This window comes from Thermodesulfovibrionales bacterium, assembly GCA_035686305.1.
Taxonomy (GTDB): domain Bacteria; phylum Nitrospirota; class Thermodesulfovibrionia; order Thermodesulfovibrionales; family UBA9159; genus DASRZP01.
This window is the reverse complement of the sequence record DASRZP010000037.1, coordinates 1-47,261: the sequence shown is the minus strand read 5'-3', so window position 1 is coordinate 47,261 and position 47,261 is coordinate 1. Positions and strand designations below refer to the sequence as shown.

Genomic DNA, 47,261 nt, shown 5'->3' with positions numbered 1-47,261 from the left:
CACAGCTGCCCCGGTCTCGCCCTTGGTTATCGTGTTGCACGTGCAGCCATGAGAGAGGTCGCCATGGAGCGGATCTCCGAAGACGAAGAGCTTGTTGCTGTTGTCGAGAACAATTCCTGTGCCGTGGATGCCATTCAGGTTCTTACGGGATGTACCTTCGGGAAGGGGAATCTTGTATTTCGCGACCATGGTAAGCAGGTCTACACCTTTTTGAAAAGACCCCTGGGTTACGGAGTGAGAATATCCATCGATTTCACCCTGCCAGAAGAATCTGCAGAAGAGAAGGAGATGTGGACCCGGTACTTGCAGGGCGACAGGTCTGAAGACGTTTTAAGAGTCGTTCACAGCAGAAAGGCACGGAAGACAAAGGCTATTCTCGATGCTCCAGAGGCTGAGTTGCTCAGAACGACGAAGGTGAAGATCGCTCTTCCCCAGGAGGCAGAAATTTACCAAAGCATCCCCTGTTCGATATGCGGCGAGAAGGTGGCGGAACCGAAGGCAAGGGTGAAAGACGGGAGGATTGTCTGCATCCCCTGTTTGGAGGGGGGATAGGAGATGGAAAAATTGGTCGAGAAGGCAAATGTCCTCATTGAGGCGTTGCCGTTTATTCAGAACTTTTACGGCAAGACCCTCGTCATCAAGTACGGCGGGGCTGCGCAGATTGAAGAAGGGCTCAAGAATTCCTTTGCCCAGGACGTGGTACTCCTGAGCTATATCGGGATAAGGCCGGTGATCGTTCACGGCGGCGGGCCAAGGATCAGTCAGACGATGAAGAAGATGGGGAAGGAGCCGACCTTTGTCCAGGGACAGCGGGTGACGGACAGGGAGACGATGGACATTGTCGAGATGGTGCTTGGCGGTCTTATTAATAAGGAGATCGTCGCGCTGATCAATAATCACGGCGGCAAGGCGGTAGGACTGAGTGGCAAAGACGGAGGGCTCATACGAGCGAAGAAGAAGCTCATAAGGAAGGCTGCGGAAAGAGGACGAGAAGAGATCATCGATATCGGCCTCGTGGGCGAGGTTGAGGCCGTCGATCCCACAATTCTCTGTTCCCTTCAGAGGGACGGTTTTATACCGGTCATTTCGCCCATAGGCGTTGGGAACAATGGTGAGGCCTTTAATATCAATGCCGATTATGTTGCGTCTGCCGTCGCATCATCGTTAAAGGCGGAGAAGTTGATTCTCCTGACGGATGTCACCGGGATTAAGGACAAAAGAGACACGGTGATCTCCACGGTTCTAAAAAAGAGCGTGAAAAAATATATTGATGACGGGACGGTCTCAGGCGGGATGGTTCCGAAGGTCCAGGCATGCATTAGAGCCCTCGATGGCGGTGTCAACAAAACTCACATCGTCGACGGCAGGGTTCCGCATTGCCTCCTCCTTGAGATCTTTACCAGGAAAGGGATCGGCACAGAAATCGTGGCCTAGGACTGTTTACCTGTCATCAGGTATATGAAGCATACAGGGCAAAGCAGATCAGTCTTGGTGGCATGCTTATTGAGACAACGAGCGAAGTTGAAATCGAAAGAAAGTTATCGATGAAAAATCCCTTCCCGGAGGTGACCTCGTGAGATTTCAGGGCAGGGTTGCCTCATGCCTCTTGATATCCGGGACAGACCCTCAACGGTAAGACATAGGCATAGAGTTTCTCGACATGTCAGAAGAAGACAGGGGTAAACTGAGAGGCTTTATTCACTCCCTCGAATGAGTCTTTGCAGCGTTCGTGATGAAGAGATAACGGTCTGACAATTTCGTGTATATTTTCCGAAACCGACCGGTATATCCAGGATGAGGCCTCTTAAAGGGCTCTGTTCCCTGGTCTTACTCGTAACCCTCTCTCTCGCCGTCCTCTATTTCCTTCTTATGCCTGATATCTCGCGGATGAAGAAAGAAAATCCCGGAAAGACCTCTTTCATGGAATACCGAGAGAGAGAGTCAAGGGGAAAGGGTAAGCCATACAGGATCACCCAAGTCTGGGTGCCCCTCTCGAAGGTCTCTCCCTATGTCGTGAAGGCGGTTCTCATTGCAGAGGATGACAAGTTCTGGAAGCACGAAGGCTTTGATTATGAGGCGATCCAGAAGGCGATGGAAAGGGATATCAAGGCAAAGAAATTCAAACTCGGCGGCAGTACGATAAGCCAGCAGCTCGCAAAGAACCTCTACCTTTCCCCTTCAAAGAATCCTGTTCGCAAAATTGCTGAAGCGATTATCACCTGGAGGATGGAGAGAGCCCTCTCCAAGAAAAGGATCCTCGAACTCTATCTGAATGTCATAGAATGGGGTGACGGCATCTTTGGGATTGAAGCCGCGTCACGACACTACTACGGAAAATCCTCTTCTCAACTCTCCCCGGAAGAAGCAGCCAGGCTTGCCGCCGTTCTTCCGAACCCCAGGAAATATAACCCCACCGGCAACCAGCGGTATGTGCTTAACCGCTCAAGTCTCATCTCTGCCATTATGGTGAAAAGGGGTATCGTCGTCCCTGAATATCATGAAGTGTGGGAGAGTGACGAGCCCCTGCCAGAGCCTGGAACAGTCCCCCCTGTCCCTCCCATAGAAAAGCTGAATCCCGCGGAATAGGCCTCTATCGGCACCTTGATCTGAAGGCCAACAAAACATCACCATAGTCATTCTTTTGACGGAAATGATAAAACAAATCACCTTATATTTCAACATGTTATTGCAGGCATACTATTTGAATATTCCCGCAGTGACGGGCTTCATCCCGGCATGAAAAAGGAGGATGTCATATGGCTGACGAAAAGGGGGAAGTTAATCCTGAAGAGACGAAAGAAAAGGCGCCTGCGAAGAGCAAGAAGATGCTCTTCCTTATTGCAGGCGCAGTTGTCCTTGTCCTTGCAGCAGGCTTCATAACATATACCCAGGTCATCGCAAAGACCAAGTCAGGAGATGGACACAAGGCAGAAGAGAAGGATGCCAAGACTGCCCTCGTCTCCCTTGACCCCTTTGTCCTGAATCTTGCAGAGCAGGGGAGATTCCTCAAGGTCTCGATGCAGTTCGAACTAAGTAATGTCTCGTACCAGCCGATGGTTGCCGACAAGGTCCCCCAAATGCGGGACGCAATCATCACCCTCGTGAGCAGCAAGTCTTCTGAGGCAGTCTCAAGTCCCGAGGGCAAATTTCAGCTGAAGGATGAACTTCTTCTCAGGGCAAATCAGGCAGTAGGCAAGGATGTATTTAAGAACCTCTACTTCACTGAATTTGTGATGCAATGAGCGACATTCTTTCACAGGATGAAGTCGATGCCCTACTGAGGGGCGTACAGTCGGGTGAGATAGACACCGAGAGCGCCAAGGAAAAGATACTATCGGGTACCAGGGCCTACGACCTGACGAGCCAGGAAAGGATCGTGCGTGGAAGGATGCCGGGTCTCGAGATTGCGAACGAACGGTTTGCACGGTTTTTCAGAAATTCGGTGTCGTCTCTCATCATGAGGTATGTTGAAGTCGCTATCCACAATGTGGAGATCATAAAGTTCGGCGAATTCATGAAGACCATTCCCTTCCCCTCAAGCATCAACATCTTCAAGATGGAGCCTCTCAAGGGATACTCACTCCTCGTTCTCGAGGCACCGCTTGTATTCGCCTTTGTGGATTTCTTCTTCGGGGGTAAAGGTGCGCTCCATGTCAAATCAGAGGGTAGATCATTCACCTCGATAGAGCAGAGGGTGATCAAGAAGGTCGTTACCATGGGGTTATCCGATATGGCGAATGCCTGGTCTGTTCTCGTGCCTATTAACCCCGAACAGGCGGGCTCAGAGATGAACCCGCAGTTCGTCACTATCGTCACGCCGAGCGAGATCGTGATAAAAGTTCAGATCAATATAGAAGTCGAGAACTTCACCGGGAAACTCTTCTTCTGCGTTCCCTATTCGCTCATCGAACCGATCAAGGAAAAACTCTATTCCGGCATCCAGAACGAAAAATTTGAGACTGACCAGAGATGGGTCGCGCGGCTGAAAGAGATACTCCTCGGTTCCCAGGTCGAAGTCACAGCAGAACTGGGAAGTACCGAACTCACCCTGGAGGAGTTGATGAAGCTCGAAGTGGGCAGCGTAGTCTGTCTGGACAAGTGCGTATCCGATAATCTTCCCCTGAGGGTTGAGGAGATCGAGAAGTTCAGCTGCGTGCCGGGGAACAGCAGGGGAAACCAGGCCGTAAAGATAACAAAGATTCACTGAAAAGGAGAGCGCTATGAGCCAAGCAACTGAGGAAGCGAAATTCGAAGAGTTAACCCCTGAAAGGAAGGGACAGCCCTCGAGGGACATAGATTTCCTTCTCGATATCCCTCTTGAAATAACCGTGGAATTGGGCAGGACAAGGATGCTCATCAAGGATCTTCTCCAACTCGGTCAGGGGTCTGTTGTGGAGCTCGAGAAGATTGCCGGTGAGCCGATGGAGATCCTCGTGAACAACAAACTGGTGGCGAGGGGCGAGGTCGTAGTCGTCAACGAAAAGTTCGGCGTGAGGCTCACGGACATTGTCAGCCCGACGGAAAGGCTCAAGCAGCTGAAATGACAGAGATCTACCTTCAGATGGTCTCTGCCCTTGCAGCGGTGGTAGGGCTCATTTTTCTCATGGGTTTTTTCCTGAGAAAAAGACAGCGGAAAGCAGGACTCATGAATGTTCTCGCCTACCAGTCCTTCGGCCCGAGGAAGGGAATTGCGGCGATGAAGATCGGGAGGGAAATACTCCTCGTGGGCGTGACAACGTCAGACATCAAGCTCTTGAAGGCCTTCGACGAGAACGACATCGAGACGGACACGGTGAGGGAGATCAGCGACAAGGTCAAGCGATTGAGGAACATCAAGGAGCACCTCAATGAAAATAACTGATCCTGCTGTCGAAGTCTTCTTTCTCGTCAGTTTCTTGTCCCTGCTGCCCGCCGTGCTTGTGATGTTCACATCCTTCACACGAGTAGTCGTCGTGCTCTCCTTTCTCCGTCAGGCCATCGGCGGCCAACAGATACCACCGAACCAGGTTATTATCGGTCTCGCGATATTCTTAACCCTCTTCATCATGTCCCCCACGCTCGACGCCATCACGAAGGATTCGATAAGTCCCTATATGGACAAACAGATAACGATCCAGGAGGCCCTCAAGAAGGCAGAGCCGCCGATCAAGAGCTTCATGCTGAGACAGACAAGACAGAAAGACATCGCCCTCTTTCTGAACCTTGCAAAGGAAAAGGCGCCTTCGAAGTCTGAAGAACTGCCTATCCGGGTCGTTGTCCCGGCCTTTGCCATAAGCGAGCTGAAGACCGCCTTTGAGATCGGCTTTCTCATCTTTATCCCCTTTCTCATCATCGATATCGTCGTTTCGAGCATACTCCTTTCGATGGGCATGATGATGCTTCCCCCGGTCCTCATATCACTCCCCTTCAAACTGCTCCTCTTTGTGCTCGTCGACGGATGGAACCTTGTCATCAATTCAGTCGTAAGGAGTTTTCTATGACCGTGGATGTCGTAAAATCGCTCTCTGCCGAGGTATTCAAGACGATACTCCTTGCCTCGGGGCCTATCCTTCTCGTCAGTCTTTTTGTGGGACTCGTAGTCAGTCTCTTCCAGGCAGTGACACAGATCCAGGAATTCACCCTCACCTTTGTCCCGAAGATTGTTGCGGTCTTTATCTGTCTCTTTGTCTTCTTCCCATGGATCGCGAGGGTCTTGACGGCCTTCACAACGAACCTCATAGAAAAGATACCGGTGCTCATACGATGAAGAACCGTCACGCAGGGAGACGAGGAGGCCGCGACCTATGAATGCCATCGACATAGTTTCACCCTATCTGGCAAAGTTCCTCTTCATCTTCCTGAGGGCCTCTCTTGTCCTCATGCTCCTGCCCTTTTTCGGCAACCAGAACATGCCCGCCCAGTTCAAGATCGGATTCATCGTGGCTTTGTCGGTTGTCCTTACCCCAGTCGTGAAATTTGACGTCCACCAGGGTGCGGTACCTTTCCTTGTTATGCGTGAGATCGTCTTTGGCCTGCTCCTGGGGCTCGCAGCAAGGTTTGTATTTTTTGGAATAGAGATGGCCGGTCACCTCATGAGCAATGCCATGGGGCTGTCAATCGCTACGAGCTTTGACCCTGAGATGGGCCAGTCTACCGCCGTATCGAGCATCTATGGGATTCTTGCCATGCTCATCTTTCTCGCCATGGACGCCCATCATGACCTCATCTATATCTTTGTGAGAAGCTACGAATTAGCGCCCGTGGGATCAATTGAGGTGAGAAACCTCGCTCCTGAGGCAATCGCAATAACCGGCAGGATCTTCATGGTCGCCATGAAACTGAGCGCACCCGTTGTGATCATCATGGTCCTCACAAACCTCCTTCTCGGGTTTTTGTCCAAGGCAGCTCCCCAGATGAACGTCTTCTTTGTCGGCTTTCCCGTCTATGTCGTTGTGGGGTTTACGGTAATGATCCTCGGACTCCCTGTCTTCGCCCAGGTGAGCGGGACTTTCTTCAGTGATATCGAGAACGAAATGGTCAGGATCATCGGGATGGCAAAGGGCTAGGTATGGCTGAACTCGAAGAGAGAACTGAACAAGCGACGCCTCGAAGGCGTGAAAAGGCCAGGGAAAAGGGACAGGTTGCCAGGAGCCGTGAGCTCACAACCATGGCCGGTGCGGCAGGAACCATACTTCTCTTTTACTTTGCGGGAGATTCTTTCGTGACGCGCGTTTCCGAACTCATGGGAAGACTCCTCGGGCTTCAGTGCGGCAGGGAGCCTTTGGCGGTCATGAAATCAGCGGCGTCTGAACTCTTTCTTCTCCTCATGCCTATCCTCGGTATGAGCTTTACCCTTGCCCTTGCCGCCGGTTTCGCCCAGGGCGGCATCGTCTTCAAGGCGCCTGCACTGGAGCTCGACAAGATCAGTCCCATTGCGGGATTCCGGAGACTCTTTTCAATCTCCGGCCTCGGGGAGTTTGTCAAGAGCCTTCTGAAACTTGCGGTCGGTGGAGTCGTTTCCTATTTCCTCGTCAAGAAGGCGATCGTCATCGTCCCGTTGACGGCGGCCATGGACCTGACGGAAATACGGAAGGTCGCCGCCAACCTCATATCCAAATCGGTCCTCTCGATCTTTATGACGTTCCTTGTCATCGCCCTCGCCGATTATATCTATCAGCGGTGGAAGCATGAGCGTTCCCTGCGAATGACAAAGGAAGAGATCAGGGAAGAGTTTAAGGAGTCCGAAGGAGACCCCCATATCAAGTCAAGGATACGGAGCCTCCAGAGAGAGATGGCGAGGAGGCGCATGATGCAGGAGGTGCCCAAGGCCACGGTGGTCATTACAAACCCTACGCATCTGGCTGTTGCCCTGAGCTACAAAAATGATGAGATGTCGGCGCCGAAGATCGTTGCGAAGGGGGCCGGAATCATAGCAGAGAAGATGAGAGAGACGGCAAGAAAACACGGCGTACCGCTCGTGGAAGACAAGCCCCTGGCACGGGCCCTCTATAAACTCGACATCAACTCACTTATCCCTGAGGAACTCTACAAGGCGGTGGCAAAGATCCTGGCCTATGTCTATAAGTTGAGAGGAGCGGCGTAAATGGATCTTCTTCACTTCATCCAGAAGAGGGGGGATGTTATCGTAGCCATCAGTGTTGTGGCCATTTTGGGCGTCATGATGCTCCCGATCCCTCCCTTTATTCTCGATATCCTTCTGTCCCTCTCCATATCCCTCTCGATCGTTATCCTCGTGACAGGCATCTATATCAAGAAGCCCCTCGACTTCTCGGTATTCCCTTCGGTCCTGCTCATAACGACCCTCTACCGGCTCGCACTGAATATCGCATCCACGAGGCTCATACTCCTGAAGGGGAATGAGGGAATCGATGCGGCCGGGCACGTCATACAGTCCTTCGGCAATTTTGTTGTCGGCGGAAACTACGCAGTCGGCTTCACAGTATTTCTCATCCTCGTCGTCATCAACTTCGTCGTCATCACGAAAGGGTCGGGAAGGATTGCCGAGGTGGCGGCCCGCTTTACCCTCGACGGTATGCCGGGCAAACAGATGGCAATTGACGCCGACCTCAATGCTGGCCTTATCGATGATGCAGAGGCGCGGCGAAGGCGTGCAGTCGTTTCACAGGAGTCCGATTTCTACGGAGCAATGGACGGTTCCAGCAAGTTTGTCAGGGGCGATGCCATAGCAGGACTGATCATAACAGCGATCAATATTCTCGGCGGTTTTATCATAGGGACGCTCCAGAGGGGAATGCCCATCGCAGAAGCCGCAAAGACCTATACCATATTGACCATCGGTGAGGGTCTCGTAGCACAGATGCCTGCCCTCCTCATCTCGACGGCGGCCGGCATTGTCGTTACCCGGGCCGGAACCGAGAAAGACCTCGGGAAGGATATAACCTCCCAGATGCTTGTTAATCCAAAGGCCCTCGGCACCGCTTCCGGCGTGATGGTCGTCCTCGGCCTTGTGCCGGGTCTTCCCCATTTTCCCTTCTTCCTCCTCTCAGCGGCATCCGGCGCCCTTGCCTATGTATTTTCCAAGCAGCCACCAGAGGCGGTGAAGGAAGAAGCCGTTGCCGCGGCGCCTGCTGAACCTGCGATCGAGACCTTCATGGAGATAGACCCCCTCGCCTTTGAGATAGGGTACGGTCTCATACCGCTTGTTGAGTCAGGCAGGGCGGATCTCCTCAGCAGGGTAAAGGGAATGAGAAGGCAGCTAGCCGCCGAACTTGGGTTCGTTGTCCCTTCCATCCATATCAAGGACAACCTTCAGCTCAGGCCCCATGAATACAGTTTCCTCATACGGGGAATCGAGGTCGGGAGGGGTGAGATCGTTATGGGCCAATATCTGGCCGTCTCTTCGGGTGAGTCGGAAAAGCTGGACGGTATCCCGACAAAGGAGCCCGCCTTCGGATTGCCTGCATACTGGATCAGTGAGGCCGACGTTGAGAAGGCCCAGTCGAGGGGGTATATGGTTGTGGACCCGGCGACAGTGATTGCAACGCATCTCACGGAGCTTATAAAGAACCATGCCTGGGAACTTCTCACCCGGACAGAGGTGCAGGGCCTCCTCGACAACGTAGCGAAGAGCTATCCGAAGATCGTTGACGAACTCGTGCCTTCACAGATGACACTGGGCGGGATACAGAGGGTGCTCCAGAATCTTCTCAAGGAGCGGGTGCCGATCAACGATTTGGTCACGATCCTCGAGACACTCCTTGATTACGCTCCTTCAACCAAGGATATCGAGATGCTGACGGAAGTTGTGAGGCAGGCATTGGCACGGTTCATTACAAAGCAGTATATGGTCTCTGACGGAGGCATCCATGTGCTGACACTGGACCCAAGATTCGAGATGACCCTGTCTCAGGCAATGGAGACGGGAGGTGCGATAAGCCCAGACATAGTGAGCAGGCTCATACGCGCTATCGAGAAGGCGATCACGTCCGACACCTTCAAGGGCGTGCAGCCGTTAATCCTCTGTTCATCACAGGTAAGGAGATTTCTCAGGAAGATCACCGAGAGGTTCCTCCCGTCGGCTGTCATCCTTTCGAATGCTGAAATAGCTCCATCGGCAAAACTCTATACAACAGGGGTAGTGAGATATGAAGATTAAGAAATTTAGAGCGAAGAGTTTCAGTGAGGCCCTGGAGCTCATAAAGAAAGAGCTGAGCGAGGACGCGATCATCCTCTCCACGGAAGAAAAGAAAGGTATCAGGCCCTCTGTCGAGGTCACGGCTGCCGTTGACTATGACAGCCCCGGTCTGCAGCAAAGGCCGGAGGAGGGAAGCCGGAGACAAGATGGAGATATCATATATAGGAAGGCGCTCAACTCCTCTCCCTCTCTTGATACCCCCCGACCTGTGAACATCATGACCAACGAAATAAAGGATGAGATTGTGAAACTCCGTGGCGCCATCGAGGGGATGAGGAATACCGGTTATGAGATAGCGCTGCCGGTAAGAAAGAGGATGGTGATGAACTTCCTCAGGGAGAGATCGGTGCGGGATGAGTTTGCACTGCGTCTCTGCGACAAGGCAAGGGACGTAAACGACATCGCTTCATTGATATCGGAAGACATCAGGGTGAAGGAACGAACGAACAGCAGAAGGGCTGTCATGCTCATCGGACCGACGGGAGTTGGGAAGACGACGACCATAGCGAAGCTCTCGGCTAGGGCTCTCAAAGAGGGCAGGAGGGTCGCCGTCATCAACCTCGACACTTACAGGATCGGAGCTGTCGAACAGATGAGGATCTATACGAGGATCATGGGAATCCCCCTGGCCGTGGCCTCGAGTGTCGCGGAACTGAGGAGAAGTCTCCACAATTTCTCCAAGACCAGGGATATCGTCTTTATCGATACCACGGGAAGAAATCCCCGGGAAGAAGCATACATAGACGGAATCCTCGAAACCTTTTCGGTATCATCCGGCGAGGAGCCGTCGTCAGAGTTTCCCCTGGAGCTTCATCTCCTCATGAGTGCCAGCGCAGACGATGCATTCATGATAGAGGCTTACCGATCATACCGAAGATTGCCGATCGATTCCATCGCCTTCACAAAAGTCGACGAGGCCGTGAGATTCGGCTCACTCTACAACCTCATGCTCACTTACCAGAAGCCGGTTGCCTATATCACGACGGGACAGACCGTACCGGACGACCTTGAGTTTACGAATCACCAGAGCCTTGCAAACCTCATACTGACGAAGGGGAGTTTTCGATGCTGAAAAAAAAATCTGACAAGAGGAAACATGTCAAGACCATAGCCGTGGCAAGCGGAAAAGGAGGTGTGGGGAAGACGAATGTTGTGGCGAACCTTGCCATAGCGGTCAAAAGGCTCGGTAAAGATGTGATGATCCTTGATGGCGACCTTGGCCTCAGCAACATTGATGTCCTCCTTCATCTGGCGCCGAGACAGAACATCCAGAACCTCCTGAGCGGAGAGATGGGGCTCAGGGACGTTGTCGTCGAGGGTCCTCACGGGATAAAGATCCTCCCCGCCAGCTCGGGGGTACAGGAGCTTACGTCCCTTGATGAATTTCAGAGACTGAGGATTCTGGAGGCCTTCGACAGGTACGAAGAGAATGTGGATGTCCTTCTTATTGATACGGCGGCAGGCATTTCGGAGAACGTGGCCTTCTTCTGCATAGCGGCACAGGAGATCATTATCGTGGCGTCTCCCGAACCAACAGCAATCACCGATGCCTATGCCCTCATGAAGGTGCTCTTCACGAGGTACCAGGAGAAGGAGTTCAATATCCTTGTCAATTCTGTGAGGAACTCCGGGGAGGCGATGGAAGTCTTCAGGAGACTCTCCCTTGCCGCAGAAAAATTCCTCAATATTTCTCTGAACTATCTTGGGTATATCCCCTTTGACGAAACGGTGCGGAAAGCAGTGAGCTCCCAGAAAGCCTTTGTTGATGTCTATCCCGACGGCCCTGCATCACTGCAGGTTACGGAGATTGCATCAAAGATTCTCGATCCCCGCAGCAAGGTGAAGGGGACGCTGCAGTTCTTCATCGGGAATCTCCTGTCCGCATCGAGCGTATAGCCGAGGGCAATATTCGATGCCCTATAACCAAGGAAGGTGAGGAAAATGGTCGCAACGAAGGAAAGACTGAAGGAAGAGGAGAAGGAGCGTATTATCAATGACTTTCTCCCATTCATCAAGTATACCGCCTATCGACTCACATGGAGGCTGCCCCCTCAGCTGACCGTTCAGGATCTCATCAGCGTCGGTGTCATGGGGCTCCTCGATGCACTGGGCAGATATAAGGACAATGGGGTGAAACTCAGCACCTTTGCCGAGTACCGCATAAGGGGCGCGATGCTCGACGAACTGCGGGCCCATGACTGGATTCCCAAGAACGTGAAGAAGAAGATCGACAGCGTTAAGTCAGCATATCTCACCCTCGAAAGGGAGCTCGGTCGTTCTCCTGAGGGCGAAGAGGTAGCGGAAAGACTTGAGATTCCTCTCAACGAGTACTACCGGATACTCCAGAGTGCAAATGTTAAGGTGTCCGTGAGGTTTGAGGATTTTGGGGACAGGGCGAATGATGAAAACGGCCTCGATGTGATAGAATGCATATCCGATCCCGACGCCAAAACCCCGCTTGAGATCTGCGAAGAGAACAGAAAAAAGGAGGCCCTAGCCCGGGTCATCAGCGAACTCCCTGAGAAGGAACAGATAATACTCTCCCTCTACTATTGGGAAGAGATGACGATGAAGGAAATAGGAAATGTGATGAACCTTACCGAGGGGAGGGTGTCGCAGATCCACAATCAGGCACTCATGAGGCTGAAGGCAAAGGTAGACCTGTGAGAAAGAAGGGAAAGGCAATAGTTCCGGGACCTTTCTCCAAGCCATGGCCTGTTAAAGAATTCTCATGAGACGCCGATAAGTATAGTACCGAGGAGATATGATGATTCAATCCAAAAGACTCGTGCGACTCATTAGGGACCTTTCTCATCACAACGCGTCAAAAAGGAGGTCCGCTGCAGAGGCGCTGGCGAAAAGTGACGAAAGAGCGATTTATCCCTTGATCAAGGCCTTGAAGGATGAAAACGCTGGAGTCCAGGATGCTGCCATGCGTTCTCTCATATCTCTGGGAGGCGAGGTCACGGCGTACATGGTCCTGCCCCTCCTCAGGGAGGATGCATTCCTCAGGAACACGGCAACAATCATCCTGAAGGAGATCGGCGCACCTGCCGTCCCCCTCTTTGTCTCCTTCCTCAGGGACAAGGACCCTGACGTGCGTAAATTTGCCCTCGATCTTATCGGTGAAATCAGGGAGTGTGATTATTGCCCTGAGATCGCCAACCTTCTCCAACATGACCCCAATCCGAATGTCCGGGCATCTGCTGCAAAGGTGATCGGAGTTCTCCAATATCGGGACGCTTTGCCGCAACTCATCGCCGCACTGGGGGATGATGAATGGGTATGTTTCTCAGCCATAGAATCGCTGGCAGCGATGTATCATGAGTCGTCCCTTGAGTCCATCGAGAAGCTGCTCGAAAGTCCTTCAGATGCCCTGAGATATGCTGCAATAGAGACCCTAGGCAAGATAGGAATGACAAGGTCAGCCGATGCCCTCATCAACCACATGACAAAGGCAGAAGGATTTGAAAAAGAGGCAACGCTCAAGAGTCTGATCCAGATAGGGGTCACTCCTTCCGTGCCCGGGGGACCGGAAATGCTCCTTGAAATGTTCACGTCCGGAGACTGGGAGGATAAACGCATCGCCCTCAAAGGTCTCGTAGCGCTGCAGGAAACGAGGGCCATCTATCCCCTGATCGACATGGCCGGCTCCCTCGATCCCTCTGAGCCTGAGAATGAAGAGAGGTTGCTCCATATCAAGGAAGCCCTTCGGAGCTTTGGCTGTTCAGAATCCCTCATCGCTGTTCTGAACAACCCGTCGCTCAAATACCGGGGAAAGGCCATAGCGATCGAGGTGATAGGGGATTTGAGGTGCACTGAAGCAGTACCTCACCTTATACGGTTCTTTGAAGGAGACGTGAGGGACGTGAGGAGGGCAAGCATGAGGGCCCTCCTCGAGATAGGTGAGAAAGAGATAAAGGATACGCTCGTCGATGCTATCGATGATTATGATGGACACGTCAGGAGGATGGCAGTGGCCGCACTCGGCAGGATTGGTGACAGGGCTTCCTTTGAACCCATTCTGAAACTCCTGCTTGCAGAAAGGTACGCGGACGTAAAAGAAGAGGCGGTCAGGGCACTCCTCATGATAGATCCGGCGGCCCTCTCTTGCCATCTTCATGAATTTGACGGGTTTGTCAAGGAGGTTATCGGGAAATGCTCAGAGGATGTTGATATCCTTCTCTCATTATTGGAAGATAGAGACCTTTCGGTCAGGGTGGCTGCTCTCACCGGACTTGGGAAGATACAGGACGAAAGGGTTTGCGGCCGACTCGCCTGGGCGATGCGTGCCGCCGAACCTGAGGTGAGGAAGGCGGCGATCGCGGCGATGAGCGAGCACAACTGCTACCATGATGAGATCAAGTCGGCTCTCGCCGATGATGACCAGTGGGTAAGGATGTCCGCAGTCAATGCCTTAGGGGAGTCCTTCAGGAAAGATATGATCAATAATCTCATCCCCATGGTCGAAGACGGAAGCCTACCCGTTGTCCTCTCTGCCATCGCTGCCATATCCCGCATCGGCGGGAGAGAGGCGTTCAGCATCCTCAGTTCATTGACAAACCACGGCGTGGAAGCCGTTCGAGAAAAGGCCTGTGAGGCGATTCAAGGGTTGCGGTATGCGGGGGATTAGATCAGAGGACATGACGAGGCTGAGACAACAAGGGTTATGAACATTGTTCTTCAGGATACGACATTCAGGCAACTGCGGGATTTCATCTATGAAAAAAGCGGCATTTACGTCCCCGACATGAAGAAGTATCTCCTTGAAAACAGGTTGTTGAAAAGGGTTCAAGAGAACAACCTCAACAGTTTTGAGGACTACCTCTATCGCATCCGCTATAACAACTGCGGTGATGAGCTTGCGAGACTCTACGATGCGATAACGACGAACGAGACATTCTTCTTCAGGGAGCAACAACAATTCGATATCTTCACCGAGGTCGTCATCCCGGAGGTGCTGAAATACAAGGGTACGAAGGGATTGCAGATATGGTCTGCCGCATGTTCGACAGGAGAGGAGCCGTACACCATTACCCTCCTCCTCAGGGAGAAGAGAGCCGACGTCAGGGCAGAGATCTTTGCTTCTGATATCAGCGACGGGGTTCTCATGTCTGCCAGGAAGGCTGTCTATGGCTCTTACTCGGTGAGAAATGTGCCTGAGCCCTATCTCAAGAAATATTTCAAGGCGAATGGCCAGTCCTACGAACTCGAACCATCGATAAGGAATTCCGTCAAGTTCATGAACATAAATCTTACGGATGAAAAGAGACTGCCGTCCATGAGAAACCTTGACATCATATTCTGCCGGAATGTTCTCATCTACTTTGACGACAAGGCAAAGCAGAAGGTGATTTCACTGTTATACGACAGCCTGAGGCCGGGCGGCTTTCTCTTCATCGGCGCGTCCGAGAGCCTCCATAACCTGACCCGGGCATTCAAGCCCACCATTATCAACAAAGTGATCGTTTACCAGAGGATATAATGCTGAAGGAAGAGGGTAAAGTCACGGACGAGGGCGTGCAAAGGGGAATGGGGAGTTGGCCCTCAACCATCACTTCAGCCCAGTCTTTCTTCGTTCTTGAGGTGCTGCCATGAAGATCATGATCGTTGATGACTGCCAGACGACAAGGAAGCTGCTCGGTATCTATCTGAAGTCAAAGGGGTTCGAGATGGTCTTTGCAGAAAATGGACTTGATGCCCTTGAAAAACTGGCGACGAATGCCGTCAATATGATCATAACCGATCTAAACATGCCGTATATGGACGGCATTGAGCTGGTGAAGTCCCTCAGGGCCGATCCCCATTGGCAGGACGTTCCCATTCTCATGGTCACGACAGAGGCAGACCCCGAAGAACGGGAGCGGGCCTTTGCAGCGGGTACAAATCGGTATCTCGTAAAACCGGTCACTGCAGATATGGTTACGCAAAACATTAAAGAGATCCTGAAAAGCTTGTTTGAAAAAGGAGGTGCTTCCCATGCCTGATCTCAAAATGAAGATCCTTGTCATTGATGATTTTTCGACGATGAGAAGGATCGTGAAGAACATCCTCAAACAGTTAGGGTACGAGAATATTGAAGAGGCGGAAGACGGTCTCCAGGCTTATACAAAGCTCAAGAACGATGCCTTCGGCTTTGTCGTGTCCGACTGGAACATGCCGAACATGGACGGACTCGAACTGCTCAAGAAGGTACGGAGTGATCCTGAATTAAAGGCTCTCCCCGTCCTCATGGTCACCGCCGAGGCCGAAAAAGAGAAGGTCGTCGAGGCTATCAAGGCAGGGGTGAACAATTATATCGTCAAACCCTTTACCGCTGAGGTCTTAAAGGAGAAGATGGACAAGATCTTCGAGAAACTGGGGAAATAAAGGAATAAGGTTGAGAAGTACGGTTAAGGCAGAAAGAAGCCATTCTTAACTTGACCGTAGTCTCGATCTTCCTGAGGAGTAGGATATGCCGGATGAAATGGAAGAAATCATAGCCGACTTTATCACTGAGGCAGAAGAGTCCCTCGACAAGATAGATCCCCTCTTTGTCGAGTTTGAGACAAAAGGGTACGACAAAGAGATGCTCAATGACATATTCAGGAGCATGCATACGCTCAAGGGTGCTGCCGGGTTCCTCGGGTTTCAGCATATCGTCGATGTTGCCCACAGCGCAGAGAATATCATGAAAAAGTTGAGGGAAAACGAGATATCTCTGTCGCGGTACCTCATGGATGTGATCCTCAAGAGTGTAGACATGCTGCGACTCCTCATCCAGCATATCAAGCTGAAGGACGGCATAGAGGAAGATACGGTACCGCTGGTTAACGAACTGGAAGAGGCTCTGAAGAAGGCCCAGGAGCCAGGCGGACATCCTGAGACCATTGATCCCCCCGGATCAGCGAAGATACTCCCTGAAGTCGAAAAAGAGAAAGGGAGAGAGCTTGTCGACGTCCCGGTGGAAACGAAGAAAGGGGTGGCCCCGCAACCGGCCGCCGAAACTGGTGGTGAGAAGACGGTGGCTGAGCGAAAGGAATCGCTCCAGACGCTGAGGGTCGATATCAACAGGATCGACAACGTTATGGACCTGACGGGAGAGGTCGTCATGGTCCGTAACAGACTCCTCAATATTGTGAACTACCTCGAGACGAAATTCTCCGATGATGTCCACGTCGAGAACCTCACGGATACCGTGAACTTCCTTGATCTTGTAACGTCTGATATGCAGCTCGCCGTCATGCGGATGAGGATGCAGCCGATCAAAAAGGTCTTCGGCAAATTCCCCCGCCTCGTAAGAGACATTGCAGGTCCCCTCGGCAAGCAGGTTGAGCTCCTGATCTCCGGGGAAGAGACAGAAGTCGACAAGACGGTCATTGAGCAGATAGGCGATCCCATGGTGCATATCATCAGGAATGCGATAGACCACGGCCTCGAATCAACAGAGGTGAGACTGGCCAAGGGAAAACCTGAAAAGGGAACGATCACGATCAGCGCCTGCCAGAAGGGAAACCAGATTGTCATCGAGGTCTCTGACGACGGCAAGGGTATCGATGTAGACAGGGTGAAGAAGAAGGCCCTTGAAAAGGCTTTGATCAGCGGGGAAGAGGCCGAGAGGATGACCGATGAGTCTGCGATAAACCTCATATTTCTGCCAGGGTTTTCCACGTCCGATGTCGCCACAGAACTGAGCGGCCGAGGCGTCGGGATGGATGTGGTCAAGACGAACATTTCAAAGCTCAATGGCTATGTCGAGGTGGCATCGAAGAAGGATGCCGGATCCACCTTCAGGATCAGTATCCCTCTTACCCTTGCGATCGTGCAGGCCCTCATGGTGCGGGTCGGCACGTCGAACTACGCGATTCCCCTTGCACCCGTCGAGGAGATCCGGAAGGTGTCGAGGAGCGAGATCGATGATGTTGTGGGGCAGAAGGTCCTTGTCATCCGGGGGAGAGTCAATCCCCTGTTCGAATTGTCCTCTCTCCTCGGCAACCCTGCCGGCTCCGACGCCGAATATCGTTACGCTACGGTCGTTTCCATTGGGGAGAGTCAGTTCTGCCTTGCCGTCGATGAGCTCCTCGGACAAGAAGAGGTTGTGATAAAGAGTATAGACGGACTTGAAACGGCATCTTCTCATATCCTCGGCGCAACGATAACGGGTGAAGGGAAAGTAGTCCTTATTCTCGATCTTGCGAGCATAGCGAGGAGTGTTAGCGGAGCAATAAAAAACCTGTAAGGAGGAGAGACATGGAGCAGTATATAGGGTTTCATCTCAATGCGAGCGAATACACGATACCAATCCTGAAGGTACGGGAGATCGTCAGCATGCCCGCCATAACGAGAATGCCTCAGGCACCGGAATATATCGAGGGAGTCACCAACCTGAGGGGGTCGGTCATTCCGATCGTCAACCTCAAGAAGCTCGTCAACCTTGGCGACAACGGGAACAGGGGCAACAAGATCATCGTCGTTGCGAGCGGCAGAATGACCTTCGGCATACTCGTGGACGGGATAACGGGTGTTATCAATATTGATGAATCTTCGATCGAGCACCCGAAAAAGTTCCTCAATGATAATGTCGAGCAGATCGAGGGTGTCGCAAAGCTGGAGGACAGACTCGTTGTGCTCCTCGATACCAAGAAACTCCTGCCATCAGAAGACATGAGCCTCTTTGAGGACGTCGTTATTGACGTGAAAGAGACTGACGGCAGCGACAGGGTCGAGGTTGTCAAGACCGTCCAGACCATGGCAGGAGAGATAAAAGTAAAGGAGCTGCATGATGCCAGGGATTTTTTTGAGAAGAGGGGAATCGATTCGAGCGATCCGAGGTATGTGATCTTTGATGACCTTGTCAGTTTCATAGAGGCTGTTGGGAACAGTGACTATGAAAAGGCCGATCATGCCATGGAAAATATCCTGAAAAAAGGACAGAGCGGCATATTCAACGAAGTGGGCAGGGTGACGAGGAAATTGCACGACTCCATAAAGAGCTTCAAAGAGGCCATCGATCCGAGACTCAAGGACATGGCGAATGTTGAGATGCCGGGCGCCATCGACAGGCTGAAGTATGTCATAGATAAGACCGAGGATGCTGCAAATAAGACGATGGGAATCGTCGAAAAATACACCCTCGGCATGGATGAACTGAGCTCCCAGATACGGAAACTGAAGGAGCCTGAGGATGCGATTGCCTATCTGAAGACCTTCAAGAACAGTCTCGAAGATGATCTCACCGAGATCCTGACGACCCAGTCGTTCCAGGACCTGACAGGTCAGACCATAAAGAAGGTCATCAAGCTCGTGAGCGAGATCGAGGAGGAGCTTGTGAAGCTGATAGCGACCTTCGGCGTCAAGATAGAGCACGGAGTGACTGCGGAAGCGATCAACCCCGAACAAGTTTCGCAGTCTGATGTCGACGACCTTTTGAAGGACTTCGGGTTTTAAGACAGGACGGTTCAAGGTCGAAGAGATAGAGAATGGATAGGGGGATAATGCGGAATGAAGGGATCAACCATACAATTATTGGTCTTTTCAATGTGACGATCACATGGTAAAGGTCCTTATTGTCGATGACTCTGCCTTTATGCGGAATGCCCTCTCCACGATGCTGTCGTCGGACCACGAGATATCGATTATCGGGACTGCGAGAGACGGAATGGAGGCTATCGAAAAGGTGAAGAGCCTGAAACCGGACATCGTGACCATGGATGTGGAAATGCCGAGGATGGACGGCATCGCCGCCCTCAAGAACATCATGGAGACGAGTCCCCTTCCTGTGATTATGGTCAGCTCCCTGACCACTGAAGGGGCAAAGGTGACGCTCGATGCTCTTGATCTGGGGGCTGTGGACTTCATCCCAAAGAACCTCTCGGACCTCTCGATCAACATTGTGAAGCTGAAAGAAATACTCATTGAAAAGGTAAAACATCTCGGAAGAAAGGGAATACCGGGGAGGGCAACAAGAGCAATTCCAAAGGTATCGGACAGGCCGAGGACAGCCGAAGTCTCCCAGCCAGTGCAGGTGAGGACTACCGGCGAACGTAGGATAAGCATCGTCTCCATCGGCACTTCGACAGGAGGGCCCCGTGCCCTTCAGGAGATCATTCCCAGACTCCCAAAGGACTTCCCTGTCCCCGTTGTTGTGGCCCAGCATATGCCGGCAAACTTCACCGGCCCCTTTGCCGAAAGGCTTAATCAACTCAGCCAGATAACCGTCAAGGAGGCAGAGGATGGAGAGCCGCTGAAAGCGGGAGTGGCCTTCATAGCTCCCGGCAGTGGGCATATGAGGGTGGCGAGGAGGAGAGGCATCGAGACGGTGATCAGTGTCTCGGAAGAGAAGGAGGAGTTCATCTATCGTCCGTCTGTGGATGCCCTGATGTCTTCAGTCGCGGAATATTTCCCAGGCAGGTCCCTCGGCGTGATCCTTACGGGGATGGGGAACGATGGGTTGAAAGGGCTCACGGCGCTGAAGAAGACGGGGGGGCGTATTTTTGCCCAGAACGAGGAGTCCTGCGTTGTTTACGGCATGCCGAAGGCGGTCGTGGATGCCGGTATAGCAGATAAGATCCTTTCTGTTGAAGAGATGGCCGGAGAGATCATTAACGCTGTTTAGACGGTCCTTCCCTAAAGTTTTTGACGTCAGAGTCCGATAAGATAGGCATGATGCTTGACGGTTTTGTGGCAGCTAAAACTCCCGTCCCGCAAAGGAGGAAGAGATGGACGCTTTGGCAGTAAGTTCGGAGATCTTGCAGTTGGTCACCTTTAAGCTCGTAGGTGAAGAGTATGCTATTGATATCCTGAAGGTCCAGGAGATTAACCGGATGGTTGATATTACGTCGGTTCCGAATACCCAGAGCTATGTGGAAGGCGTTATTAATCTCCGGGGCAAGGTCATACCCGTCATAAACCTCAGGAAGAAATTCGGGCTTGATGCGAAGAGCGCGGATTCACAATCGCGGATCATGGTCGTTGATGTCGGCACAACCGTGGGCCTCATTGTTGATTCGGTCTCTGAGGTATTACGGCTTAACTCAGACACGGTCGAACCTCCTCCTCCTATGACCGGAGGAGCGGGCTCTGAATTTATTAAGGGTGTAGGAAAACTCAAAGATAGGCTTCTTATCCTCCTCGACATCGACAAACTCCTCGGGCATGAGGAGATTGGCACGGTGACAACATTTACAACAAATAACTAACTTCGCCATTATCCGGAATACGAACTCAGGCAAAAGACAAAGAGTGCTGAGATTACGTTTATATAGGAGGAGAATTCCATGAAGATTGTGAGTCAACTGAGACTGATGGTGGCAGTGCTGCTGACCCTTACCGTGGTCAGCGTCATCATTGTTTTCCCTCAGCTTCAGAGAAGCCTGAAGGTGATACAGCTTGTCCTTGTATTCCTGAATCTCGCCATCCTGGCATTCATCTGGATAACGAGCCAGCGCAAGATAGCAAAACCCCTATCCGATCTGAACAGGGAAGTGGAGAGCCTTGCCAACGGCGATCTCCGTACTACCGTAGACTACAAGAGTGATGATGAAATAGGCCTTTTGTCGCAGAATATGAGCAAGATGGTCAGAACCTTTGACAATATGATAAACGGCATCCTCGCCTCAGCAAATAATGCCGTATCGACCGTGGATATTCTCAGAAGGCGGACGAAGAAGACTGCAGAGGGCGCCCGTGAGCAGTCAGGGCAGGCTGCCCAGATCGCCACAGCCTCCGAGGAGATGAGCCAAACGATAACGGACATCGCGAAGAATGCCTCAACAGCATCGGATACGTCCATTGAGGCGATGGACCTGGCGTCGGAGGGGAGCAAGGTTGCTGACGGCGCTGTGGAGACGGTGAACAGTGTCTATACATCCACCGTTGAACTTGCCTCGATGGTGGGGAAACTGAACGGCCGGGTGGGTGAGATCGGGGACATCGTAACGGTGATTAAGGACATTGCGGACCAGACGAACCTCCTAGCCTTGAACGCGGCGATTGAGGCGGCGAGGGCAGGAGAGCAGGGAAGGGGCTTTGCTGTTGTTGCTGACGAGGTGAGGAAGCTTGCGGAGAGGACGATCAAGGCGACGGCAGAGATATCCGAGAAGATCGGCGCGGTACAGGGAGAGTCTGAGCAGACGTCGAAGTCCATGGAAGAGGCCTCGAACGAAGTGACAAAAGCGACTCAGTACATCAGGAATGTTGGTGACTCGCTCCAGTCGATCGTGGCAGCGGTTCAGAAGGTCCGTGACCAGATAACGCAGATAGCAACGGCAGTGGATGAACAGTCTGCGGCATCCGAAGAGGTTACAAGGAATATCGAGAAGACATCGGGCATAGCAAAGAACATGGAAAAGATCTCCCAGGACGTCATGCACGAGGTCAATAAGCTGGCAGGCGTGGCTGATGAACTGAGGAACGCCACAGGCGGCTTCAAGACGAAGGGCAGCGAATTGCTGATCCTCGAACTTGCGAGGACGGACCATAGGACATTCATGGACAAGATCGGATCATGTCTGAGCGGCGACACAAGGCTCGATCCGTCTCAACTTCCGAATCACCATACCTGCAGGTTCGGCACATGGTACGACGGGGAGGGGAAAGAGCAGTGCGGCACCCTCGTCAGTTTCAAGAACATAGGACTTCCGCATGAAAGGATACACTCTCTGGCCAAGGAGGCGGTTATGGACTATAACCGTGGAGATAGGCAGAAGGCGGAGAAGATTTACGACGAGATGGAGCAGATCTCTGATCAAATCGGCAGTCTTCTAGACGGCATTAAGAGAGAATGCCGACAGCCCTGAGAACGGCGCGGAGCACGAGTCATTGCAGTATCGAGACTCGTTTTTCTCCCATGTCGTGTCCGGTATTTGTAAGACTGTTCTTCAGTGAATTAACACCATAAAAGACTGGGGATCCGGGAGCTGATGCGCGTCTCCCCAGGATTACGAAAGAGAGAGAACCATTAGGCGCAGGATACGAGGCGAAATTATTTCGCCGAACGATGAAAGAGTTTCGAAATTGTTCCGATAGGAATAAAAAATGACTGTGAAAGGAGGCTATGCCATGATTCACGTGCTCAGGGATATGGGACTCCGGAAGAAACTGTACGGCTTATTTGGGTTATTGATAGTGACAGCAGCGATATTTGTCGTATCGGTGCTCATAGCTTTTACGAGGGTCCAGGTGGGGGGAACGGTCTATGCGCAGATTGAACAGAATATGCAGACCGCCGATGATATAGCGAAGGCGAGGGTTAATTTTACCCTCACGAAAGCAACGCTCTTAACCATGATGCTGGAAAAAGATCCGGAGAAGATCAAGGGGTATCAAGATGAGATTCAGGATTTTGCCGACAGGATCGATGAGCTTCTGAATAAAATAGAGAAATCCTTAAAAGACGGCGGATTTGATACGTCCTCAGCGGCAAAGGCAAAGGAAGCGTGGACCGCCTATAAGGGTACGACGGAGAAAGACCTGGTTCCCCTCATCCTCGCGAAAAAGGTTGACAAGGCACAGGAGATCACACGAGGGATACAGGCCGAACGGTACGATGCGTTCTTAGAAGCATCGAGGAATTTGGTTGACAAGGTGAGGGCTTATGTGCCAACAATCGTGGGAGGCATCCAAAAGGAATCGAAGGTGATCAAATGGGGGTTGATAGGCTTAGGAGCACTGTACATCCTCTTCCTGGGCCTCATTGCCAAGTTTCTGGTATCAGTTGTGATCAAGCCTGTCCTCGTGATATCCGGGAAATCCAGAGTCATGGCTGAAGGTGATTTCAGCTCCTTTGAATCGGGAATTCAAGGGAAGGATGAACTGGCGATGATGGTACATGACTTTGGGGTCATGTCTGAAAAGATAACGGCGATCGTGCGGAGCATTAAGGGAGGAATGGAGCATATCCTTTCCTCATCAGAAGAGCTCTCTTCAACGGCGGAGGATCTCAGTAGAGGCGCGCAAGAGCAAGCCCTGCAGGCTCAGCAGGTGGTGGCGGCATCCACCCAGATGTCCCAGACTGTTTTGGATGTTGCAAAGAATGCTTCTCAGGCCGCAGACGCTTCGAAAAACTCCTCTGAAACAGCTGCCAAGGGAAAAGAGGTGGTCGAACAGACTGTCCACGGCATGCTTCAGATTGCGGAGAGTGTGAAGGAGGCGACAGTGACTATCGGCGAACTTGATGAGAGTTCGGCACAGATAGGGGAGATCGTGACCGTCATCAAGGACATAGCGGACCAGACTAATCTCCTCGCCTTGAATGCGGCCATTGAGGCGGCAAGAGCAGGCGAGCAGGGAAGAGGTTTTGCGGTGGTCGCTGATGAGGTGAGAAAGTTGGCTGAGCGAACAGGAAAGGCAACGGGAGATATCATAGAGCGGGTATCAAAGATTCAGGGGGAAACAAAGCGATTCGTGGAGACCATGAGGAAGGGGAGCGAAGAAGTGAACAGCGGTGTTCGACTTGCAGAGACGGCGCGACAATCACTCGAAACCATCGTAAATGCATCGTCAAGTGCAATGGATATGGTCCAGCGCATCGCTGCCGCAGCTGAGGAGCAATCGTCAGCAGCTGAAGAGATCGCCCAAAATATGCAGAGAACCTCTGAGGTCATCACTCACACTACGGAGTCAACCACTCATATTAAAGGTGCTGCCCGTGACCTTGCACGCTTAGTCACAGAGATACGGGAATACGTCGAATGGTTTAAGAGTTCGGGAGAGAAGAGGCCACATTCGCTTTCATGAGTTTTACGCGATCCGCGAGAGAAAGTATGCTTTACTTTGACTACCCTGAGCGGTCTTGCGCTTGGAGAAGAGAAAAGGACTGTCAAGGACGATAAAGAGTATTGATCCCGGCGCCACAGTGGTTGTCATTACCGATAAGGAAGGGAAAGATATACCTGTGCTCGAAGACGGGGCAAAGGTGAGCAAGGCCAGCTGATTTCTTTTGTCTTTCCGCATCGTCCCGGACTTTTCCTTCCGAAGTCTGTTAGCATATCGTCATGGTATTAATCTCCTTCAGTCATGACAGAGAAAAGGAAGGGCTCGATAAAAGGGCGTCTCTTCGTGCTTTGATTATGGTCTTTTTCAAGCTTGGCGAGGGTCTCGTTTCTGTTTTCTTCGGCCTCAAGGATGAAACCATGGTGCTCCTCGATTTCGGCGGCGATTCTTGTGTCGAGGAAGCCTCTCGAAGCCTCAGTCTCAGACTGATCTGTTGATAGATGGATTTTCAACTTTCGACCAACTTTGTTCCCAAGGGTGACCAGCCGAGGGCCATCTCTGAACTCACTAAAGGCCTCGAAAGGGGTCTGAGGCACCAGGTGCTCCTCGGTGTCACCGGTTCGGGGAAGACCTTTACCGTCGCTAATGTGGTTGCGCATGTGAAGAGGCCGGCCCTTGTTATTGCGCATAACAAGACCCTAGCCGCACAGCTCTATGGCGAGTTCAGGGAGCTCTTTCCCGAGAATGCCGTTGAATTTTTTGTGAGTTATTACGACTATTACCAGCCCGAAGCTTACATACCCACAACAGACACCTATATCGAGAAGGACGCCATGATCAACGATGACATAGACAGGCTCCGCCATGCAGCGACGATGTCCGTCCTCGAGAGGAGGGATACCATAGTCGTTGCCTCGGTGTCCTGCATTTACGGGATCGGTTCTCCGAAGGATTACATGGATATGCACCTCATCCTTGAAGAGGGGATGCGGACAGAGAGGGATGATATCCTGAACAGGCTCGTCGAGATGCAGTATAACCGTTCCGACATGGACTTCAGGAGGGGAGCCTTCAGGGTGCGGGGGGACAGTGTCGAGGTCTATCCCTCCTTCTCTCTCAATAGGGCCGTGAGAATTGAATTCTTCGGAGATGAGATCGATGCCATAGCCGAATTTGATCCCTTGACCGGCGAGGGGATGAGAAGGACCGAGAAGTTCGCCCTCTTCCCAAACAGCCATTGGATCACTCCGAGGGAGCGGCTTGAACCGGCATTGAAGAGGATAGAGAGCGAGATGAAGGAAAGGGTCGAGTATTTCCTCAGAGAGGGCAAGATAGTTGAGGCCCGGAGGATCGAACAGAGGACGCGCTTTGACCTCGAGATGCTCAGGGAATTTGGTTACTGCCACGGCATCGAGAACTACTCGCGGCATCTGAGCGGGAGAGCCCCCGGAGAGCCTCCCTTTACCCTGATCGACTATTTCCCGGAAGACTTTATTATCATGATTGACGAGTCCCATGCCACCATCCCTCAGATAGGGGGAATGTATGAAGGAGACAGGTCAAGGAAACAGACCCTCGTTGATTTCGGCTTCAGGCTCCCCTCTGCCCTCGATAACCGGCCCCTCACCTTTAAGGAGTTCGAACACAGGGTGAATCAGGTTGTCTATGTGTCGGCAACGCCCGGTCCTTATGAGATCGAAAAAGCACGGGGAAGGGTTGTGGAACAGATCATCAGGCCCACAGGCCTCGTAGACCCTGAGATGAAGGTGCGGCCGGTCTCAGGGCAAGTCGATGACCTTCTCGGAGAAATCAGGCTGAGGGCAACGAGGGGTGAGCGGGTTCTCGTCACGACACTCACAAAGAAGATGGCTGAAGATCTCACAGACTATTATATCGAACTCGGGGTCCGGGCACGGTACCTCCATTCAGATATCGATACCCTTCAGAGGGTTGAATTGATAAGAGACTTGCGGCAGGGTAAATTCGATGTGCTGGTAGGGGTGAACCTTCTCAGAGAGGGACTCGACCTCCCCGAGGTTTCGCTGGTCGCAATCCTCGATGCTGACAAGGAGGGGTTCCTGCGGTCTGAGCGGTCATTGATACAGACAGCCGGCAGGGCAGCAAGGAACATCAGCGGTGAAGTGCTTCTCTATGCCGACCAGATGACCGGTTCCATACAAAGGGCCCTTGGAGAGACCGACAGGAGGAGGAAGCTTCAGAAGGAATACAACCGGGAGATGGGGATCACTCCTGAGAGTGTACAGTCGTCCATAAAGGACATCCTGAGTTCCATCTACGAATCGGATTACCTGACGGTCTCTGTTTCAGAAGAGACGATGGATTACGGCTACGGCGAAGAAACCGTAAAAAGGCTTGAAGAGGAGATGAAGGAAGCTGCCAAGAAACTCGACTTTGAGCGGGCTGTTGTGCTGAGGGACAGGATCAAGGAGGGGAAGAAGAAGCTACTTGAGTTCGGCATAAAGGAATCGTCTGCTCCTGACAAACGAAAGAGGAAGAAGAGGATGAACGGGAAATAGGATATGGAGCCGCAAGAAATGAGATGGGGGTAAACTCGTCTCCTATCCGTCTTCTCCCCGGACCGACTTCTCGGCATGAGAATAGCCCCGTGTGATTGTTCCGACCACATAATCCTCATAACAGTCTATCATGAAGAGGCTCTTACGGTCCGCACAGGCAGACCGTCCAATAACTCCTACTCTTGCCTGCGAATCGAACATCTGCCCCGAAGTTTACGGATTATATGGCATACCCAAGGTTGCGGCCGACTCGCTTTTCTGCTCGCCATTCGATTACAATAATAGCAGTATTGCATTGTCCTGCCACAGACATTGCCTTTGGAAAACACTTGATTGACCATGAAGAGAGGATTGTCCTGTTATGAGACGTGAAGATTTACGGAATATCGCTATTATCGCCCATGTCGACCATGGAAAGACGACCCTCGTCGATGGGATGCTCAGACAGGGCGGCATCTTCCGCTCCAATGAGAAGGTGCAGGAGCGTGTTATGGACAATATCGACCTTGAGCGTGAGCGGGGGATCACGATCATGGCAAAGAACACCGCCATCCAATACAACGGCATCAAGATCAATATCGTAGATACTCCCGGCCACGCAGACTTCGGAGGTGAGGTCGAGAGGACTTTGAAGATGGTGGATGGCGTGCTTCTCCTCGTCGACGCTTCTGAAGGCCCCCTGCCCCAGACGAGGTTTGTCTTGAAAAAGGCCCTCGAACTCAGACTTCCGCCGATCCTCGTCATTAATAAGATTGACAGATCCGATGCACGAATACAGGAGGTCCTCAACGAGGTCTACGACCTCTTCATCGATCTCGACGCCACTGAGGAGCAGCTCGAATTCCCTGTCCTTTATACCAACGCGAAGAAGGGTTTTGCGAAACTGCGCATGGAGGACGATTCGGATGACCTCCAGCCCCTCTTTGAGATGATCGTAAAGACCATACCTCCGCCGGGCAGCGACAGCGAGGGGCCTTTGCAACTTCTTGTGACGAACATAGACTATGACGACTATGTGGGAAGGCTTGCCATAGGCAGGATCTTCTCTGGCACAGTGAGGGTCGGTGACTATGTCGCCATGGCAAAGAGCGATTCCGGGATTACGAGGACCAAGGTGACTTCACTATACACCTTCCAGGGTCTTGAACGGGTCGATACCAAAGAGGCCTCAACAGGCGATATTATCGCTCTTTCAGGCATCGAAGGTATAACCATCGGAGACACCATTACCGACGTCGAGACTCCCAGACCTCTTCCGCGCATCAAGGTTGATGAGCCCACCATCTCGATGGTCTTCCTCGTCAATACGTCTCCCTTTGCAGGAAGGGAGGGGAGATATGTGACATCGAGAAACCTGAGGGAGCGTCTCGAAAAGGAGCTGCTCTATAATGTTGCCATAAAGGTCGACTTTTCAGGGACCGATTCCTTTGCCGTCATGGGGAGGGGAGAGTTGCAGCTCGCGATCCTCATCGAGATGATGAGGAGGGAGGGGTATGAACTTGCTGTTTCGATGCCCGAGATCATCACCAGGGAGGCCAATGGAGTCATCCAGGAGCCCATGGAGGTGCTCGTGATCGATGTGCCCGAGGAGTATGTTGGTGTGGTGACCCAGCAGGTGGGCATGAGAAGGGGGAAGATGCAGAAGATGCAGAACAACGGGTATGGGAGGGTGAGGCTCGAATTCAGGATACCCTCAAGGGGCTTGATCGGCTTCAGGTCTCAGTTCCTTACCGATACGCGGGGAACGGGCCTGCTCAATCATATCTTCGACGGTTACGAGGCCTGGCAGGGGATGATTACAAAGAGAGAGACCGGTGCCCTTGTTGCAGACAGACCTGGGAAATCAACGATCTACGCCCTCTTCCACCTCCAGCCGAGGGGCACGCTCTTCATCAGGGAGAATACCCAGGTCTACGAAGGTATGATCATCGGAGAAAACTCGAGGGACAACGACCTTGATGTGAATGTCATTAAAGAGAAGAAATTGACGAACATCCGTGCCGCCAATGCTGATGAGGCGCTCCAGTTAATACCGCCGCACATCATGAGCCTTGAACAGGCCATCGAATTCATCAAGGAAGACGAACTGGTCGAGGTGACACCGCAATCCATACGTCTGAGAAAGAAGGTGCTGGAGGCGAACAAGAGGCCAAAGGTCAGGAGAGATTGAAGCATCCCGCTGTTATGCTTTGTTGCCTGGAGAAGTGTCTGTAGCCGGTCCCCGAACTATATGAATCATATACGTTAAAGGTTCTTCCCCTTCGGGACGATAAGAGATAGAGACGCATCGAATCGCAATGAGAAAAATCCCTTTGATAGCTGCCATGGTGCTGTTATGGTTGTGGATTTGTCCAGGAAGGGCTTCAGCCATAACGCTGGAAGAGGCAAGAAACCTGATCCTGGAATACGCCGATGCCGAGGGTGTCTCTCAGGCAGACCGAGCAAAGGCCCTTGATTCCCTCAAGAGGCTTTCAGAGGTCATTCCTCCTGAACAGGCATACAAGATCGTTTTTGCTGCCCTTCAGACGAGAAAGTCCGTTGCTCCTAAGAAAGAGCGCGAGACAGAGAATCGCCAGGGACCGGACAAAAAGAGCGTTGATACGCATTCTGCTGACACCAATGACGCACCGTCAAAAAGCACTGAAGTGCCTGCAAGGGCGGATCAGAGAGAAGATAAGCCGCCTTCGCGGACAGCGAACAAAGAACATGATGTCAGGTCGTCGGGTGAGAAGATGCACGAGAATTCCGTTGCTAGCAAAAAGTCTGAGAAATGCTGGATCATTGAGAATTCCTTGAAGGGCAATAGGGTCAAACCTGTTCCAATCGTAGAACCTGTTCTCATCAGGCCTGCCTTGGGGATAGATGAATGCGCACAAGAATAAGGGGCCTGAATCTCAGAAAATGACTTTCCGCGTTGAGCGCACGGCGTATGGTCGACAACCTTCAAAGGTACCGCGATATACGTTTTGAGCAGCCTGAAGATTAGTACATAAAACTCCTTGAAAAAATTGAGAAAAGAGCTGTATAGTATTATTTTGGTGAGGGATTCGACGATGGTAGCGTGATACCATTTCCCGTGATAACAGGAATGTACTGTGAGTGATCTGAAAAGACTCAGAGACGAAATCGACAGCATCGATGACAGGCTGCTCAGCCTTCTCAACAGGAGGGCTAAAATTGTCCTTGAGATCGGCCGGATCAAGAGGCGAGAGGGTACGAGTTTCTATTCTCCCCTCAGAGAGAGCGAAATCCTTCAGCGACTGACCTCGACAAACAAGGGACCCTTCCCGAATGATGCGCTCAGGATACTCTTCCGTGAGATTCTCTCAGCCTCACTTTCCCTCGAAGAGCCACTGAAGGTCGCATGCCTCGGCCCCCTTGCCACCTTTACTCACCTCGCTGCAACGAGATATTTCGGCACTTCAGCCAGCATCATACCCGTTGAAGGCATCAAGGAAGTCTTCGAGGCGGTCTATTCAGGACAGGCTGAATATGGGGTTGTGCCGATCGAGAATTCGAATGAAGGCGTTGTGAGCTATACCCTCGACATGTTTATGGATTTCGAGCTCACAATCATCGGTGAGGTGATGCTCAAGATTTCCCATAACCTCCTCTCAAAGAGCGGGGACAAGGCAATGATACGAAAGGTCTACTCTCACCCCCAGGCGACGGCACAGTGCAGGAAATGGCTCGAGAAGAACCTCCCTGCCATCCCCGTCCATGAGACAGTAAGTACTGCGAAGGCTGCTGAAATCGCCTCAAGAGAGAAAGACGCTGCCGCTATCGCCAGCGAGCTTGCAGCAAAGATATACGACCTCTGGTTTGTCGAGCACAGCATTGAGGACTCCAAGGACAACTACACCAGATTCCTCGTTATCAGCCGGGAACCGTCGAAGAGGACTGGCAAGGATAAGACCTCGATCATGTTCTCGACGAAGGACAGGCCCGGCGCCCTCTTCCATATCCTCGAACCTTTCAAGGAGGCGAAGATAAATCTCACGAAGATAGAGTCACGGCCGTCAAAACGAAAGGCATGGGAATACATATTCTTTGTCGACCTTGAAGGTCACATGGTTGACAAGAAGCTGAAGAAGGCAATAGAGAGGGTGAGAGAGCATTGCCTTTATCTGAAGATCCTCGGCTCCTACCCTTCAGGTGAGATCAATGGTTAGACCGCCGGAATACGTTTCTGCAATTAACCCCTATGTGCCGGGAAAGCCCATAGAGGAACTCGAGAGGGAGCTTGGCATCAGGGGTTCGGTAAAGCTTGCATCGAACGAAAACCCTGTCGGGCCTTCGCCGCTGGCACTGGAGGCCATAAGAGGCATTTCAGGAGAGCTGAACCGATACCCTGACGGGAGCGGTTATTATCTGAGGAATGCACTTGCTGAGATGCTCTCCGTCAGGCAGGAGAATGTCATCCTCGGAAATGGCTCCAACGAACTCCTCGACATTGTTGTGCGAACATTCATGAAGCCGGGGGACAATGCTGTTATGGCTCATCCTTCATTCGTGGTATACCACCTTGCAGTCCAGGCCCTTGGTGCAAAGTCTATAAAGGTCCCCCTGAGAAGTTATACCCATGACCTCACTGCGATGCTTGACGCGGTCACAGAGAAGACAAGAATCGTCTTTATCGCGAACCCGAATAACCCTACGGGAACGATGAACAGAAAAGGGGAATTCGACGGGATGATGGAAAAACTGCCCGACAACGTTCTCGTGGTGATGGATGAAGCATACTACGAATATGTCTCCGATCCTGAATATGCCGACAGCATGAAATGGTTTGGCAGGGGAAAGGACATCCTCATCCTGAGGACCTTTTCGAAGATATACGGCCTGGCAGGGTTGAGGATCGGTTACGGTATTGCCGGGAGCGAGATTATCAACGAGATGAATAAGCTCAGACCGCCTTTTAACACGAGCACCATCTCACAGGTAGCGGCACTGAACGCGTTGCGGGATACCGGGCACGTTGAAAAATCTCGAAGGATCAACGAAGAGGGAAAGAGATATCTCTACGGAGAGCTTGAGAATCTGGGACTTCCCCACGTCCTGACAGAGGCGAATTTTGTTTACCTCCCCGTTCAGGACGCCCCGGCTCTTTATGAGAAACTGCTCCGCCTCGGCGTTATCGTGAGACCGATCGGACCCGATGCACTACGGGTGACAATAGGACTGCCTGAAGAGAACAGGCGGGCTATAGAAGCACTGAGACAAATCATAACCACCAGGTAGTTTGTGGTATGCAGGAGGGGGGTCTCCACCCCTTTCTCCAGGTAGGGATAAGAGACTCTGGATAATGCCCTCACCCTCTTCCCCTTGGGAGTAACTGCGTACTCCTTACTCCTGAAATCCGGAGGAACCATGGACATTATAGTACTAAAGCCGGGGGCATCCGATGATGCCTTGAAACATTTGCTTAAGAAACTCGAAAGCAAAGGGCTGACAGCGAACGTGTCGAGGGGCACGGAAAGGACGATTGTCGGCGTTATCGGTGACACCTCAAGGATCACGGAGGAAGAGGAAGATGCCATACGGGCGATGACCGGCGTCGAGAATGTAATGAGGATCATCAGGCCGTACAAACTGGCGAGCAGGGAGTTTCAGTCAGAGAATACCGTCATCGATGTGAGGGGAAGGACTATCGGTGGGAAGAAGGTCGCCGTTATCGCCGGACCCTGTTCAGTCGAAAATGAGACGATGATCGTCAGCATAGCAGAGGAAGTGAAGGCGGCGGGCGCATCATTCATACGGGGCGGCGCATTTAAACCGCGCACTTCTCCTTACGCATTTCAAGGCCTTGGCGAAGAGGGGCTCAGGTATCTCGCGGAAGCAAGGGAAAAGACCGGTCTCCCCGTTGTGACGGAATTGATGGACCCGAGGGACCTCGGCACTATGGTCGAATATGCCGATGTCATACAGATCGGAGCAAGGAACATGCAAAATTTCAGACTGCTCCTGGAGGTCGGCTCTGTCAGGAAACCGGTCCTGCTGAAGAGGGGGCTCTCATCCACGATCAAGGAATGGCTCATGTCGGCTGAATACATCATGTCGCGAGGCAACCATGAGGTCATCCTCTGCGAGAGGGGAATCAGGACCTTCGAGACAGCGACGAGGAATACCCTCGACCTCAGTGCAGTCCCGGTCCTGAAAGGGCTGACCCATCTGCCTGTTGTCGTAGACCCCAGCCACGGCGTCGGAAAGTGGGATCTCGTCCCGGCAATGGCGAAGGCCGCTATTGCGGCTGGTGCTGACGGTTTGCTCCTGGAGGTCCATTCCAACCCCGAAGAAGCGATGTCCGATGGAGAGCAATCCCTAAAACCAAGGGACTTTCTGAAATTGATGGAGGAATTGAAGCCGGTAGCCGCTGCAGTGGAAAGAGAGATATAGAGACCCAATGTTCTTCAACAAGGTCGCCATCCTCGGTGTCGGGCTCATCGGTGCGTCTCTGGCCCTTGCTTTAAGGAACAAGGGCTTGTGCAGATCTGTCCATGGTTATGGCAGAACCGAGGAGAATCTGAGGCGTGCCAGGGAGAGGGGGATAATAGATGATTACAGCATGGATGCAGACAAGGCATGTGACCATGCTGATCTTATCGTCCTTGCGACACCTGTGGGTTCCTTTCATACCATTATTGGAGAGGTGCGTGGCTCTCTCAAAAAGGGCGCGGTCATAACGGACGTGGGGAGCGTGAAGGGCAGCATGGTCCATGAATTGGAGAGCCTTGTCCGTGAAGGAACATACTACATCGGATCCCATCCCATAGCAGGAAGCGATAAGTCAGGTATCGATGATGCGAGGCCGGATCTCTTCCGTCAGGCACTCTGCGTTGTCACCCCCACCGAAACCACCGACAGTCTTGCAAGAGACAGGATTATCTCCTTGTGGGAGAGACTCGAAGGCAGGGTTGAGGTTATGGACCCTTATAGGCATGATGAGATATTTGGCGCGGTAAGCCATCTGCCACACATTGTCGCCTATGCCCTTGTCAATACCGTTGATACCTTTGATCCGGGATGTATCGGTTACGCAGGACAGGGCTTCAAGGACACTACAAGAATTGCAATGAGTTCCCCTGAAATGTGGAGAGACATTGTGATCTTTAACAGGGACAACCTCATAAGGTTGACAGGGATGCTGAGAGAGAATCTCGACAGAATCGCGACAATGCTTGAGAATAAGGACGCCGCAGGCATCGAAAGGACCTTTTCCGAGGCCCGTGAATTGAGGAAGGGCATAGAGTAATAGAGTAGGTCTTGAGTCGAGATCGGATGGATCGTAGAACGGTAGAGAGAGTGAAGAGTCTGAATGGAGAGATTTCCCCCCCGGCGGATAAGTCGATCTCTCACAGGGCAGTGATGTTTGCTTCACTGGCCGAAGGTACGAGCAGGGTGAGGAACTTCCTTCGGGCTGCAGATCCCATAAGTACCATAAATGCCTTCAGGCTGCTTGGCATAGACATAGAAGAAGTGTGGGGAGGGACGGGGGGACTGGAGGATGAACTCATCATCCATGGTAACGGGTTGTATGGTCTGAAAGAGCCCTTTGACGTCATCAACTGCGACAATTCAGGCACCACAATACGACTCATCTCGGGCATCCTTGCCGGAAGCCCGTTCTTCTCCGTTCTGACGGGAGATGATTCCCTGAAACAGAGACCCATGGGAAGGGTGATAAATCCTCTCAAAGAAATGGGCGCCGATATTTCGGGAAGGGGGGGAGACAAATACCCTCCGATTGCTATCAAGGGGAAGGTGCTTAAACCTGTTCAGTACAGAATGCCCGTCGCCTCGGCCCAGGTGAAATCCTGCCTGATCCTCGCGGGTCTGTACGCCGACGGTAAGACTGTTATTACGGAACCGTACAAGTCGCGTGATCACACGGAAAGGATGCTCAGGTCCATGGACGCAGCGATCAAGGTGGAAGACCTGACCGTCACGATAGAAGGCGGTTCAAGGCTAAGATCCTGTGACACGACCGTTCCTGCCGATTTTTCTTCGGCGGCCTTCTTCATTGCTGCAGCCCTCATCGTCCCTGATTCAGAGATCCTGATCAGGGGCGTAGGGATCAACCCGACAAGAACAGGCATCCTTGAAGTAATAGCGCGAATGGGCGCTGACGTTCGACTGAGTAATGAACGGGAAGTGTCTGGCGAACCTGTGGCTGACCTTTACTGCAGGACCGCAGGCGGTCTCAAAGGGACAACGATCGGGAAGGAAATGGTGCCTTCCATTATAGACGAATTCCCCATACTCTGTGTCCTGGCCACGCAGGCTGAGGGTATTACAGAGATACGGGGGGCAGAAGAACTCAGGGTGAAGGAATCTGACAGGATAAGGGCGATGGCAACAGAGTTGAGGAAGTTTGGCGTCGAACTTGAAGAGCATCCTGACGGAATTTCGATAAGAGGGAGGAGTCCTTTGCGTGGCTGTGAAACCGAGAGCTACCGTGACCACAGAATAGCAATGTCCCTCTCCGTGGCGGGACTGATTGCAGACGGAACCACAGTCATTAACAACGCATCCTGCGCGGATGTATCCTTTCCAGGGTTCTATGAGTGCCTGAAAAACCTCGCAAAGGGTTCTGGTCTGAAGGGGAATGATGGTTAGCATCTTTTATCTTATAGTTTTTTGCCTGTTCCCGATATGGGTAAGGTCATCGCGATAGACGGGCCTTCAGGCGCCGGGAAGAGCACCCTTGCACGGTCTCTTGCCCTGAGGCTCGGATTTGATTATCTCGACACGGGCGCTATTTACCGGGCAGTGGCGCTCTTCTTCCTCGAGAGAGGAATCAGACCGGAAGACGGCGATGATCTCCTCGTTGAGGCCCTCCACTCGTCGGGGATACGCTTCAGCGGGGGAAAGGTTTTCCTTGGGGAAAGGGATGTCTCCGGTGAGATCAGGACGCCTGAGGTTGGCCATTATTCCTCCGTCTTTTCAGCCCGGAAGGTTGTGAGGGACTTTCTCCTCGATGTGCAGAGGAGCGCTGCTTCTCGTCAGAACGTGGTTGTCGAAGGCCGTGATACCACAACAGTCGTCTTTCCGAAGGCCTGGAAGAAATTCTATCTGGATGCATCGACGGCCGAAAGGACGAGGAGAAGGCATGACCAGTTAAGGGACCTGGGGCTTACGATAACAGAGGACGAGGCTGAACGAGACGTAGTGGAGAGGGACAGGAGGGACCAGAGCAGAGGCATAGCTCCCCTTGTGAAGGGCGAGGATGCTGTTATAATAGATACAACAGACAAGAGTGCCGAAGTGGTCCTCGAAAATATCCTGGAGCTTGTAAGGTCAGACCCTTGAGGGATTTTCTCTGCCTGTTTTTCAGGCCGGTCTTTCGGGCGTTTTTCAAGGTAATAAACAGGCTTGAGGTAATGGATGCAGAGAGGGTCCCTGAGCGCGGCGGAGTTATCGTTGCAGCGAATCATCTCAGTTATCTCGATCCTCCGGTCATCGGAGCTGCGCTGAGACGCCGACCTACCTATATGGCCAAGGAGAGTTTATTTTCCATTCCCGTTGTGGGAAGGGCCCTTCGGTTGTTCGCCTTTCCCGTGAGACGGGAGTGTCCGTATCCTTCAACGATCAAGGAGACTGTACGGCGATTGGAGAAGGGCGAGCTTGTTGTAATATTTCCTGAAGGCGGACTGACTGCCGACGGGAGCCGCCTCGAAGCCAAGGGGGGTGTGGGTATGATCGCTTCCATGGTCGGTTGCCGGATCGTTCCGGTCGCTCTTGACGGGACCGAGCGTGCCTTGCCTGTGGGAGCGAAGTTGGTGAGGCCAGCGAAGATCACGGTCACCTTCGGTGACCCGATCGAGGTGAAAAAGAGGGCAGAAAGAAAGGGTATTCGGGAAGAGGTGACGCAGAATGTCATGGACGCTATAGAGCTGCTCAGACGCAGAAGTATTGAAGGACACAGGAAGAGAGACAAAGGCTAAGCCGTTTCTCAACCCGACTTGTCCGGGATCATTCAGGGCGTCTACGGAAGGGAAAGGGAGATTATCGTGAAGATTTTGGTTGTAAAGACTGCAGGTTTCTGCTTCGGGGTGAAAAGAGCCATCGATACGACATTCGCTCTCGCTGAAAAAGAGCATAAGGGCCTTTATACCTTTGGACCGATTATACATAACCCTCAGGTCATTGAGAGACTCCGGGAGAAGGGCATCATGCCGACTGACAATATATACAACGGCGATATCAGGGCCCTCATTATCAGAACACACGGAATACCCCTCCATCTTCTGGAAGAGGCAGCAAAAAGGGGATATGATATAATCGATAAGACCTGTCCTTTCGTGAAGAAGGCGCAGCATTATGCTCAACTCCTCAAGAAGGAGGGCTATCAGGTTATCATCCTCGGGGACAGGGAACACCCTGAAGTGAAGGGTTTAATGAGCTATGCAGGAGAAGACGCCCTTGTGATCGACGGTGAGGAAGAACTGCCTGAACTGAAGAATCGTGTCGGTATTGTAGTGCAGACGACGAAACCCGTCATGACCCTCAAGAAATTAGTGAGCAGGGTTGTCGAGCAATCAAAAGAACTAAAGGTATATAATACCATCTGCAACTCAACGGCTCTGCGTCTGAAGGAGACGGAGGAGATGGCGAGGAACGTCGATGTGATGATCGTCGTGGGGGGGAAGAACAGCGCCAACACAACGCAGCTCGCGAACCTCTGTGCGGCCCTGCCGATCAGGACCTACCACATTGAGACTGCCGACGAGCTCGATAGCGATTGGTTTACCGGCGTCGAAAGAGTCGGTATCACCGCCGGCGCTTCAACACCCGAGTGGATCATCGATGATGTGCAAAGAAGAATTAGGGATAGAGGAGGACAGGGTAATGGAACTTAAGAACAATGAGATGGAAAGAATCTACGCGGAGACTTTCCGTCACATCCGCGAAGGATCGATTCTGAGCGGGAGGATCGTTTCCGTAAAGCAGGACGGGGTCATCGTGGACATCGGATACAAGTCAGAGGGGTTTATCGCTGCAGAGGAGTTTGCGCCCGAGGAGTTTGCGAACCTCAGGGTCGGTGATGTCCTTGATGTATACGTCGCGCACATCCAGGATTCTGAGGGGGTTGTAACCCTTTCGAAGGACAAGGCCTCAAAGGTAAAGGCATGGGACGTCCTTGAAGCGGCATTCGAGAAAGGAGCGACGATTGAAGGCTCGATCGTAGGGAAGACGAAGGGCGGCCTTACCGTTGATCTCATGGGGGTAAAGGCTTTTCTGCCTGGTTCCCAGATTGACACAAAGGCCGTGAAAGATATGGACGCCCTCGTCGGAAAACCGATGAGTTTCAAGATCCTCAAGTTGAACAACAAGCGTTCCAACATCATTGTTTCCCGCCGGGCTGCAATGGAAGAGGAGCGACAGAAGAAGAAGATCGAGACCCTTCCGAGGCTCGTCGAAGGGGCCCTTCTCGAAGGTATCGTGAAGAACATAACCGATTACGGTGTCTTTGTGGATCTTGGAGGGATCGACGGACTGCTCCATATATCCGACATCTCCTGGGGAAGGATAACTCACCCCTCGGAGTTCTTTGCTGTCGGCGACAGGATAGAGGTCACTGTCCTCAAATACGACGTTGAGCATGAACGCGTAACGCTTGGTTACAAGCAGAAGACGGCTGACCCTTGGCTGACGGTTGAGGAGAAATATCCTGTCGGGAAAAAGGTTAGCGGCAAGGTCGTGAGCATAGCCGATTATGGCGCCTTCGTCGAACTCGAGTTGGGTGTCGAGGGTCTTGTTCATGTGTCGGAGATAGACTGGTCGCTCAGGCCAAAGCATCCTTCCAAGTACCTTTCTGTGGGCGAGACCGTCGACGCCCTCGTGATCAAGGTGGATAAGGGGGAAAGGCGGCTTTCCCTGAGCTTGAAGCAGCTGAAGCCGAGTCCCTGGGAAGTGATATCACAGAGGTACGCCGTCGGTCAGACGATCACCGGGAAGATAAGGAGCATCACAGAATTCGGTGCCTTTGTCGGCCTCCCCGAGGGTGTGGACGGGCTGATCCATATATCTGATATATCATGGACAAAACACGTAAGACATCCGTCTGAAATTCTCAAGAAGGGCCAGAAGGTTGATGCAGTGATCCTTAGTCTCGAGCCTGAAAAGGAACGGATATCCCTAGGGCTCAAGCAACTCAATCCCGATCCATGGATCGACGAGATACCCGGGAAATTCAAGCTCGGAAACGAAGTTGCGTGCAAGGTATTGAAACTGACCGATTTCGGTCTCTTTGTTGAGATCGAGGGCGGGGTTGAGGGCCTGATTTACTCCTCTGAAGTGATCAAGAGAGAGGAGCCCTTTCAGGAGGGTGACGAAGTGACGGCGCGTATCATAAAGATCGACGCCGAAGAAAAGAAGATCGGACTCAGCATGAAACATGTGAAGGGTGAAAAGGCATGAAGAAGGCATGTCTCATACTCTTAGGCCTTCTTGTTCTGCTCCTGGTGCTGAGCGCAGCGATTACCCTCTTCGAAAAGAATGTGCCCATAGGAGAAAAGGTCGCCATTGTCAGGATCGAAGGACCCATCCTGGACTCCAAGAACGCAATAGAAGAGATAAAGGAGCAGACCAAAAACCAGTCCGTCAAGGCGATAGTCCTGCGGGTTGACAGCCCCGGCGGGGCCGTTGCTCCGTCGCAGGAGATCTATGAAGAAGTGAAAAGGGCGGTCTCGAAGAAGAAGGTGGTTGTATCGATGGGATCTCTGGCGGCTTCCGGTGGCTACTATGTCTCTGCCCCGGCGTCGAGGATCGTTGCCAACCCGGGGACCCTTACGGGGTCCATTGGCGTCATCATGGAGATCCCGAATCTGGAAGGTCTCATGAGTAAGGTGGGCGTCAAGACCGAAGTGATCAAGAGCGGACAGCACAAGGATATGGCATCGGCATTCAGGGGTATCGGGAAGGAAGAAAGGATAATACTCCAGGAGGTGCTTGACGACGTTCACGAGCAGTTCATAAGGGCCGTTGCCGAGGGAAGAAAGATGACGCCCGAAAATGTGAAGAAGCTGGCCGACGGCAGGATATTCACGGGAAGACAGGCAGTGCAGGCCGGTCTCGTCGATGAATTAGGAAACATCGAGGACGCGGTCAAGGTTGCTGCAAGGCTTTCCGGGATACCGGGCGAACCTGATGTGATCGATAAAAAGGAAAAGACCTCACTGGTGGATCTCCTTAGGGGCTCTCTTCCGAAGGAACTGTCTGATCTGTTCCCTTCGGTAAAGATCAAGTATGTCTTTGCGCCATAAGAGGACAGGATGAGTGTCAAGGCCTGGAAGAGACCCTGACCTTATCCAAACTGAATCTAGAGTGATGAAGAGGAGGTTGTATGACAAAATCAGTTCTCATTGACAGGATTTCAGAACGCGTCGACGGTCTCACAAGGAAGCAGACGGAAATCATCGTCGAAACCGTGTTCGACAGTATCAGAGAGGCGCTCTCAAAGGGAGAAAAGATCGAGATCCGGGGCTTCGGTAATTTCAGGCTGAAACAGAGGCGGCCGAGGACGGCAAGGAATCCCAAGACCGGCGACAAGGTTGAGGTCCCTGCGAAAAACGTTCTCCATTTCAAGGTAGGAAAGGCACTGAGGGACGCCCTGAACGCACAATAGGGAGTCAGAGGTGACCGGTGATGAGAAATCCGCCCGTGATCTGTTGCGGGTAACTCGATACGAGTCACGCCATTCATGAAGAGAAGGGATTTTCTTAAGGGGATCATTAAATCCTTTTTTGTTCTCCTCGCTGCTGTTCTTGTGCTCCCCGTCCTCTCTCTCTATCCATCAAGGATTAAGAAAAAAACTGTGAGCTTTTTCCCTGTTCTTGACGAGGATGAGCTCCCCCGGCAAGGGGTGAGGAGGGCAGAGTTTTTCTATGAGAGCAGAGGAAGAAGGATCCATACAAAGGTCTTCGTTGTTGTGTCCGAGGAGGGTATGATCGCCCTCTCCCCTGTCTGCAGCCACCTCGGATGCCTCGTAAACTGGGACAATAACAAGAAAGAATTCCTCTGTCCCTGTCATGGCGGCAGATACGGCATGAATGGTCAGGTGATTGCAGGGCCTCCGCCTGAACCGTTGAGAAGGTTGCCCTTCGAAATCAGGGATGGCAAGGCATATGTAGGGATGAAAGTATGAAGCTCTTTCGTCACAAGGCCGATACAGGGATTAATCACAGAGTATCGGTTCCCCGAATGCTCTTCGGCGAAGGTTGCAATGGGAAGGTTCTTTGACTGGATAGACACCAGATTTGGTGTCAGGGATCCCCATCGTCGGTTCCTCGAGAGACCTGTTCCGGAGGGCCTTAATTACTCCTATTGCCTTGGCGGTACAGCCCTTGCCCTCTTCCTGATATCCGCATTCTCGGGACTCCTCCTTTCGGTATACTATGTCCCTTCGGAGCTGGAGGCTTACAAGAGTATTATGAGGATCCAGGAGGAGGTGAGGTTGGGCTGGCTGATCAGGAGCGTGCATACGTGGTCTGCCAGCCTTCTGATCATCTTCGTCATCCTTCACGCTGTCCGCGTCTTTGTATCCAAGGCTTACCGGCCGCCCCGTGAATTGAACTGGATAGCGGGAGTCTTAACATTTATCCTTTCCATGGCCTCGGGCTTTACCGGGTATCTCCTCCCCTGGGACCAGAAGGCCTATTGGGCAACGGTCGTGGGAACTTCGATGGCCGGGACTCTCCCTGCCATCGGACGTATCCTTCTCTACGCCCTGAGGGGAGGTCCTGAGGTAGATGGGACGACACTGATCCGCTTCTACAGTATGCATGTTCTGTATCTGCCTCTTATGATGGCTCTCATTCTCTGGGCACACGCTCACATGGTGAAGCGTCAGGGGATCTCTGGAGGTCTCTAAGCAATGGCTTCTCATGAAAGGGATAGGGGAAAAAGATTCTATCCCGACTATCTTGTCGAGATACTCTTTGTGGTTTTTCTCGTGACAGAACTTACGCTGGCCCTCGCCCTCTTGTATCCTCCGGAGATCGGAAGACAGATAGATTTTTCGGCCCAGTACCAGCCAAAGCCCGAATGGTATTTCCTATGGTCATACCAGCTCGTCCGGTACTTTCCGGGAAACACCACCTTTATCGGGACTGTGCTCATCCCTTCCCTTGCCGTTCTGGCGCTTATCCTTATTCCGTACATAGACAGGGGTAGGCACGGTAGACTCAGGGCATCTCTCGTGGGCATGTTCCTTCTTCTGGCCTTTGTCCTGTTTACCGTGATTCCGGCGTTAAGCCAGTAGTTGAGACACGATGCTTGAAAGAACCTTAGATAAGATAGATAATCTCAAGGGATAGATAAGAAGGAAGCAATCTTCAGAGCCCATGCAATTACGTTTCAACAGATGCAACGGACCTGTCGACAAAGCGATAGACCAGCTCATTGAGCTTGCGGGTGATATCCATAGCCCGGAACTGGTTCGTGAGATGATTCTTGCTGCACTCAAGGCCGCTCAAGAGGAGAGAGAGGATAAGGCAGACCTCAAGCTCATGAACTCTACGCTGAAAGAGATGCGGTTCACGTCCAAGGTATTCGGACCTTACAGGCACATAAGAAAGGTCACCGTCTTCGGCTCAGCGAGGACGCAGCCTGTGGAGCATATTTATAGCATGGCGAGGCTTCTCGGAAAAAGGATTGCCGAGGCTGGCTATATGGTGATCACGGGCGGAGGGCCCGGCATTATGCAGGCGGTCAACGAAGGGGCCGGATCTGAACACTCTTTCGGTGTTAATATCCGGCTTCCCTTTGAGCAGAGACCGAACCCGGTCCTTGAGGGGAACCCCCGCCTCATCGTCTACAAGTACTTCTTCAACCGAAAGGTGGCTTTCATCAAAGAGGCGGATGCAATTGTGCTTTTTCCCGGAGGATTCGGCACCCTCGACGAGGCGATGGAGACCCTGACACTCGTGCAGACGGGAAAGCGTGACCCCATACCCCTCATTCTTGTCGATGAGCCGGGAGGTTCATATTGGTCCGAGTACATCCGTTTTTTCCGGGAAAAACTCCTCACCGAGGGGTATCTCAGTGATTCCGATTTCCACCTCTTTGAACTCGTCGATTCGGTGCAAGAAGCCATGGAAAGGATCAACCGTTTCTACCGTCGCTATCATAGCCTCAGATACGTTGAAGGCCGGCTGGTCATAAGACTTTCTTCATCTCTCGATACAGGATCGGTCATGACCTTGCGGGAGCGTTTCTCCGACATTCTCGCGCCGGAGGGCGAGATGCATCTGTCCGGACCCCTGCCGGCTGAAGGGGATGAACCTGAAATAGAAGCACTGCCGAGGCTCGTTATGGACTTCGACCGAAAGAATTTTGGAAGACTGAGGAGTCTTATCGACGCGATAAACAGTGGGTGACTCACTGCCATTCCCCTGCAAGGCTGCCCTTGCCGTTCATTCTCCCTTCAATTTCGCACCGGTTGAACGTTTTTTCCTTCTGGTCCTGACATCTTCCCTCGTCCTCGAATCGGCAAGCTCACGAAACCATATCGCCATTTCGGCCCCCCTGGCCCCTTCCTCGTGTTTGAAAAAGACGAAGGCCCTCTCCCATGTTTGCACAAGGATTCGTTCCATCCATTGAGACAGATCGGCATCCGTATAGTCGGGACGGCGCAGGCGAAGGTACCCCCAGGGAGCAGCATTGATGATCGCTGCCGGATTCTCATCTCCATCAGTGACGCACAGGCTGTATCCCCTTTTGGAAAGGAGGACCGGGATTTCACCATCAAGCCAGGACGGACTGCGGAACTCAAATGCGCAGGAGATATGTCCGGGAATAAGAGAGAGAAACGCTTCCAGTGCAAGACGGTCCTCACGAAAACTCTTGGGAAACTGAAAAAGGACCGGCCCCAGTCTCCTGTCCAGGACTGAGAGCGACCTGAAGAGGTACTCGGTCTCCTCTGCCACATTTCGCAAACGCTTCAGATGCGTTATGACCTGGGGCGCTTTGATGGCAAAGAGAAAATTGCCGGGGACCTGTTCCGCCCAGGACGCGAGGATGCCTTCGGTGGGCATGCGATAAAAGGTATTATTGATCTCTACAGCGCTGAGGCGTTCCGAATAGAAGCGGAGCATTTCCTTGGGCGAGATCGTTTCAGGGTAGAATGTTCCTTTCCATTCGCTGTACCCGTAGCCGCTTGTGCCGACATAGATCTTCATCAGGGGCCCCGTACGCTGTGCTCTGTTCAATGTCAGTATACCAAATCAGCGATGCCTGCGCGCCCGTGGTTTCTCACGAAGGAATGACCCATTGCCGTGCCGCCGGAATTCTGGAATCGATTGAGATAAGCGCAGGGCGTGTATGAGACCAGTCACGTCATGAATTCCCTTTTGCCCTCATATCGCTTCCATCGGTTGTGCATCCAGAGGTACTGCTCAGGATATTTTCGAACGACCTTCTCCATCTCCCTGTTCATCGCTTCTGTGAGACGGAAGAGCTCTTCTTTCTCGCTCGTGAATTTCCCTGGCCAGAGGGCGTCGGAGACGAATCCCTCAAACCCATAGCCTTCGCGCTTCCGGCAGCAAGCGACAACAACGATCGGTCTCTTGTACGTAATAGCCAGCAGGGCGGGGACGGGTGTGGTCGTTGCCTTTCGATTGAAGAAATCGACGAGGATGCCGCGCATCGTACTCTGATCGGGAAGCATCCCTATCGATCTCCCCTGCTGGAGTGTCTTCTGAAGGACAAAGAGCGAGTTCTTCCTCGGGATGATGACCTGACCGCTTGTGGCACGGTCCCCAAATATCAACCGTTCGAGGTAACGGTTATCGAGAGGCCGCACCACAACAGCAAGGGGGATGCCCACCATGGCGCTCACGTGGGGTAGAACCTCCCAGTTACCTATGTGAGGCGTCACGAATATGCAGCCACCGCTTTCGTCGTGTGTCTGCTTAGCCTTCCTGAAGAGCGCATCCAATCCCTCCGATGATCTTCTCAACGCCTCGAAGGCTTCAGGATTCCTGAAAAGGCGCCGGAACTTTGCGATCTCAAGAAAGGTCAGAAAAAAAGAGGCGCAGCTTTCGCGTGCGATCACCCGAATCTCCTCGTCGCTCTTTTCGCTGCCGAGGGCATTCCTGAGGTTCTCTATAGCGATGGTCCTTCGCTTCTTGACCAGGAGAAAGAAGAGTCGCCCGAGAAAACGGCTGATAACGTGGATCGCAGGGATGGGGATGACGCGGGAAAGCAGGAGGAGGCCGTAGATCGATACATATTCCACGACCTGTATGACAAGCCCTTTTTCCCTCTTCTTCCTGTGACTCTCTGCCACCGTTACGACACCAAAGGGGAGAAGGCAGGGCCCTCTGTGAAACTAAGGAACTTGAACCACAGCAACACAGGACTGTCCTCCTATGCCGTAGCTCACAGTCATGAAGCAGGAGCCCTGACAGGGCTGGTGAGAACCCGATATCCTGAGATCGCTGTATTCCCGCTCCGCCTCAACAAAGTTCAGGGTGGCGGGCACTATCCCTCCTCTCACAGACTCCATCCCGAGGATGATCTCTCCGATATCACTCGCTGCGCCGAGGTGACCGGTATACGGTTTCAGCCCGCAGAGGGGGATATCGTCTCTCTTGCCTCCAAAGACCTTCATGACCGACCTCAATTCCGACCTGTCTCCCTCCTCTGAGGCGAGTCCATGGCCGCAGACAAAGGCGTAATCTCCAAGATCACTGCCCGCTTCTTCGAGGGCGAGCTTCATGCTCCCCGCACTCACCTCAGGAGGGATGCCGAGGCCTTCATCATCGCACAGGGCGATGCTATTTCCAAAGCCCATCACCTTTCCGAGTATTCGCGCTCCCCGTTGCTCGGCGCGTTCCGCACTTTCGAGGAAAAGGGCGGCGCCGCCTTCTCCAGCGATGAATCCATCCCTTGCAGCGTCAAAGGGCCTGTAGGAGTGTACGTCCAAACGACAGGATGAAAGCATTCCGAGACTGTTCATCTCGAACAGGGGAATTTCGGTTATCCAGTTCCCGCAGCCCACGGCGAAGGCGACATCGGCCTGACCGTCCGCAATGGACCGGAAGGCCAGCTCGAAAGCATGGGCCCCGCAAGGGGCATGGCTCGCCAGTGAGGTATTTGAACCCATACATTCGAGGAAGGCCGAGACGGACGTAAAGGAGTTATTCATGATCGATTCGAGAAGGAAGTACGGATTGACCTTGTAAAGCGTCGACTGGTTGAGCGTTTCCTGGCCGATCTCCTTCCAGGCACCCTTAGTCGCGTCTCTGAGAGCCTCGTGCATGAAGACACAGTCCACTGTCGTCAGGTCACCCGACGCTATGTGGAGTCCCCTTCTCGCCGGCTCTACATCGGAAAGATCAGCCCCGGCCTGAAAGAACGCCTCACGTACAGCAGCGAATCCAAGGCGGGAACCCCGATTGAGGAATTTCAGCTGGCGCTGGAGACTGGAAGGCACATCCCTGTCGATCTCGATTGCCGGGATACTGCCCTTGTACTGCATGAAGCGAGGCACGGTGTCGTCGGAGATTCCTGTGATGCCGGACTTCATTGCCTGGACGTTCTTCCAATTCTTTTCCACTCCGATACCAAGGGGCGTCACAAGTCCTGTGCCGGTAATAACTACTTCCCGCTTACTGCTCATATCGTCTCCCTTGTCAGCAGGGAAAAGAATCGCCTCTGACCTTCGATATCTTCGATCTCTTCCAGGGGAATGATCTCTCCCTCGAACTCGGCAGAGGCCTTCTTCTTCCCTTCCACTGTTGCAGTTCCTCTATAGACCCTGTTATCGGGCCCTGACTGAGACGAGAGTTCCACGGCGAGTTCAACCTGGTCTCCGGGAAGGGAAAAGCCATAAAACCTCGATGACCGCACCCTGGAGAGGAGGAACCAGTTTCTGAAGTCAGAGGACGAGGCCTCGAGCCATCCCGTCAACTGGACCAGAGCCTCGATGAGCAGCATGCCCGGCATTACGGGGTTTCGTGGAAAATGGTATTCGAGGAAATCCTCACTCATGGAGATATTCTTTATGCCCCTGATCTTCTCCCCTGCCTTCACTTCAACGATACGGTCAACGAGTAGGTATCGCATCTCTCCTCCGATTCTCGATCTCAGTCACCTGCGAGAAGCACCGCTGCCACGGCGTACCGGGACGCATGGGAGATCGAAAGAGCGCAGTGTCGAATCTTCCGTTTCTTTGCCATCCTCGCCGCCCAGCCGTGTATCAAGATCTCGGGCTTGCCCGAATTTGCGGCATAGACCTCTATTTCCTGGAAGATGTAATCTATGCCTGTCCTGTGGAAACCGGTTCCCATGGCCTTCAGATATGACTCCTTTGCAGCAAAGCAGCTCGCAAGGTGCAGAGAAGGGTCTCTCCTCGACAGACAGTACTCCCGCTC

Annotated in this window: 50 protein-coding genes; 45 read left to right on the top strand and 5 right to left on the bottom strand. The window is 52.5% G+C overall.

Annotated elements, in window-relative coordinates; all coding sequences use genetic code 11:
- The 45 genes from VFG09_04115 to VFG09_03895 all read left to right on the top strand — a co-directional run.
- Window positions 1–552, top strand: a 552-nt coding sequence (locus VFG09_04115; protein ID HET6514321.1) for an FmdE family protein, incomplete at its 5' end; no start/stop codon positions are given.
- 3 nt (window positions 553–555) lie between these two features.
- Window positions 556–1,434, top strand: a complete 879-nt coding sequence (gene argB / locus VFG09_04110; protein ID HET6514320.1) for an acetylglutamate kinase — start codon at window positions 556–558, stop codon at window positions 1,432–1,434.
- A 360-nt stretch (window positions 1,435–1,794) separates the two neighbouring features.
- The gene (gene mtgA / locus VFG09_04105; protein ID HET6514319.1) at window positions 1,795–2,586 is read left to right on the top strand and encodes a monofunctional biosynthetic peptidoglycan transglycosylase; all 792 of its coding nucleotides are present in this window, start codon (window positions 1,795–1,797) and stop codon (window positions 2,584–2,586) included.
- Window positions 2,587–2,756: 170 nt separating this feature from the next.
- Window positions 2,757–3,242, top strand: coding sequence for a flagellar basal body-associated FliL family protein (locus tag VFG09_04100; protein HET6514318.1), 486 nt, complete (start codon window positions 2,757–2,759; stop codon window positions 3,240–3,242).
- Complete coding sequence (gene fliM, locus VFG09_04095; GenBank protein HET6514317.1) at window positions 3,239–4,207, top strand: flagellar motor switch protein FliM; 969 nt, start codon at window positions 3,239–3,241, stop codon at window positions 4,205–4,207. Before VFG09_04100 ends, fliM begins: the two co-directional genes overlap by 4 nt.
- Before the next feature lie 13 nt (window positions 4,208–4,220).
- A complete protein-coding gene (fliN, locus tag VFG09_04090; GenBank protein ID HET6514316.1) occupies window positions 4,221–4,544 on the top strand; it encodes a flagellar motor switch protein FliN in 324 nt (107 codons plus the stop codon).
- Window positions 4,541–4,861 (top strand): flagellar biosynthetic protein FliO, encoded by a 321-nt coding sequence (locus VFG09_04085; GenBank protein ID HET6514315.1) that lies wholly within the window; start codon window positions 4,541–4,543, stop codon window positions 4,859–4,861. Before fliN ends, VFG09_04085 begins: the two co-directional genes overlap by 4 nt.
- Window positions 4,848–5,480 carry a flagellar type III secretion system pore protein FliP gene (gene fliP, locus VFG09_04080; protein HET6514314.1) on the top strand — a complete coding sequence of 211 codons (633 nt, stop codon included), beginning with the start codon at window positions 4,848–4,850 and terminating at the stop codon, window positions 5,478–5,480. The genes VFG09_04085 and fliP overlap by 14 nt, the downstream gene beginning before the upstream one ends.
- Complete coding sequence (fliQ, locus tag VFG09_04075) at window positions 5,477–5,746, top strand: flagellar biosynthesis protein FliQ (protein HET6514313.1); 270 nt, start codon at window positions 5,477–5,479, stop codon at window positions 5,744–5,746. Before fliP ends, fliQ begins: the two co-directional genes overlap by 4 nt.
- 37 nt (window positions 5,747–5,783) lie before the next feature.
- Complete coding sequence (gene fliR, locus VFG09_04070; protein ID HET6514312.1) at window positions 5,784–6,545, top strand: flagellar biosynthetic protein FliR; 762 nt, start codon at window positions 5,784–5,786, stop codon at window positions 6,543–6,545.
- A gap of 2 nt (window positions 6,546–6,547) precedes the next feature.
- Entirely contained in the window at window positions 6,548–7,582 is a 1,035-nt protein-coding gene (flhB, locus tag VFG09_04065) for a flagellar biosynthesis protein FlhB (protein ID HET6514311.1), read from the top strand.
- Window positions 7,583–9,616, top strand: a complete 2,034-nt coding sequence (gene flhA / locus VFG09_04060; GenBank protein ID HET6514310.1) for a flagellar biosynthesis protein FlhA — start codon at window positions 7,583–7,585, stop codon at window positions 9,614–9,616.
- The gene (gene flhF / locus VFG09_04055; GenBank protein ID HET6514309.1) at window positions 9,606–10,727 is read left to right on the top strand and encodes a flagellar biosynthesis protein FlhF; all 1,122 of its coding nucleotides are present in this window, start codon (window positions 9,606–9,608) and stop codon (window positions 10,725–10,727) included. Before flhA ends, flhF begins: the two co-directional genes overlap by 11 nt.
- Window positions 10,721–11,551, top strand: coding sequence for a MinD/ParA family protein (locus tag VFG09_04050; GenBank protein ID HET6514308.1), 831 nt, complete (start codon window positions 10,721–10,723; stop codon window positions 11,549–11,551). Before flhF ends, VFG09_04050 begins: the two co-directional genes overlap by 7 nt.
- 45 nt (window positions 11,552–11,596) lie before the next feature.
- Complete coding sequence (locus VFG09_04045; GenBank protein HET6514307.1) at window positions 11,597–12,322, top strand: FliA/WhiG family RNA polymerase sigma factor; 726 nt, start codon at window positions 11,597–11,599, stop codon at window positions 12,320–12,322.
- 97 nt (window positions 12,323–12,419) lie between these two features.
- Complete coding sequence (locus VFG09_04040) at window positions 12,420–14,288, top strand: HEAT repeat domain-containing protein (protein ID HET6514306.1); 1,869 nt, start codon at window positions 12,420–12,422, stop codon at window positions 14,286–14,288.
- Between the two features lie 36 nt (window positions 14,289–14,324).
- The gene (locus tag VFG09_04035) at window positions 14,325–15,140 is read left to right on the top strand and encodes a protein-glutamate O-methyltransferase CheR (GenBank protein HET6514305.1); all 816 of its coding nucleotides are present in this window, start codon (window positions 14,325–14,327) and stop codon (window positions 15,138–15,140) included.
- 109 nt (window positions 15,141–15,249) lie between these two features.
- On the top strand, window positions 15,250–15,642 hold the full coding sequence (locus tag VFG09_04030) for a response regulator (protein ID HET6514304.1): 393 nt from the start codon (window positions 15,250–15,252) through the stop codon (window positions 15,640–15,642).
- On the top strand, window positions 15,635–16,024 hold the full coding sequence (gene cheY / locus VFG09_04025) for a chemotaxis response regulator CheY (protein ID HET6514303.1): 390 nt from the start codon (window positions 15,635–15,637) through the stop codon (window positions 16,022–16,024). The genes VFG09_04030 and cheY overlap by 8 nt, the downstream gene beginning before the upstream one ends.
- Window positions 16,025–16,109: 85 nt before the next feature.
- A complete protein-coding gene (locus VFG09_04020; protein ID HET6514302.1) occupies window positions 16,110–17,873 on the top strand; it encodes a chemotaxis protein CheA in 1,764 nt (587 codons plus the stop codon).
- Between the two features lie 11 nt (window positions 17,874–17,884).
- Window positions 17,885–19,081 carry a protein phosphatase CheZ gene (locus VFG09_04015; GenBank protein HET6514301.1) on the top strand — a complete coding sequence of 399 codons (1,197 nt, stop codon included), beginning with the start codon at window positions 17,885–17,887 and terminating at the stop codon, window positions 19,079–19,081.
- Between the two features lie 103 nt (window positions 19,082–19,184).
- Window positions 19,185–20,249 (top strand): chemotaxis response regulator protein-glutamate methylesterase, encoded by a 1,065-nt coding sequence (locus VFG09_04010; GenBank protein ID HET6514300.1) that lies wholly within the window; start codon window positions 19,185–19,187, stop codon window positions 20,247–20,249.
- 103 nt (window positions 20,250–20,352) lie between these two features.
- On the top strand, window positions 20,353–20,832 hold the full coding sequence (locus VFG09_04005; GenBank protein HET6514299.1) for a chemotaxis protein CheW: 480 nt from the start codon (window positions 20,353–20,355) through the stop codon (window positions 20,830–20,832).
- Window positions 20,833–20,910: 78 nt separating this feature from the next.
- Window positions 20,911–22,431, top strand: a complete 1,521-nt coding sequence (locus VFG09_04000) for a methyl-accepting chemotaxis protein (GenBank protein ID HET6514298.1) — start codon at window positions 20,911–20,913, stop codon at window positions 22,429–22,431.
- A gap of 262 nt (window positions 22,432–22,693) precedes the next feature.
- Window positions 22,694–24,370 carry a methyl-accepting chemotaxis protein gene (locus VFG09_03995; GenBank protein HET6514297.1) on the top strand — a complete coding sequence of 559 codons (1,677 nt, stop codon included), beginning with the start codon at window positions 22,694–22,696 and terminating at the stop codon, window positions 24,368–24,370.
- A gap of 61 nt (window positions 24,371–24,431) precedes the next feature.
- Window positions 24,432–24,566, top strand: a complete 135-nt coding sequence (locus tag VFG09_03990; protein HET6514296.1) for a hypothetical protein — start codon at window positions 24,432–24,434, stop codon at window positions 24,564–24,566.
- 61 nt (window positions 24,567–24,627) lie between these two features.
- On the top strand, window positions 24,628–24,843 hold the full coding sequence (locus VFG09_03985; GenBank protein ID HET6514295.1) for a hypothetical protein: 216 nt from the start codon (window positions 24,628–24,630) through the stop codon (window positions 24,841–24,843).
- A 3-nt stretch (window positions 24,844–24,846) separates the two neighbouring features.
- Window positions 24,847–26,883 (top strand): excinuclease ABC subunit UvrB, encoded by a 2,037-nt coding sequence (gene uvrB, locus VFG09_03980; GenBank protein HET6514294.1) that lies wholly within the window; start codon window positions 24,847–24,849, stop codon window positions 26,881–26,883.
- Window positions 26,884–27,244: 361 nt separating this feature from the next.
- On the top strand, window positions 27,245–29,053 hold the full coding sequence (typA, locus tag VFG09_03975; GenBank protein ID HET6514293.1) for a translational GTPase TypA: 1,809 nt from the start codon (window positions 27,245–27,247) through the stop codon (window positions 29,051–29,053).
- A gap of 127 nt (window positions 29,054–29,180) precedes the next feature.
- Window positions 29,181–29,765, top strand: coding sequence for a hypothetical protein (locus VFG09_03970; GenBank protein ID HET6514292.1), 585 nt, complete (start codon window positions 29,181–29,183; stop codon window positions 29,763–29,765).
- A gap of 213 nt (window positions 29,766–29,978) precedes the next feature.
- Window positions 29,979–31,055 carry a prephenate dehydratase gene (gene pheA, locus VFG09_03965; protein ID HET6514291.1) on the top strand — a complete coding sequence of 359 codons (1,077 nt, stop codon included), beginning with the start codon at window positions 29,979–29,981 and terminating at the stop codon, window positions 31,053–31,055.
- Complete coding sequence (gene hisC, locus VFG09_03960) at window positions 31,048–32,124, top strand: histidinol-phosphate transaminase (protein HET6514290.1); 1,077 nt, start codon at window positions 31,048–31,050, stop codon at window positions 32,122–32,124. The genes pheA and hisC overlap by 8 nt, the downstream gene beginning before the upstream one ends.
- Window positions 32,125–32,253: 129 nt before the next feature.
- Window positions 32,254–33,279: a 3-deoxy-7-phosphoheptulonate synthase gene (gene aroF, locus VFG09_03955; GenBank protein ID HET6514289.1), complete on the top strand. Its 1,026-nt coding sequence runs from the start codon at window positions 32,254–32,256 to the stop codon at window positions 33,277–33,279.
- Window positions 33,280–33,286: 7 nt separating this feature from the next.
- Entirely contained in the window at window positions 33,287–34,135 is an 849-nt protein-coding gene (locus tag VFG09_03950) for a prephenate dehydrogenase/arogenate dehydrogenase family protein (protein HET6514288.1), read from the top strand.
- A gap of 26 nt (window positions 34,136–34,161) precedes the next feature.
- Entirely contained in the window at window positions 34,162–35,499 is a 1,338-nt protein-coding gene (gene aroA, locus VFG09_03945) for a 3-phosphoshikimate 1-carboxyvinyltransferase (GenBank protein HET6514287.1), read from the top strand.
- A gap of 36 nt (window positions 35,500–35,535) precedes the next feature.
- On the top strand, window positions 35,536–36,192 hold the full coding sequence (gene cmk / locus VFG09_03940) for a (d)CMP kinase (GenBank protein ID HET6514286.1): 657 nt from the start codon (window positions 35,536–35,538) through the stop codon (window positions 36,190–36,192).
- 71 nt (window positions 36,193–36,263) lie between these two features.
- Window positions 36,264–36,827 (top strand): lysophospholipid acyltransferase family protein, encoded by a 564-nt coding sequence (locus VFG09_03935; protein HET6514285.1) that lies wholly within the window; start codon window positions 36,264–36,266, stop codon window positions 36,825–36,827.
- Window positions 36,828–36,893: 66 nt separating this feature from the next.
- Window positions 36,894–37,742 carry a 4-hydroxy-3-methylbut-2-enyl diphosphate reductase gene (ispH, locus tag VFG09_03930; protein HET6514284.1) on the top strand — a complete coding sequence of 283 codons (849 nt, stop codon included), beginning with the start codon at window positions 36,894–36,896 and terminating at the stop codon, window positions 37,740–37,742.
- Window positions 37,732–39,303, top strand: a complete 1,572-nt coding sequence (locus VFG09_03925) for a 30S ribosomal protein S1 (protein HET6514283.1) — start codon at window positions 37,732–37,734, stop codon at window positions 39,301–39,303. The genes ispH and VFG09_03925 overlap by 11 nt, the downstream gene beginning before the upstream one ends.
- Window positions 39,300–40,148 carry a signal peptide peptidase SppA gene (sppA, locus tag VFG09_03920; GenBank protein ID HET6514282.1) on the top strand — a complete coding sequence of 283 codons (849 nt, stop codon included), beginning with the start codon at window positions 39,300–39,302 and terminating at the stop codon, window positions 40,146–40,148. Before VFG09_03925 ends, sppA begins: the two co-directional genes overlap by 4 nt.
- Window positions 40,149–40,228: 80 nt before the next feature.
- The gene (locus VFG09_03915) at window positions 40,229–40,510 is read left to right on the top strand and encodes an HU family DNA-binding protein (protein HET6514281.1); all 282 of its coding nucleotides are present in this window, start codon (window positions 40,229–40,231) and stop codon (window positions 40,508–40,510) included.
- Between the two features lie 75 nt (window positions 40,511–40,585).
- A complete protein-coding gene (locus tag VFG09_03910; protein ID HET6514280.1) occupies window positions 40,586–41,029 on the top strand; it encodes a Rieske 2Fe-2S domain-containing protein in 444 nt (147 codons plus the stop codon).
- Window positions 41,030–41,107: 78 nt separating this feature from the next.
- Window positions 41,108–41,755: a cytochrome b N-terminal domain-containing protein gene (locus VFG09_03905; protein HET6514279.1), complete on the top strand. Its 648-nt coding sequence runs from the start codon at window positions 41,108–41,110 to the stop codon at window positions 41,753–41,755.
- A 3-nt stretch (window positions 41,756–41,758) separates the two neighbouring features.
- A complete protein-coding gene (locus tag VFG09_03900) occupies window positions 41,759–42,145 on the top strand; it encodes a hypothetical protein (GenBank protein HET6514278.1) in 387 nt (128 codons plus the stop codon).
- Between the two features lie 82 nt (window positions 42,146–42,227).
- Window positions 42,228–43,262, top strand: a complete 1,035-nt coding sequence (locus VFG09_03895) for a TIGR00730 family Rossman fold protein (protein ID HET6514277.1) — start codon at window positions 42,228–42,230, stop codon at window positions 43,260–43,262.
- A 36-nt stretch (window positions 43,263–43,298) separates the two neighbouring features.
- Here the strand turns inward: VFG09_03895 and VFG09_03890 are convergent, their stop codons facing one another.
- The 5 genes from VFG09_03890 to VFG09_03870 form a co-directional block, all read right to left on the bottom strand.
- On the bottom strand, window positions 43,299–44,063 hold the full coding sequence (locus tag VFG09_03890) for a DUF72 domain-containing protein (GenBank protein ID HET6514276.1): 765 nt from the start codon (window positions 44,061–44,063) through the stop codon (window positions 43,299–43,301).
- Window positions 44,064–44,215: 152 nt separating this feature from the next.
- Entirely contained in the window at window positions 44,216–45,172 is a 957-nt protein-coding gene (locus VFG09_03885) for a lysophospholipid acyltransferase family protein (protein ID HET6514275.1), read from the bottom strand.
- 42 nt (window positions 45,173–45,214) lie between these two features.
- Window positions 45,215–46,507, bottom strand: a complete 1,293-nt coding sequence (locus tag VFG09_03880; GenBank protein ID HET6514274.1) for a beta-ketoacyl synthase N-terminal-like domain-containing protein — start codon at window positions 46,505–46,507, stop codon at window positions 45,215–45,217.
- Window positions 46,504–46,953 (bottom strand): 3-hydroxyacyl-ACP dehydratase FabZ family protein, encoded by a 450-nt coding sequence (locus VFG09_03875; protein HET6514273.1) that lies wholly within the window; start codon window positions 46,951–46,953, stop codon window positions 46,504–46,506. Before VFG09_03875 ends, VFG09_03880 begins: the two co-directional genes overlap by 4 nt.
- A gap of 20 nt (window positions 46,954–46,973) precedes the next feature.
- On the bottom strand, window positions 46,974–47,261 hold a 288-nt coding region (locus tag VFG09_03870; protein ID HET6514272.1), incomplete at its 5' end, for a holo-ACP synthase.

What these genes read in the sequence shown, in the direction of transcription:
- flhA (HET6514310.1), top strand. Translation starts at nt 7,583, where the DNA reads ATGGATCTTCTTCACTTCATCCAGAAGAGGGGGGATGTTATCGTAGCC.
- uvrB (HET6514294.1), top strand. Translation starts at nt 24,847, where the DNA reads ATGGATTTTCAACTTTCGACCAACTTTGTTCCCAAGGGTGACCAGCCG.
- VFG09_03925 (HET6514283.1), top strand. Translation starts at nt 37,732, where the DNA reads ATGGAACTTAAGAACAATGAGATGGAAAGAATCTACGCGGAGACTTTC.
- argB (HET6514320.1), top strand. Translation starts at nt 556, where the DNA reads ATGGAAAAATTGGTCGAGAAGGCAAATGTCCTCATTGAGGCGTTGCCG.
- VFG09_03880 (HET6514274.1), bottom strand. Translation starts at nt 46,507, where the DNA reads ATGAGCAGTAAGCGGGAAGTAGTTATTACCGGCACAGGACTTGTGACG.
- aroF (HET6514289.1), top strand. Translation starts at nt 32,254, where the DNA reads ATGGACATTATAGTACTAAAGCCGGGGGCATCCGATGATGCCTTGAAA.
- VFG09_03895 (HET6514277.1), top strand. Translation starts at nt 42,228, where the DNA reads ATGCAATTACGTTTCAACAGATGCAACGGACCTGTCGACAAAGCGATA.
- VFG09_03985 (HET6514295.1), top strand. Translation starts at nt 24,628, where the DNA reads ATGGTATTAATCTCCTTCAGTCATGACAGAGAAAAGGAAGGGCTCGAT.
- VFG09_03900 (HET6514278.1), top strand. Translation starts at nt 41,759, where the DNA reads ATGGCTTCTCATGAAAGGGATAGGGGAAAAAGATTCTATCCCGACTAT.
- VFG09_04010 (HET6514300.1), top strand. Translation starts at nt 19,185, where the DNA reads ATGGTAAAGGTCCTTATTGTCGATGACTCTGCCTTTATGCGGAATGCC.
- VFG09_04030 (HET6514304.1), top strand. Translation starts at nt 15,250, where the DNA reads ATGAAGATCATGATCGTTGATGACTGCCAGACGACAAGGAAGCTGCTC.
- VFG09_04040 (HET6514306.1), top strand. Translation starts at nt 12,420, where the DNA reads ATGATGATTCAATCCAAAAGACTCGTGCGACTCATTAGGGACCTTTCT.
- fliN (HET6514316.1), top strand. Translation starts at nt 4,221, where the DNA reads ATGAGCCAAGCAACTGAGGAAGCGAAATTCGAAGAGTTAACCCCTGAA.
- VFG09_04045 (HET6514307.1), top strand. Translation starts at nt 11,597, where the DNA reads ATGGTCGCAACGAAGGAAAGACTGAAGGAAGAGGAGAAGGAGCGTATT.
- VFG09_04020 (HET6514302.1), top strand. Translation starts at nt 16,110, where the DNA reads ATGCCGGATGAAATGGAAGAAATCATAGCCGACTTTATCACTGAGGCA.
- VFG09_04005 (HET6514299.1), top strand. Translation starts at nt 20,353, where the DNA reads ATGGACGCTTTGGCAGTAAGTTCGGAGATCTTGCAGTTGGTCACCTTT.
- VFG09_03905 (HET6514279.1), top strand. Translation starts at nt 41,108, where the DNA reads ATGGGAAGGTTCTTTGACTGGATAGACACCAGATTTGGTGTCAGGGAT.
- VFG09_03875 (HET6514273.1), bottom strand. Translation starts at nt 46,953, where the DNA reads ATGCGATACCTACTCGTTGACCGTATCGTTGAAGTGAAGGCAGGGGAG.
- VFG09_04035 (HET6514305.1), top strand. Translation starts at nt 14,325, where the DNA reads ATGAACATTGTTCTTCAGGATACGACATTCAGGCAACTGCGGGATTTC.
- fliM (HET6514317.1), top strand. Translation starts at nt 3,239, where the DNA reads ATGAGCGACATTCTTTCACAGGATGAAGTCGATGCCCTACTGAGGGGC.
- VFG09_04100 (HET6514318.1), top strand. Translation starts at nt 2,757, where the DNA reads ATGGCTGACGAAAAGGGGGAAGTTAATCCTGAAGAGACGAAAGAAAAG.
- fliP (HET6514314.1), top strand. Translation starts at nt 4,848, where the DNA reads ATGAAAATAACTGATCCTGCTGTCGAAGTCTTCTTTCTCGTCAGTTTC.
- fliQ (HET6514313.1), top strand. Translation starts at nt 5,477, where the DNA reads ATGACCGTGGATGTCGTAAAATCGCTCTCTGCCGAGGTATTCAAGACG.
- VFG09_03910 (HET6514280.1), top strand. Translation starts at nt 40,586, where the DNA reads ATGAAGAGAAGGGATTTTCTTAAGGGGATCATTAAATCCTTTTTTGTT.
- VFG09_04050 (HET6514308.1), top strand. Translation starts at nt 10,721, where the DNA reads ATGCTGAAAAAAAAATCTGACAAGAGGAAACATGTCAAGACCATAGCC.
- fliR (HET6514312.1), top strand. Translation starts at nt 5,784, where the DNA reads ATGAATGCCATCGACATAGTTTCACCCTATCTGGCAAAGTTCCTCTTC.
- VFG09_03970 (HET6514292.1), top strand. Translation starts at nt 29,181, where the DNA reads ATGAGAAAAATCCCTTTGATAGCTGCCATGGTGCTGTTATGGTTGTGG.
- cmk (HET6514286.1), top strand. Translation starts at nt 35,536, where the DNA reads ATGGGTAAGGTCATCGCGATAGACGGGCCTTCAGGCGCCGGGAAGAGC.
- VFG09_04085 (HET6514315.1), top strand. Translation starts at nt 4,541, where the DNA reads ATGACAGAGATCTACCTTCAGATGGTCTCTGCCCTTGCAGCGGTGGTA.
- mtgA (HET6514319.1), top strand. Translation starts at nt 1,795, where the DNA reads ATGAGGCCTCTTAAAGGGCTCTGTTCCCTGGTCTTACTCGTAACCCTC.
- VFG09_04000 (HET6514298.1), top strand. Translation starts at nt 20,911, where the DNA reads ATGAAGATTGTGAGTCAACTGAGACTGATGGTGGCAGTGCTGCTGACC.
- VFG09_03915 (HET6514281.1), top strand. Translation starts at nt 40,229, where the DNA reads ATGACAAAATCAGTTCTCATTGACAGGATTTCAGAACGCGTCGACGGT.
- VFG09_03995 (HET6514297.1), top strand. Translation starts at nt 22,694, where the DNA reads ATGATTCACGTGCTCAGGGATATGGGACTCCGGAAGAAACTGTACGGC.
- VFG09_03935 (HET6514285.1), top strand. Translation starts at nt 36,264, where the DNA reads ATGGATGCAGAGAGGGTCCCTGAGCGCGGCGGAGTTATCGTTGCAGCG.
- flhB (HET6514311.1), top strand. Translation starts at nt 6,548, where the DNA reads ATGGCTGAACTCGAAGAGAGAACTGAACAAGCGACGCCTCGAAGGCGT.
- aroA (HET6514287.1), top strand. Translation starts at nt 34,162, where the DNA reads ATGGATCGTAGAACGGTAGAGAGAGTGAAGAGTCTGAATGGAGAGATT.
- VFG09_04015 (HET6514301.1), top strand. Translation starts at nt 17,885, where the DNA reads ATGGAGCAGTATATAGGGTTTCATCTCAATGCGAGCGAATACACGATA.
- sppA (HET6514282.1), top strand. Translation starts at nt 39,300, where the DNA reads ATGAAGAAGGCATGTCTCATACTCTTAGGCCTTCTTGTTCTGCTCCTG.
- hisC (HET6514290.1), top strand. Translation starts at nt 31,048, where the DNA reads ATGGTTAGACCGCCGGAATACGTTTCTGCAATTAACCCCTATGTGCCG.
- flhF (HET6514309.1), top strand. Translation starts at nt 9,606, where the DNA reads ATGAAGATTAAGAAATTTAGAGCGAAGAGTTTCAGTGAGGCCCTGGAG.
- typA (HET6514293.1), top strand. Translation starts at nt 27,245, where the DNA reads ATGAGACGTGAAGATTTACGGAATATCGCTATTATCGCCCATGTCGAC.
- cheY (HET6514303.1), top strand. Translation starts at nt 15,635, where the DNA reads ATGCCTGATCTCAAAATGAAGATCCTTGTCATTGATGATTTTTCGACG.
- VFG09_03890 (HET6514276.1), bottom strand. Translation starts at nt 44,063, where the DNA reads ATGAAGATCTATGTCGGCACAAGCGGCTACGGGTACAGCGAATGGAAA.
- VFG09_03950 (HET6514288.1), top strand. Translation starts at nt 33,287, where the DNA reads ATGTTCTTCAACAAGGTCGCCATCCTCGGTGTCGGGCTCATCGGTGCG.